Source organism: Erythrobacter westpacificensis, from assembly GCF_039542285.1.
In the GTDB taxonomy this organism is placed as follows: Bacteria; Pseudomonadota; Alphaproteobacteria; order Sphingomonadales; family Sphingomonadaceae; genus Alteraurantiacibacter; species Alteraurantiacibacter westpacificensis.
Map to the genome: position 1 here is coordinate 56054 of NZ_BAABHV010000021.1, position 56880 is coordinate 112933.

Annotated in this window: 50 protein-coding genes, 2 tRNA genes and 1 other RNA gene (2 of these 53 only partly in view); 23 read left to right on the forward strand and 30 right to left on the reverse strand. The window is 62.1% G+C overall.

Going from position 1 to position 56880, the window contains the following annotated elements; all coding sequences use genetic code 11:
- Positions 1-632 carry the 3' portion of an ABC1 kinase family protein gene (locus ABFX23_RS13105; protein WP_346033459.1) on the forward strand. Its footprint begins 709 nt before the window's first position, so the window shows 632 of its 1341 coding nt (coding positions 710-1341); its start codon lies off the left edge, out of view; the stop codon is at positions 630-632.
- A gap of 6 nt (positions 633-638) precedes the next feature.
- On the opposite strand, the gene ABFX23_RS13110 is transcribed toward ABFX23_RS13105, so the two are convergent.
- Positions 639-2042, reverse strand: coding sequence for a helix-turn-helix domain-containing protein (locus ABFX23_RS13110; RefSeq protein ID WP_346033819.1), 1404 nt, complete (start codon positions 2040-2042; stop codon positions 639-641).
- A gap of 145 nt (positions 2043-2187) precedes the next feature.
- Here ABFX23_RS13110 and ABFX23_RS13115 point away from each other — a divergent pair, with 145 nt between their 5' ends.
- Genes ABFX23_RS13115 through ABFX23_RS13125 form a run of 3 tightly spaced genes read left to right on the forward strand, consistent with a single transcriptional unit; the run spans position 2188 to position 6113 of the window.
- Positions 2188-3780 carry an isocitrate lyase gene (locus tag ABFX23_RS13115; RefSeq protein ID WP_346033460.1) on the forward strand — a complete coding sequence of 531 codons (1593 nt, stop codon included), beginning with the start codon at positions 2188-2190 and terminating at the stop codon, positions 3778-3780.
- 30 nt (positions 3781-3810) lie between these two features.
- The gene (locus ABFX23_RS13120) at positions 3811-3966 is read left to right on the forward strand and encodes a hypothetical protein (protein ID WP_162925080.1); all 156 of its coding nucleotides are present in this window, start codon (positions 3811-3813) and stop codon (positions 3964-3966) included.
- Positions 3963-6113, forward strand: a complete 2151-nt coding sequence (locus tag ABFX23_RS13125; protein WP_346033461.1) for a malate synthase G — start codon at positions 3963-3965, stop codon at positions 6111-6113. The genes ABFX23_RS13120 and ABFX23_RS13125 overlap by 4 nt, the downstream gene beginning before the upstream one ends.
- 297 nt (positions 6114-6410) lie before the next feature.
- Here ABFX23_RS13125 and ABFX23_RS13130 read toward each other — a convergent pair whose 3' ends face one another.
- Complete coding sequence (locus tag ABFX23_RS13130) at positions 6411-6605, reverse strand: helix-turn-helix domain-containing protein (protein ID WP_346033462.1); 195 nt, start codon at positions 6603-6605, stop codon at positions 6411-6413.
- Entirely contained in the window at positions 6602-6808 is a 207-nt protein-coding gene (locus ABFX23_RS13135; protein ID WP_346033463.1) for a helix-turn-helix transcriptional regulator, read from the reverse strand. Before ABFX23_RS13135 ends, ABFX23_RS13130 begins: the two co-directional genes overlap by 4 nt.
- Positions 6809-7564: 756 nt before the next feature.
- Here ABFX23_RS13135 and ABFX23_RS13140 point away from each other — a divergent pair.
- From ABFX23_RS13140 to ABFX23_RS13160, 5 genes are all read left to right on the forward strand, one after another.
- Positions 7565-8476: a LysR family transcriptional regulator gene (locus ABFX23_RS13140; protein ID WP_346033464.1), complete on the forward strand. Its 912-nt coding sequence runs from the start codon at positions 7565-7567 to the stop codon at positions 8474-8476.
- Positions 8477-8600: 124 nt separating this feature from the next.
- Positions 8601-11696 carry a TonB-dependent receptor domain-containing protein gene (locus ABFX23_RS13145; protein ID WP_346033465.1) on the forward strand — a complete coding sequence of 1032 codons (3096 nt, stop codon included), beginning with the start codon at positions 8601-8603 and terminating at the stop codon, positions 11694-11696.
- A 15-nt stretch (positions 11697-11711) separates the two neighbouring features.
- On the forward strand, positions 11712-12977 hold the full coding sequence (locus ABFX23_RS13150; RefSeq protein ID WP_346033466.1) for a M14 family metallopeptidase: 1266 nt from the start codon (positions 11712-11714) through the stop codon (positions 12975-12977).
- Positions 12974-14572, forward strand: coding sequence for an N-acyl-D-amino-acid deacylase family protein (locus ABFX23_RS13155; RefSeq protein ID WP_346033467.1), 1599 nt, complete (start codon positions 12974-12976; stop codon positions 14570-14572). The genes ABFX23_RS13150 and ABFX23_RS13155 overlap by 4 nt, the downstream gene beginning before the upstream one ends.
- Entirely contained in the window at positions 14566-15804 is a 1239-nt protein-coding gene (locus ABFX23_RS13160; RefSeq protein ID WP_346033468.1) for a dicarboxylate/amino acid:cation symporter, read from the forward strand. The genes ABFX23_RS13155 and ABFX23_RS13160 overlap by 7 nt, the downstream gene beginning before the upstream one ends.
- Before the next feature lie 48 nt (positions 15805-15852).
- On the opposite strand, the gene ABFX23_RS13165 is transcribed toward ABFX23_RS13160, so the two are convergent.
- A complete protein-coding gene (locus ABFX23_RS13165) occupies positions 15853-17169 on the reverse strand; it encodes an FAD-dependent oxidoreductase (RefSeq protein WP_346033469.1) in 1317 nt (438 codons plus the stop codon).
- Positions 17170-17226: 57 nt separating this feature from the next.
- Between ABFX23_RS13165 and ABFX23_RS13170 the strand changes: the two genes are divergently transcribed.
- Positions 17227-19158, forward strand: coding sequence for a CapA family protein (locus ABFX23_RS13170; RefSeq protein ID WP_346033470.1), 1932 nt, complete (start codon positions 17227-17229; stop codon positions 19156-19158).
- A gap of 237 nt (positions 19159-19395) precedes the next feature.
- Here ABFX23_RS13170 and ABFX23_RS13175 read toward each other — a convergent pair whose 3' ends face one another.
- Together ABFX23_RS13175 and ABFX23_RS13180 are read right to left on the reverse strand one after the other, a co-directional pair.
- Entirely contained in the window at positions 19396-19623 is a 228-nt protein-coding gene (locus ABFX23_RS13175; RefSeq protein WP_346033471.1) for a conjugal transfer protein TraD, read from the reverse strand.
- Between the two features lie 22 nt (positions 19624-19645).
- Positions 19646-19951, reverse strand: a complete 306-nt coding sequence (locus ABFX23_RS13180) for a conjugal transfer protein TraD (protein ID WP_346033472.1) — start codon at positions 19949-19951, stop codon at positions 19646-19648.
- A gap of 173 nt (positions 19952-20124) precedes the next feature.
- Between ABFX23_RS13180 and traA the strand changes: the two genes are divergently transcribed.
- Both traA and ABFX23_RS13190 read left to right on the forward strand, forming a co-directional pair.
- A complete protein-coding gene (gene traA, locus ABFX23_RS13185; protein ID WP_346033473.1) occupies positions 20125-23010 on the forward strand; it encodes a Ti-type conjugative transfer relaxase TraA in 2886 nt (961 codons plus the stop codon).
- 10 nt (positions 23011-23020) lie between these two features.
- Entirely contained in the window at positions 23021-23791 is a 771-nt protein-coding gene (locus ABFX23_RS13190; protein ID WP_346033474.1) for a DUF6118 family protein, read from the forward strand.
- 34 nt (positions 23792-23825) lie between these two features.
- Here the strand turns inward: ABFX23_RS13190 and ABFX23_RS13195 are convergent, their stop codons facing one another.
- The 3 genes from ABFX23_RS13195 to ABFX23_RS13205 form a co-directional block, all read right to left on the reverse strand.
- A complete protein-coding gene (locus ABFX23_RS13195; RefSeq protein WP_346033475.1) occupies positions 23826-24605 on the reverse strand; it encodes a reverse transcriptase domain-containing protein in 780 nt (259 codons plus the stop codon).
- 356 nt (positions 24606-24961) lie between these two features.
- A complete protein-coding gene (locus tag ABFX23_RS13200; protein WP_346033476.1) occupies positions 24962-26152 on the reverse strand; it encodes a tyrosine-type recombinase/integrase in 1191 nt (396 codons plus the stop codon).
- Positions 26153-26322: 170 nt separating this feature from the next.
- A tRNA-Tyr gene (locus ABFX23_RS13205) sits at positions 26323-26408 on the reverse strand.
- 152 nt (positions 26409-26560) lie between these two features.
- On the opposite strand from ABFX23_RS13205, the gene rlmB reads away from it, so the two are divergent.
- Together rlmB and ABFX23_RS13215 are read left to right on the forward strand one after the other, a co-directional pair.
- A complete protein-coding gene (gene rlmB, locus ABFX23_RS13210) occupies positions 26561-27352 on the forward strand; it encodes a 23S rRNA (guanosine(2251)-2'-O)-methyltransferase RlmB (protein ID WP_346033477.1) in 792 nt (263 codons plus the stop codon).
- Between the two features lie 25 nt (positions 27353-27377).
- Positions 27378-28208, forward strand: coding sequence for a hypothetical protein (locus ABFX23_RS13215; RefSeq protein ID WP_346033478.1), 831 nt, complete (start codon positions 27378-27380; stop codon positions 28206-28208).
- Positions 28209-28314: 106 nt separating this feature from the next.
- On the opposite strand, the gene ABFX23_RS13220 is transcribed toward ABFX23_RS13215, so the two are convergent.
- The 8 genes from ABFX23_RS13220 to hrpB all read right to left on the reverse strand — a co-directional run bounded on the left by ABFX23_RS13220 (position 28315) and on the right by hrpB (position 37690).
- Positions 28315-28587, reverse strand: a complete 273-nt coding sequence (locus ABFX23_RS13220; protein WP_119587571.1) for an HU family DNA-binding protein — start codon at positions 28585-28587, stop codon at positions 28315-28317.
- Positions 28588-28829: 242 nt separating this feature from the next.
- Positions 28830-31220, reverse strand: a complete 2391-nt coding sequence (lon, locus tag ABFX23_RS13225; protein WP_346033479.1) for an endopeptidase La — start codon at positions 31218-31220, stop codon at positions 28830-28832.
- A gap of 123 nt (positions 31221-31343) precedes the next feature.
- Positions 31344-32279, reverse strand: coding sequence for an energy transducer TonB (locus tag ABFX23_RS13230; RefSeq protein ID WP_346033480.1), 936 nt, complete (start codon positions 32277-32279; stop codon positions 31344-31346).
- Between the two features lie 146 nt (positions 32280-32425).
- On the reverse strand, positions 32426-32767 hold the full coding sequence (locus ABFX23_RS13235; RefSeq protein WP_346033481.1) for a YbaB/EbfC family nucleoid-associated protein: 342 nt from the start codon (positions 32765-32767) through the stop codon (positions 32426-32428).
- Positions 32768-32786: 19 nt separating this feature from the next.
- Positions 32787-34646, reverse strand: coding sequence for a DNA polymerase III subunit gamma/tau (locus tag ABFX23_RS13240; protein WP_346033482.1), 1860 nt, complete (start codon positions 34644-34646; stop codon positions 32787-32789).
- Positions 34647-34696: 50 nt separating this feature from the next.
- Positions 34697-34791: signal recognition particle sRNA small type (ffs, locus tag ABFX23_RS13245), an RNA gene on the reverse strand.
- A gap of 166 nt (positions 34792-34957) precedes the next feature.
- Entirely contained in the window at positions 34958-35236 is a 279-nt protein-coding gene (locus ABFX23_RS13250) for an ETC complex I subunit (protein WP_346033483.1), read from the reverse strand.
- An 18-nt stretch (positions 35237-35254) separates the two neighbouring features.
- Positions 35255-37690, reverse strand: a complete 2436-nt coding sequence (hrpB, locus tag ABFX23_RS13255) for an ATP-dependent helicase HrpB (protein ID WP_346033484.1) — start codon at positions 37688-37690, stop codon at positions 35255-35257.
- A gap of 178 nt (positions 37691-37868) precedes the next feature.
- Between hrpB and ABFX23_RS13260 the strand changes: the two genes are divergently transcribed.
- Positions 37869-38678 carry a hypothetical protein gene (locus ABFX23_RS13260; RefSeq protein ID WP_346033485.1) on the forward strand — a complete coding sequence of 270 codons (810 nt, stop codon included), beginning with the start codon at positions 37869-37871 and terminating at the stop codon, positions 38676-38678.
- A gap of 63 nt (positions 38679-38741) precedes the next feature.
- On the opposite strand, the gene ABFX23_RS13265 is transcribed toward ABFX23_RS13260, so the two are convergent.
- Entirely contained in the window at positions 38742-39764 is a 1023-nt protein-coding gene (locus ABFX23_RS13265; RefSeq protein WP_346033486.1) for a polyprenyl synthetase family protein, read from the reverse strand.
- Positions 39765-39867: 103 nt separating this feature from the next.
- Between ABFX23_RS13265 and ABFX23_RS13270 the strand changes: the two genes are divergently transcribed.
- From ABFX23_RS13270 to ABFX23_RS13280, 3 genes are all read left to right on the forward strand, one after another.
- Positions 39868-40173, forward strand: a complete 306-nt coding sequence (locus ABFX23_RS13270) for a chorismate mutase (protein WP_346033487.1) — start codon at positions 39868-39870, stop codon at positions 40171-40173.
- A 73-nt stretch (positions 40174-40246) separates the two neighbouring features.
- Positions 40247-41347 (forward strand): PAS domain-containing protein, encoded by a 1101-nt coding sequence (locus ABFX23_RS13275; protein WP_346033488.1) that lies wholly within the window; start codon positions 40247-40249, stop codon positions 41345-41347.
- 31 nt (positions 41348-41378) lie between these two features.
- Positions 41379-41747, forward strand: a complete 369-nt coding sequence (locus ABFX23_RS13280; RefSeq protein WP_346033489.1) for a response regulator — start codon at positions 41379-41381, stop codon at positions 41745-41747.
- A 21-nt stretch (positions 41748-41768) separates the two neighbouring features.
- Here ABFX23_RS13280 and ABFX23_RS13285 read toward each other — a convergent pair whose 3' ends face one another.
- The 4 genes from ABFX23_RS13285 to ABFX23_RS13300 all read right to left on the reverse strand — a co-directional run bounded on the left by ABFX23_RS13285 (position 41769) and on the right by ABFX23_RS13300 (position 45059).
- A complete protein-coding gene (locus ABFX23_RS13285; protein ID WP_346033490.1) occupies positions 41769-43085 on the reverse strand; it encodes a sensor histidine kinase in 1317 nt (438 codons plus the stop codon).
- A gap of 94 nt (positions 43086-43179) precedes the next feature.
- A complete protein-coding gene (locus tag ABFX23_RS13290) occupies positions 43180-43857 on the reverse strand; it encodes a response regulator transcription factor (protein ID WP_346033491.1) in 678 nt (225 codons plus the stop codon).
- Positions 43858-43958: 101 nt separating this feature from the next.
- A complete protein-coding gene (locus ABFX23_RS13295) occupies positions 43959-44267 on the reverse strand; it encodes a hypothetical protein (RefSeq protein ID WP_346033492.1) in 309 nt (102 codons plus the stop codon).
- Positions 44268-44351: 84 nt separating this feature from the next.
- The gene (locus ABFX23_RS13300; RefSeq protein WP_346033493.1) at positions 44352-45059 is read right to left on the reverse strand and encodes an SIMPL domain-containing protein; all 708 of its coding nucleotides are present in this window, start codon (positions 45057-45059) and stop codon (positions 44352-44354) included.
- 124 nt (positions 45060-45183) lie between these two features.
- On the opposite strand from ABFX23_RS13300, the gene ABFX23_RS13305 reads away from it, so the two are divergent.
- Together ABFX23_RS13305 and ABFX23_RS13310 are read left to right on the forward strand one after the other, a co-directional pair.
- Positions 45184-46998: an ABC-F family ATP-binding cassette domain-containing protein gene (locus tag ABFX23_RS13305; protein ID WP_346033494.1), complete on the forward strand. Its 1815-nt coding sequence runs from the start codon at positions 45184-45186 to the stop codon at positions 46996-46998.
- A gap of 101 nt (positions 46999-47099) precedes the next feature.
- Positions 47100-48338, forward strand: a complete 1239-nt coding sequence (locus ABFX23_RS13310; protein WP_346033495.1) for a hypothetical protein — start codon at positions 47100-47102, stop codon at positions 48336-48338.
- Here the strand turns inward: ABFX23_RS13310 and ABFX23_RS13315 are convergent.
- Positions 48335-48811: a DUF6456 domain-containing protein gene (locus tag ABFX23_RS13315; protein WP_346033496.1), complete on the reverse strand. Its 477-nt coding sequence runs from the start codon at positions 48809-48811 to the stop codon at positions 48335-48337. The genes ABFX23_RS13310 and ABFX23_RS13315 overlap by 4 nt on opposite strands.
- A gap of 100 nt (positions 48812-48911) precedes the next feature.
- Here ABFX23_RS13315 and ABFX23_RS13320 point away from each other — a divergent pair, with 100 nt between their 5' ends.
- Positions 48912-49484 (forward strand): helix-turn-helix domain-containing protein, encoded by a 573-nt coding sequence (locus tag ABFX23_RS13320; protein ID WP_346033497.1) that lies wholly within the window; start codon positions 48912-48914, stop codon positions 49482-49484.
- A gap of 15 nt (positions 49485-49499) precedes the next feature.
- On the forward strand, positions 49500-50678 hold the full coding sequence (locus ABFX23_RS13325; protein ID WP_346033498.1) for a glycosyltransferase: 1179 nt from the start codon (positions 49500-49502) through the stop codon (positions 50676-50678).
- Here the strand turns inward: ABFX23_RS13325 and secF are convergent.
- Genes secF through yajC form a run of 3 tightly spaced genes read right to left on the reverse strand, consistent with a single transcriptional unit; the run spans position 50675 to position 53608 of the window.
- Positions 50675-51652: a protein translocase subunit SecF gene (gene secF / locus ABFX23_RS13330; RefSeq protein ID WP_346033499.1), complete on the reverse strand. Its 978-nt coding sequence runs from the start codon at positions 51650-51652 to the stop codon at positions 50675-50677. The two genes, ABFX23_RS13325 and secF, sit on opposite strands and share 4 nt — an antisense overlap.
- Positions 51653-51669: 17 nt before the next feature.
- A complete protein-coding gene (gene secD, locus ABFX23_RS13335; protein ID WP_346033500.1) occupies positions 51670-53268 on the reverse strand; it encodes a protein translocase subunit SecD in 1599 nt (532 codons plus the stop codon).
- A gap of 19 nt (positions 53269-53287) precedes the next feature.
- Positions 53288-53608 carry a preprotein translocase subunit YajC gene (gene yajC / locus ABFX23_RS13340; RefSeq protein WP_346033501.1) on the reverse strand — a complete coding sequence of 107 codons (321 nt, stop codon included), beginning with the start codon at positions 53606-53608 and terminating at the stop codon, positions 53288-53290.
- 176 nt (positions 53609-53784) lie between these two features.
- Between yajC and ABFX23_RS13345 the strand changes: the two genes are divergently transcribed.
- Positions 53785-53861 (forward strand) — tRNA-Pro (locus ABFX23_RS13345).
- Between the two features lie 70 nt (positions 53862-53931).
- Here the strand turns inward: ABFX23_RS13345 and ABFX23_RS13350 are convergent.
- From ABFX23_RS13350 to ABFX23_RS13365, 4 genes are all read right to left on the reverse strand, one after another.
- A complete protein-coding gene (locus ABFX23_RS13350; protein WP_346033502.1) occupies positions 53932-54162 on the reverse strand; it encodes a hypothetical protein in 231 nt (76 codons plus the stop codon).
- Entirely contained in the window at positions 54132-54665 is a 534-nt protein-coding gene (locus tag ABFX23_RS13355) for a carbonic anhydrase (protein WP_346033503.1), read from the reverse strand. The genes ABFX23_RS13350 and ABFX23_RS13355 overlap by 31 nt, the downstream gene beginning before the upstream one ends.
- A 184-nt stretch (positions 54666-54849) precedes the next feature.
- The gene (locus ABFX23_RS13360) at positions 54850-56874 is read right to left on the reverse strand and encodes an ATP-binding protein (protein WP_346033504.1); all 2025 of its coding nucleotides are present in this window, start codon (positions 56872-56874) and stop codon (positions 54850-54852) included.
- Positions 56874-56880 carry the 3' end of an O-acetylhomoserine aminocarboxypropyltransferase gene (locus tag ABFX23_RS13365; RefSeq protein WP_346033505.1) on the reverse strand. The gene runs 1283 nt beyond the window's last position, so 7 of the gene's 1290 nt are visible here — the last part of the coding sequence; its start codon lies beyond the right edge, outside the window; its stop codon occupies positions 56874-56876. The genes ABFX23_RS13360 and ABFX23_RS13365 overlap by 1 nt, the downstream gene beginning before the upstream one ends.

The following is a 56880-nucleotide window of genomic DNA, read 5'->3' on the forward strand; positions in this document are numbered from 1 at the left end:
ATCTTACAACTACCAATGTGCTCGCGATGGATTTCGTGCCGGGCCGATCCATCGATACGCTTGAGCACGAACCACAAGAAGTGCGCGACGCCATGATGGAGCGGCTGGTCGCCCTCGTGCTGCGCGAACTGTTCGACTTCGGCCTGATGCAGACCGATCCGAACTTCGCCAATTACCGGATCTCGGACGATGGCGAGAAGCTGGTGCTGCTCGATTTCGGCGCGGCGCGCGAGGTTTCGCCGCACATTACCGAGAGCTATCGCAGGCTACTGGCTGCAGGGTTGGCCGAAGATCACGAGGCGATTGCCGAGGCCGCGATTGCGGCGGGCTTTCTCTCCCGCCACACGGCAGACGCGCACCGTGCAAACCTTGACAGGATCATCGCGGTGATCGTGAATGAGCTAGGCAAGCCCGGCGATTTCGATTTCGGCGACCGGTCTTTCGTGAAGACGGTGCGCGAGGAAGGCATGGCCATCGCCCAGGATAAGGCTGCCTGGCACTTGCCACCGGCGGAAATGCTGTTCGCCCAGCGCAAGATCAGCGGCACCGCCCTATTGGCGGCGCGCATGAAAGCAAGGATCGACATCCGCTCGATGGTAGAGGCGAAGCTCGCCGGCCTGCCGTCCCGTTAGGACGCACTATTCCATCGAGAAGTCGAACGGCACACCGCTTTCGCGGAATCGCATCGGCCCTATCTCGCGGCCCATCGGCGGGGCGGATCGGGCTATACACCGCGGCCGGTGACACAGGCGGCAGGCCACGCCGATGGGCGTCGGCTCGCTGTCTGCCAAGGCTTCGCCATAGGCCAGGTTGGCCATATGCGATGCCGAGCATGCGATCGCCACGGACCTTACCACGCGCGGAACGCCAAATGCGCCGCCCCCGCCCCGCACCGTGCGCGCGATGGAAACGTAGCGCTCCCCGTCGGGCAGTTCGATCAACTGCGCGTCGACCACGTTTGGCTGGTCGAACACCGTGTGCACGTTCCAGAGTGGGCACCCGCCGCCGTGCCGCGCAAAGGGGAAGCCAGCGCCGTCCAGCCGCTTAGACACATTGCCCGCGCGGTCGACGCGCAGGAAAAAGAAAGGCACGCCTTCCTCGCCGGGCCGCTGCAATGTGGTGAGGCGGTGTGCCGCCTGCTCGAAACTTACGGCAAAGCGCGAACACAGGGCCTCCACATCGTAGCGCAGGTCCTCGGCAGCCTTGGCGAAGGCGCGGTAGGGCATCAGCAAGGCCGCGGCCCAGTATGACTGCAACGCACGCCGGACGAGCCGCTTGCCATCCTCGCTGGTGAGACGGCTTTCGGAGACGATGCGCGCGATCGGCTGCTTCTGTTCGAGAATGGCGATCTGCAATGCCGCCTGAAAGCGACGCCCGGCCTGGTCGATCCGCTCCGACACATGGATGCGCCGCCGGTGATAGTCGTGCCAGCGCAGCGCGCCGCGCAGCAGCCCGTCGTCGGTCAGGCGCAAGTCGAGCTGGTGGTTCTCGGCAAGGTGATCCTTCATCGCTGCAAAGGAATCGAGCTTCTTCGAGAGCGCGGCGGCGCTGTCGTCCAGTTCGGGAAAGCAGTTTCTGCGCGCAGCCAGGAATGCCCTCGCCTCACCCACCGGATCGCTGGGTGCCGCTCCGGCGCTTTCGGTCGGCGCTGCATCCCGCCGCTCGGCAAGGGCGAGTTGCTCCTCGCCGAACGCGGTGTGCAGCCGCAGCAGCGCCTCGGCCATGCCGGGATAGCTGGTGGCGATGTCCTCTATATCGAGAGGTTCGATGGCGATGTCCGCGAACAGCGGATCGCGCAGGGCCGATTGCAGCCGCGCGGCGGTCTCGTCGGCGTCCTCGTCCGCCAGGTCCGCCACATTGATGCGATAGGTGGTCGCCAGCTTCAGCAGCATCTCCGCCGTCACGGGACGCTGGTTGCGCTCCATCAGCGCGATGTAGCTGGACGAGATGTCGAGATCGTTCGCCATGTTGGCCTGGGTCAGCCCCAGTTCGCGGCGCAGCTTCTTCAGGCGGGGTCCGAGGTAAAGCGTCCTTGCGGCCATCGTCATTCCAATGCGAGTGTCATAGTTTACAACCTTACACGCAAATCTTGTAAAGTTCGACAACATTACACCGGAAAGCGCGACGGCGGCCAATTCGGGTGCCACATGACGGTCAAGCGACATCAACGCCAAGGACCGTATCACCATGACTTACTTCGAAGAAATTCACCGCCAGACCGGCATCAAGCACCGCCATGGCGCCGATTGGCAGGGCATCGATCCTGAATTCGCCGCTCGCCTGCGGTCGCAGAACCGTTTCCAGAGCGGTCTCGATATCGCCCGCCACACGGCAAAGGTGATGCGCGCCGACATGGAAACCTACGATAAGGATCCGGCCCAGTACACGCAGTCGCTCGGCTGCTGGCACGGGTTCATCGGCCAGCAGAAGATGATTTCCATCAAGAAGCATTTCGGCAGCACCAACGGCCGCTACCTCTATCTTTCGGGCTGGATGGTCGCCGCGCTACGCAGCGAGTTCGGCCCCCTGCCCGACCAGTCGATGCACGAGAAGACCAGCGTTCCCGCGCTGATCGAGGAGCTCTACACCTTCCTGCGCCAGGCCGACGCCCGCGAACTGGGCGGTCTGTTCCGTGATCTCGACAAGGCACGCAAGGCCGGTGACGAGGCCGCTGCCGCAAAGGCGCAGCAGGCCATCGACAACCACAAAAGCCACGTCGTGCCGATCATCGCGGATATCGACGCAGGCTTCGGCAATGCCGAGGCGACCTACCTGCTCGCCAAGAAGATGATCGAGGCCGGTGCCTGCGCATTGCAGATCGAGAACCAGGTGTCGGACGAGAAGCAGTGCGGCCACCAGGACGGCAAGGTCACGGTTCCGCACGAGGACTTCCTGCAGAAGATCCGCGCGATCCGTTATGCCTTCCTCGAACTGGGCGTGCCCGAAGGCATCATCGTTGCCCGCACGGACTCGCTGGGCGCAGGCCTCACCAAGCAGATCGCCTTCAGCCGCGAGCCGGGCGACCTGGGCGACCAGTACAACCGCTTCCTCGATTGCGAGGTCGTGGAAGGCGTCGGCGAGAAAGGCGACGTGTTGATGAACCGCGATGGCCTGCTTGTGCGCCCCAAGCGCCTGCCGTCCAACCTGTTCCAGTTCCGCCCCGGCACGGGAGAGGACCGTTGCGTTCTCGACTGCATCACCGCGTTGCAGAACGGCGCGGACCTGCTCTGGATCGAGACCGAGAAGCCGCACATCGAACAGATCGCCGGCATGGTCGACCGCATCCGCGAAGTCGTGCCCAATGCCAAGCTCGTCTACAACAATTCTCCCAGCTTCAACTGGACGCTGAACTTCCGCCAGCAGGTCTACGACGCCTGGGAAGCCGAGGGCCGCGATCTGTCGATGTTCGAACGCGATCAGCTGATGAGCCAGCACTACGACGACAGCGACCTGGCGAAAGAGGCAGACGAGAAGATCCGCACCTTCCAGCGCGATGCTGCGAAGCGGGCTGGCATCTTCCACCACCTGATCACCCTGCCGACCTACCACACGGCAGCGCTGAGCACCGACAATCTCGCCAAGCGCTATTTCGGCGAGGAAGGGATGCTCGGCTACGTCAAGCAGGTGCAGCGTGAGGAAATCCGCCAGGGGATCGCCTGCGTGAAGCACCAGAACATGGCCGGCTCCGACATCGGTGACGACCACAAGGAAGCCTTCGCCGGAGAAGCAGCCCTGAAAGCCGGCGGCGAGAACAACACCATGAATCAATTTGCCGCATGAGCCGGCGCAACGCGAAGAAGGAGAAGTAATATGGCACACCCGACAATGGCCCGCCCGGTCTTCTCGACCGAAGATTTCGGTCTCATCCGCAACGCGCTGGCAGTCGCCATCCGCAACGGGGAAGACAATGCCGAGACCCGCAAGCTGGTGAACCTGCATCACCGCATGGGACGGTTCGGCCGATGACTACCGCATCGCTTCGCCAGCAACGGCAAGGCGATGCCACTACCCTGCGCGCCGGCACAGTCCAGCGCGCGGGATTGGCCGTCGACCCGGTGTTGGCCGATTTCATCGAGCTCGAGGCATTGCCGGGTACCGGAATCGAAGCCGAGGACTTCTGGTCAGGCCTCGCCGATCTTGCCGATCGCTTCACGCCGCAAAATCGCGACCTGTTGGCGCGGCGCGAGCTGTTGCAGGGGCAGATCGACGACTGGCACCGCGCAAATCCCGATGCGGGTATCGGCGTCCCTCCACGCACGCTGCGCGGGATGGACTACCTCGTGCCCGAGCCAGAGCCGTTCACAATCGGCACGGCGAATGTCGATCCCGAAATCGCCACCATTGCCGGGCCGCAACTGGTAGTCCCCGCGCTCAATGCCCGCTTCGTCCTCAACGCCGTGAACGCGCGCTGGGGCAGTCTCTACGACGCCCTTTATGGCACCGATGCGCTGGATGGCACCACGCCCCGCGGCGCGGAATACGATGCTCAGCGCGGAGCAAAAGTCATCGCCTGGGCCAAGGCATTTCTGGATCATGCAATCCCGCTCGCCGAAGGCACCTGGAGCGAGTGGACCGGTGGCGTCCCCGCCCTCGCCAATCCAGACCAGCTTGTCGGCACGATCGGCGACAATTTCATCCTGAAGCACAACGGCCTCTATATCGAGATCGTCATCGACGACCGGCACCCCATCGGCAGTCACGATCCGGCTGGCATCGCAGACGTACGGCTCGAATCCGCACTCTCTACCATTGTCGACCTTGAGGACTCTGTTGCCGCCGTCGATGCAGAGGACAAAGTTGCCGGATACCGCAACTGGCTCGGCGCTCTGCGCGGCGATCTTGTCGCCAGCTTCAGCAAGGGTGACGAGAAGGTCGTCCGCACGGCCAACCCCGATCGCACATATCGCGACATGCACGGCGACGAACGCAGCTTGCGAAGCCGCAGCCTGCTGTTGGTGCGTAACGTCGGCCACCTGATGACGAACCCCGCCGTTCACCTGCCGGATGGTTCGGAAATCTTCGAAGGACTGCTGGACGCCGCCGTCACCGGCCTGATCGGCCTGCATGATCTCAAGGGACTTGGCCGTCTCGGCAACAGCGCCGCAGGCTCGATCTATATCGTGAAGCCCAAGATGCACGGACCGGAAGAGTGCGCCTTTGCAGACAGCCTGTTCGCAGCCGTCGAGGACATGCTCGGGCTTGATCGCAACACGATCAAGATCGGCGTGATGGACGAGGAACGGCGCACCAGCGCCAATCTCGCAGCCTGCATCCACGCGGTGAAAGACCGGGTGTTCTTCATCAACACCGGGTTCCTCGACCGGACGGGTGATGAGATCCACACCTCGATGCTGGCGGGCCCTATGCAACGCAAGAGCGACATCAAAAAGGCGGAATGGATTGCCGCCTACGAAGACCGCAACGTCCAGATTGGCCTTGCCTGCGGCTTCGCCGGGCGTGCGCAGATCGGCAAGGGCATGTGGGCCGCGCCCGACAGGATGCAGGCCATGCTGGCGGAAAAGATCGGCCATCCGCTAAGCGGGGCGAGCACTGCCTGGGTGCCCTCCCCCACGGCGGCTACGCTGCACGCCGTCCACTATCACCGCTGCGACGTGGCGGAACGCCAGCGCGCACGGGCGAGCGAGAGAATCATACCGGTCGAAAAGCTGCTGACCGGCCCTCTTGCCGAGGACGCGAACTGGTCCGCCGAGGAGATCGCTAGCGAACTCGACAACAACGTACAGGGCATCCTCGGCTACATGGTCCGCTGGGTCGATGCCGGCATCGGCTGTTCCAAGGTGCCCGACATCAACGATGTCGGCCTGATGGAGGATCGCGCGACGCTGCGCATCTCCAGCCAGCATATCGCCAACTGGCTGCACCACGGCATCGTGAGCCGCCTGATGATGGACGATGCCCTGCACCGCATGGCAGCGAAGGTCGATGCCCAGAATGCGGGCGACCCGTCCTACCGCCCGATGGCCGGGAACGAGCGAAACTCGATCGCCCTCAACGCTGCGCGAGAACTCATCGTGGCGGGAACGAAGCAACCGTCAGGATATACCGAGCCCGTGTTGCACCGGGCACGCGCGCTGGCAAAGCAACAGCGCTGATCCGAGCTGGAGAGGGAAGGCGACCGTCGCGGCAATGGCCGGGGCGGTCGTTTTTCGTAAAAGCGGCGGTGGTGGCAGGGCTTGATTCGAACCGCTAAAATAACGCTTTGATATCAATTCTATTCTTGGAACAAAGGCAGACCTTCCCCCACACTCTCCCCCACATTTTTGTTCATTTAACGGTGGTTCGGTTCAGCGTTCTGGCCGAGAAGCTGAATAAATGCGCGGTTCGCGGAGCGCCTAAGTGCAGCATAATGGCACGTGCGGACACTGTCCAATTGCGAGTTGGCAGCCTGGTCAATTCGTTGCCCGATGCCGCTCAACAAGATTGTGCAGACTGGCTGTCGTTATGCGCGTTGCTTTGCCGATCTTCACCGTTTCGAGTTCACCGCTGGAGATCAGCTCATAAAGCTTTGTGCGCCCGACACCGATCATGCGGGCAGCGTCATTGACCCTGACGCAGATCGGCTCGACAGATTGCTGCTCACTCATCCCACCGGTTCCTCTTCACGATAGTGCACAGGATCGGCGATCCAGCGATTGATGGCTGACTCGTGCCAGCCCGCTCCATGCACGCTGATCTTCACTTGCGAAGGGAATGTGCCATCAGCGATCTTGCGATAAATGGTCGAGCGCGAAAGGCCCGTGCGGTCGAGTACGGTCTTAAGTCGGATGATGCGTTCGGTATTGGACATTGGGCGTTCTCACTTTGACATTGGCAGCCCCTCTACGGAACATAATGAGAACTTTCTTGAGCAACGCAAGAGGTCGAACGAGCGGGAGTTCAGACGAATCTTTTGCGATTTGAGTTACTTGAAACGATTCTGGACGGTTAGAGACTTTGGAGGATAAACGACATAGCCAGCTTAAGTTCTGAACATTATTCTGTGTTGGCCTGATATTGCGACAGCCTTACGCAAATGAGCGCATGCGACGACGGATTCCCGTGCCACCGGTGCCGGATTTCGCGCGAATCGAGTTCAGAATCCGTCGCAATGGCGACCGTTGCCGATTTCGAGTTTGCATAAGGAGAGAGATCTATGTCCAGCCTAACCTCCTGGCTGCCCACAATGACTGAAACTGGCCGTGAGTAGACTGTCAGCTTTCATCGGTCAAATGGGCGAAAGCAGTCGTTCCGCTCACGGCCTTGATGCGGACAATCTCGCTGTAAATGTCGCCCCTGAACATCGCGCGCAATACCGACATGAAGATTCACGACATCAGGACCGGCTTGGCATCGCAGAACCCAGATAGATCTTTCGAGCGATGAACGCCAAATTCCAAACCAGCTAATGAGCCTTTCCTCACGCCGCACATGGTCGACCCCGTTTCTCAGCCCTCTCTATGGGCGAATTGCTCCAAAGCACCATGATCGACAGCGTGTCCTACCACACACATTAGCGCCTGAGGCTTGCCATCCTTCTTGGCACGGCACACAAGCACATATGCGCTTGCGACAGATTGAAATCTTCTACCATGTCTATCGCGCGGGCTCGATCAGTGGGGCCGCGCGTAACCTTAATGTCTCGCAGCCTTCTGTAAGCAAGGTTCTGCGCCACCTTGAGGATCAATTGGGGTTCGACTTGTTCAGCCGCGAAAAGGGGCGTTTGATTGCAACCCCCGAAGCGCAAGAACTCTACTCCGACGTCGAACACATCTACGATCAGATCAGGATGCTCAGGCGCTCGGCCTCCAATATCCGCAATCGTCGTGGCGGACATTTGCGGCTTGGCATCCTTCCGGCGCTCAGCCTGTCCGTGGCGCCAGAGCTTATTGCGCGCATGCGCCAAAGCGACCCATTATTCAGTTTTGAACTGACGACTCTCCATTCGGCCGAGATCGCCAAGGATCTTTACGAGCGACGCAGCGGCCTATGCATTGGATATGAAAAATTCGAGGATCCGCGGCTCAGGTCCTTTCACCTTGGAGAAGGCAGGTTCGTTCTGGTCTCGGGCGATGCGATCCAACAGGACAAGAGGCGCATCGATTCATCGATCCTCCACGAAACCGATTTTATCGGGATGCGCGAAACAGGGCCGCTAGGCGCCTTGATCGGGGACGTGCTCTCGACGCAGGAAGTCGAACCCTTGGAGGTTGTAACGACTCACACCTATCACATGGCCCTGTCGCTGGTGCGCAAACGTGTCGGCTATGCGATTGCAGACCAGTATACTGCCTTTTCGCATCTCGGCACGGGACTGCACCGCTACATGCTGGATGATTTCCCAACCTTTCAGATCTACGCCAATGTCCTTGCCGACCATGCCGATGACGAGCTGGTCGATCACACCGTAGCGACGCTGCGCAGCATATTGAACGAGTTCGACGAAACGATTTCCTCCCTCGTCACGCCCCACCCATAACCTTTCTCTATATCCACGCTCCCAAATGCTTGGCCCGTTGCGATTGTCGACGCATCCCAGTTGGGGCAGCATTGGTCCGATAGCCCGAACTTGATGCGGGTGAGAAGAATTGAGGGAGGATCACATGATCAAGTCAACCAGGTCGGTAGTCGCACTGATGTGCGGTACGGCTTTCGCAGCGCTAGCCGCTCAGCCCGCCTTGGCGCAGGATGTTGCCGAGACCGACGCTGAGGCAGAAGCCCCCGCCCCTGCCGTCGACGATGACGACGCAGATACCGATGCCGTGATCATTGTCACGGGTTCGCAGATCCAGGGTGCCAAGGTCGACGACGTCTTGCCGGTCACCGTGGTCTCGGAGGCCGATGTCGAGACGATCGACCCCGCGTCGGGCGACGAGCTGTTCCGTGCGATCCCGCAAGCCGGTTCGGTTGCCTTCAACGACCAGAGTACGGTTGGCGGCGTCAATGGCGCGCGCGGCGACATTGCCTCGATCAACCTTCGCGCGCTCGGCACTGGCAACACCCTGTTGCTGCTGAACGGTCGCCGCATGGTCCTCAACCCGGGCTTCCAGACCGAGCTTCTGGTCCCTGTCGTTTCGCCCGACACCAACCAGATCGTCCCCGGCAGCGTCCGCCGCGTCGAAGTACTGCGTGACGGCGCGTCGGCAGTATATGGCGCCGACGCTGTGGCCGGCGTAGTCAACACGATCCTGCGCCCCGATCTCGATGGTGGATACCTCGAAGGGGGTTACCGCGCGTCGATGGGCACCAGCCTCTACAGCTATTCGCTGCGCGGTGGCTATGGCTTCGACTTCGCCGACGGGCGCGGCAATGTCAGCCTCTACGGCTACTACTTCCACGAAAATGGCGCCCCGTCCTCAATCCGCGACTACGCTGCTGATAGCGACCGACGCCCGTTCGTCGAAGGTACTGAGTTCGAGGGCGATCTCAGCTTCGATAATAGCTCGAATGACACGCCGTGGGGTGAATTCGATATCCAGGCATCGCGCAGCGCAACCGACCTCAACGACGATGATTTTTTCGTTCGCCCCTGCGGAGCCTTCGAGGATGTCAGTGCGATATCGGACAGTCGATTCCTCGATCTGGGCAACGGGCTGTGTGCCGATAACGGCACTACGGTCAATCGAGCACAACGCTATAATATCGAAGGAGATCGCGATCTCTTCTCCGAAAAGGACCGCTACAGCTTTGCCGGTCTGTTTAGCTACGAGCTGAGCCCCTCGGTCGAATTCTATGCCGAAGGATCTTTTTACCGCTCGGACTCCAACCGCAACCTCGAGCAGCGTTCGAACCTGACTGCTGTGCCAATCGCGGTCTTGCCGACAGCCTACTGGAACCCGCTGGGCGCTGCGACGCTGCCTGATGGTTCGCCCAATCCCAACCGTCTTACCGGCGGCATCGACGGGATCGGTCCCGACGGCGCGACGATCATCATCGAGGATTATCGTCCGATCGATGCAGGCCCGCGCAATGTGCGCGTCGACAAGAACGTTTATCGCATCGTGGCCGGACTTCGCGGCGATCTGTGGGGTTGGGATTTCGACACCGGCTTCCTCTATTCGCAGGCAAACAGCACCGACTTCACCAGCAACCGCGTTTCGAACGCTCTCTTCGAAGCGGCGATCAACCGTAGCGATGCGAACGCTTACAACCCCTTCAACGGGGCATGCGTGGACAATCCCGATGAAGGCGATTGCACTCCCAATCCGCAATCGGTGATCGACAGCTTTACGGTCGATGTTTTTCGCAAAGGTGAAACCAGCCTTGCCTTGGCCGATTTCAAGCTCTCGCGTCCGGACGTATTCGAGCTGCCCGGCGGTCCCGTAGGTCTTGCGACCGGTATCGAATTCCGCCGCGAGACCTTTATCGACGATCGCGATCCGCGCCTCGACGGTACGAACACCTATACCAACTCCTTCTCGGGCGACTTCTTCGGGAGCGACGTGATGGGATCGAGTCCCTCGCCCGATACCAGCGGCAATCGCGAAGTCTACTCGGCATTTGCCGAAGCACTCGTGCCGGTTGTCTCGCCCGACATGGACATCCCGCTGATGGAGGAATTCAACCTTCAGCTGGCTGGCCGTCTCGAACGCTTCAGTGATATTGAAGAGACGACCATCGTTCCGCGCATCGCGGCTTCGTGGACCGTGTTCGACGGGCTGCTGTTCCGAGGCGCATGGTCGCAGGGCTTCCGGGCGCCGAACCTCGTACAGGTCAACGACCTGGGCACGACCCGTTCGAACACCCGGGACGACTTCGTTCAGTGTTTCGCACAGATCCAGGCCGGCGATATCACCGACTTCGGCGATTGTTCGGGCCAGGGCACGATTAGCCTGCGTACCGGCACAAATGAACTGCAGCCAGAAGATACCGAGAGCATCAATCTCGGCGTAGTCTTCCAGCCGAACTTCGTTCCGGGCCTCACGCTGACTGCAGATTACTGGCGCGTCGAACAGGATGGTATCGTTGGCGTGTTCGGCGACGAAAACGCGCTGGCTCTCGACCTGCTGCTGCGCCTGCAAGGTTCGAGCAACCCGAACGTAATCCGCGCCGATCCGGACCAGGACCAGATCGATCTGTTCGCGGGCAGCGGGCTTGCCCCTGCCGGCACCGTTATCCGCGTGCTCGATCCCTATCGCAACCTCGACAGCCGCGTGTCGAAGGGCTGGGACTTCGGCCTATTCTACGCACTGCCGGACTTCGGTGCAGGCGATTTCGACATCAAGGTGAATGCGGCCTATCTGGATAGCTTCTTCCAGACGCCCGGTCCTGACGGTCAATTGTTGCTCGATGCGGTCAACGACGGCACGCTGCCGGACGAGATCACGATCGACAACATCGGCCAACTCCGCCTGCAGAATGGCCGCCCGAAATGGCGCTGGACTGCTGCTCTTCGCTGGGATTCCGGTCCGGTAACTGCGAGCCTCTTCGGTCGCTATGTCGGCAAGGTTCAGGACACCAGCGCCACCCAGGACGATACGGGCGAGTTCTACACCGTTGACGACTGGTTCACGCTCAATGTAGCGGTGAGCTACACCATCGAGAACGACACCGCGTTCGACGGGACGCGCCTGCGGGTGGGCTTCAACAACATCTTCAACGAAGATCCGCCGCTTGCTGACGAAAGCTTCGGCTTCATGAGCGACCTGCACTCTGCCCGGGGACGCCAGTTCTCCGTTTCGCTCAGGAAGGAATTCTGACGAGCTTCATCCGGAGTGATTGAACTGAAAGCTGTTACCGGCAAGGGAGCCGCCAAAATGCGTACACTCTTCCTGGCATCTCTTGCCGGTAGCTTGCTGCTTGCATCCTGCGCGACGCCACACGACGCAACGAGCGTCGCCTCGTTACCCGCAAGCGCCCTCAAAAGCGCGCGCTGTGCAAGCAACCTTCTGGCGGTCGATACGGATTTCCCCGCTGGTGCGCTTGCCAGTTGCACGGTCAGCGATGGTACGAATATCGCTATCACGATCGCGCCCGAAGACGAGCCGCCGATCAATCCCAGCCCCTGGTACGCCTTCCGCGTAACTCCGGCTGCACCGACCGAAATGAAACTGTCGCTTTCCTATACCGAGCATGGTCACCGCTATTGGCCGAAAATCAGCTATGACGGCGTCACTTGGACTTATCTCGACCAGGGGCAGGTCAAGGTGAGCGAGCTTGCGGGTAGCAAAATGGCTAGGATCGCGCTGGAGAGCGATGGTCGCCCGTTTTTTATCTCGGCGCAAGAAATCGTCGTCCCTGCTACCTACGACAAGTGGCTTGGCAAATTGGAAAGGCATGCCGATGCCAGCCGCAGTGTACTCGGCCAGTCTGCGGAGGGACGCGACATTCCACTCCTGACGATCGCAGATCCTTTCTCACAGCAGCGCGAATCCATTGTGCTGGTCGGGCGACAGCACCCGCCGGAGGTGTCCGGCGCGCTGGCAATGTTTCCCTTCGTCGAAGAACTGCTCGCCGATAATGATCTGGCGCGCCGTTTCCGCGCGCGGTTCCAGACGGTAGTCGTCCCGATGCTCAATCCCGACGGTGTCGTACGTGGACACTGGCGTCATGCGACGGGCGGGGTCGATCTCAACCGGGATTGGGGTAAGTTCTGCCAGCCTGAAACCCGGCTGATGGGAGACATGATTGCCGCAATCGAAGCCGATCCTGCACGCAATCTTACGTTTTTCCTGGATTTCCATTCGACCCAGAAGGACGTGGTCTACACGCTTTCGAAGGACATTGAGACCGATCCTCCCGGCTTTACCGATGCCTGGCTGGCCGACTACCAGGCGCGGGTCCCGAACTACGAGGTGGTCGAGGAACCCGGCTATAGCGCGGGGCGGGGTGTTTCGAAAAACTGGATCTACGACGAGTACGGCGTTCCGACGGCGACATTCGAACTGGGCGACGAGACCGATCGGGAGCTCGTCAAGACACTCGGAACCGCCGCAGCGCGGGCCATGATGAAGACGTTGCTGGAAACCGAAAGCGAATGACCTTCCGGCCGGTTTCTCGAACTATCGTTTCGGGCCTTTGCCTCGCCTTGCTTGGAGCCTGCCAGACAATTCCGGAAGACAGCGGAAAGACCGACGTCGAACTGATCGTCACCGGCGGGACGGTGTTCGACGGAACGGGCACCGCAGGCCGTACCGCCGATGTAGTCATTGACGATGGCCGTATCTTGTACATCGGTGCGGACGCGAGAGGCACCTATCGCGCCGAAAGCAGCATCGATGCCAGAGGTCTCGTTGTCGCTCCGGGCTTCATCGATCCCCACACCCATGCGGACGAGGAACTCGCCTCGGATGATCCGATGGACAGGGCAAACCTTGCTTTCGCTTTCCAAGGCATCACGACGGTCGTTGTCGGTAATGACGGCTACGGCAAGCCCGAAATCGCTGCGCAGGCCGATGCCACACGCTCAGGCGGGGTGGGCACCAATGTCGCGTATCTTGCCGGCTTCGGTCCGATCCGTGAGGCGGCGCTGGGTAAGGAAAATCGCGCACCAAGCGCTGCCGAACTGGCGCAGATGACGGCGCTCGCTCGTTCCGCGATGTGCGAAGGTGCATGGGGGTTGTCGGCAGGGCTCTACTACGTTCCGCAGAACTATGCTGCGACCGATGAAGTGGTCGAGATCGCGCGGGTCGCGGGCTCGATGGGCGGCTATTTCGACACCCATATGCGCGACGAAAGCACCTATAACATTACCGTAACCGGTGCGGTCGAGGAAACGCTCGATATCGGGCGGCGGGCGCAGATCGCGGTGCATATTTCTCATATAAAGGCTCTCGGCCCGGCGGTTTGGGGCAAGAGTTCGGAAATGATCGCCCTGGTTGAGGCGGCGCGGGCGAATGGCCAGCGGGTCACTGCCGACCAGTACCCCTGGGCAGCATCAGGAACGCGGATCAGCAACGCGCTGGTTCCGCGCTGGGCGCTGGAAGGCGGTTTGGGCAGTCTGCGCAAGCGCCTTGCCGATCCGGCCGAGGCGGCCCGTATCCGCGATGGCATGATCGAAGGCCTCGCGCGCAGGGGCGGTGCCGACAAGCTGCTAGTCACCGGCATCCTCGAAGATGCGCCGGTCACCCCGGGGCAGACGCTGGCGCAAGCGGCAGAGGCCATGCAGCTGGAGCCGGTCGATGCCGCCATAGCAATTCTGCGCCAGGGCGATGCGCGGGTCGCCTCCTTCAACATGAGCGCAAGCGACATCGCCGCTTTCGCCCGGCAAGACTGGGTGGTCACCGGGTCCGACGGATCGACCGGGCATCCGCGCAAATATGCAAGCTTTCCTAAGGCTTATCGCGATCTCGTGGTCGATGGCGCAATGCCTCTTACCCGCTTTATCCGTCGTTCGTCGGGTGCCAGCGCCGACCTTATCGGCCTTCCCGATCGCGGCTATCTAACACCCGGATATGCGGCAGATTTGGTGGTCTTCGACCCCGCAAAATTTGCGCCGCTTGCGACCTACCAGGAGCCGACGCGATATTCGGCCGGAGTGCGCCACCTCATCGTCAACGGCAAGCAGCTGATAGCGGACGGCGACTATACCGGCGCGCTTCCGGGCGAACCCCTGCTGAAGGACACGTCATGCTGAAAAAGTGGTTTGCGACCTCGCTATGGAAGCGGGTGGTGCTGGCGCTCGTGCTCGGCGTCGCGACGGGGTTCGCGGTGGGCGAGGACATCGTCGCTATCAAATGGATTGGCGACCTGTTCATCCGGCTGATCAAGATGCTGGTGGTGCCGCTGATCTTCTTCAGCCTAGTCGGCGGGGTTGCGGCGATTGGCGATATCCGCAAGCTCGGCTCGGTCGGTGGGCGCGCGATGGCACTGTTCTTTTCGACCGCGATCATTGCAGTGACCACTGGCATGGTGCTCGCCACGCTGGTGAAGCCTGGTTCGGGACTGGTTATCGAGCTTCCCGATGGAACTGCTCCACCCCCTCCTCCGGACCAGTCGCTGGTGGAGATGATCATCGCAATCGTCCCGGAAAACCCGGTCATGTCGATGGCGCAGGGCCAGATCTTGCCGGTGATCATCTTTGCGATCATGTTCGGTATGGCGCTGTTGATGACGGGTGAAGAGGCCAAGCCGCTTACACGCGGGATCGAGGCCGCCTCGGCAGTTATGCAGCGCCTGACCATCATCGTGATGGAGTTCACTCCCTTCGGGGTTTTCGCGCTCATGGCATGGGTGGCGGGCACCTTCGGTTTCGAGGCGCTAATGCCACTGTCGAAGTTGGTGATCCTGAATTATGTCGGCTGCGGGATTATCCTGCTGCTTGTCTACCCCGCGATCCTGCGTTTCATTGCCAAACTTCCCACGTTGGATTTCTATCGCGGGATTGTGGACGCTCAGGCGGTCGCATTTTCGACCGCATCCTCCAACGCGACCCTGCCTATCACGCTGCGCTGCGTTCAGCGGAACCTGGGCGTGTCAAAGAGCATCTCCGGCTTCGCAGTGGCGCTGGGGGCGACGGTCAATATGAATGGCACGGCCATGTACCTTGGCGTGATCGCGATTTTCGGCGCGCAGGCTTTCGGCGTGGAACTGACGTGGATTTCCTACCTGCTGATCGGCCTAACCGCGACGCTGGGTGCGATCGGCACTGCGGGTGTGCCCGGCGCGGGGCTGATAATGATGAGCCTGGTGCTTTCCGCAATCGGTGTGCCGCTCGAAACGATCGCCTTTGTCGCCGGTATCAACCACCTGCTCGACATGATGCGGACTATGACTAATGTAACAGGCGACGCGGTTGTGGCGGTCGCTGTGGGCCGTATGGCAGGCGAGATCGATGTCGAGGAATATGTCTCTGCGGACGATGTCTAGCTGACAGATCGGGACAGGCACCTGAGAGGAGGGCGCCTGTCCCGAAAACTAGTGCTGGGCGACTGCCTGTGAAAGGCGGTCCGCGGACCCCATCGCCAGCGTCCAGCCGAGCATTCCATGCCCCGCATTCACTGCTATTCCGGGTTCCAGTTGGCGAATGATAGGCTGCGAATTCGGTGTCATCGGCCGAAAACCTGCCCATCCGGCATCTACCTTTGAATAGTCTGCAGCTTCGGGCAACGATTGTCGGGCAGATCGCTTCATCGATTCCAGCCGGGCGGGATCCACCGAGGCATTCAGCCGCCCGATCTCGGCAATGCCGGCCACCAAGAGTCTGTCACCGGCCCGGGTGAAAACGATCCTGCGTTTGCTGTCGGTAATCGACACCTGCGGAGGAGCATTCCCGATGGGTGCGGTAAAGGAATAGCCCTTCATCGGTGTAATCGGCAGCTTGTGGCCCAGGGGTGCGAGCAGCTGGCTTGCGCAATATCCGCTGGCTATCACCACCTGATCAGCAGACAGTATCTCACCGGTGTCCAGCCTGACCCGCGTATCACCGGCTTTACGTTCCAGCGAGACGGCCTCGCGTCCGGTCAGGACCCCGACACCATATTCGCGGCAAATCAATGCAGACAGCTCACTGGCGAAAAGGTTGCAATCGCCGGTCTCGTCATCCGGTGCGTAGAGTGCGGCCGTCAAAGGGTCGGAGCTTTGCACCAACGCCGGCTCGATCTCGGCCGCTTCTCCGGCACTCAGCAGGTTCTGACGAAGCCCGGCCTTTTGCTTGAGTTCCATGCTTGCGCGCGCCGCCTGGACTTCCTTTCTTCCGCGCAGCAGTACCAGCTTGCCCACCTTCCGACGGTCGAACTCAATCAGGTGCCGTTCCAGCAAGCGATCTATCGCTCTGCGCGATTCATTTGCCAGCGCGAGCGTTTGCAGCGTGTTCCGGCGATAGGCGGGGCCGGTCGAATTGCCCATGAATCGCAGGAGCCATTCAACGAACCGCAATTCCGGGCGCAGACTGAGCCGAAAGGAATCGTCCAGTCCCAGCAGCAGACCCGGAATCTTGGGAATCATCTTGGGACTCCCCAGCGCATTGGTGTGGCTGTAACTCAGCTGTTTTCCATTGCCGAGCGAGGCGCCGAGCGCGACATCATGGTTGCGCTCCACCAGCTGTACGCGCCAGCCATCACGAGCTAGTGCATAAGCACTTGTAACTCCGATAATTCCTCCCCCTATGACAAGGGCTGTCCGTGGCCGTCCCATGAGATAAGTCTGCGCCGACGAACCGCCCCGCGACATGACATTTCCGCAGTGGGACCATAGCTTGGAGCTATGGCGCAGATTGCGATACCCGCTTGGCATGGTGGTTGGTGCGAGTGATAATCCATGCAAGGATTGACACCTTGGGGAGACGGGTCGGTGGGAAAATGGTTGGCTGTCGCAGCGACGCTACTGGCCACCGCATGCGCGCATTCCGTGACCGACACGGGCTCCGCCGACGGCATGGCGGTTACCGGCCAAATCGACACATCTTTCGATGGAATCGATCTCACCGGCATCACGGCCAGCATCAACAGGCAGCCTACACTGGTCGATGATGAAGGACGCTATCGCACCGAACTTGAACCGCATGCATATTACGAGGTCCGGATCGAGGGCCAGAGCATTCACACCGCAATCCAGACCTTCGGGATCGCGGAGATCTACGATGCACAGTGCAAATGCCTGCGCATACCAAGCATCGAAGTGGTGGCCCGCAAGGACGGCCGGACAGAGCTGTTCTTCGCAGGCGATGCGATGGCCGGACGACGTTACATCGAGCCGATCTGGGGTGAAAAGGCACTAGTCGATCCGAGCGATGCCCTGACGGATATCAAGGCGCTGCTCGAACCGATGCGACCCTATATCGAAAGTGCGGACCTTGCTTCGGTCAATCTGGAAATCGTGCTCTCGTCACGCGATTTCGGCAATTCCCCGCCTAAAAGTGTCGTGTTCTTTGCTCCGCCCGAGTTGGCTCAGGCGTTGAAGGACGCGGGCTTCGACCATGTCTCACTCGGCAATAACCACAGCTATGACTATCTCGAAGATGGTCTCATCACCACGATCGAAGCGGTAGAAGCGGCAGGGCTCGCATGGTCGGGTGCCGGTCTGGATGAGGAACAGGCGCTTCGGGCTTCGCGCCTGAAGGCAGGCAAGCAGAATTTCTGTTTGCTGGGATATGTCGGCTGGAAGGGCCGCGTCGAACCTAACCAGATTGCCGAGCCCGGGAAAGGCGGCGCTGCCTATGGGAGCGATGCGAATATCAAGGCAAGCGTATCGCGCGAGGCTGGAACGGGATGCGAAGTGATCGCTCAGTATCACGGCAGTCGCGAATATAGCGAAGGCCCGACCGAGGAGAGCGAGCGACGCATGAAGCTAGCCGTCGATAGCGGTGCAACCCTGATCGCCTCGCACCATCCACATGTCCCCCACGGGCTGGAGATCTATAACGGAGCCCTGATTGCCTATTCGACAGGCAACTTCCTGTTCGACCAGTATTTCCTCGAAACGCATGGCAGTTTCGCCCTCCGTGCATGGTTAGAGGATGGGGTTGTGATCCGTGCGGAAATGATCCCCATCCGTGTACTGGATTACCGGCCGGTGCCTGCGGTCGGCTCAATGCGCGAAAACGTTCTGAACCGGATCGCCCGGCTATCAAGAGAACTAGGAACCAGAATTTCTCGCAATGGCGGTCACGGGGTTATTAACTTGCGCCATGCGAGCGGCTCGGCACCCACGCCATTGCCGAAAACATGTGACGATACACGTGATCTCCTGCGATCGGGCGATTTCGAGAATGCGGTCTTCGGCGATGCTATTGATCGGTCTCTGAAAGTGGTCGGTGGGGAGTTCGATCATGTATTCAGCGGTGTAGGGGGTAATTTTCTCGACCTGACCGCACATGAAGCCAACGGTACGATTTCTTTGACCACCTCCACTTTCCTGCGCGTGTTGCCATCGAATCAATTCTCGGTCGTGGGGCGGATCAGGGCTGACACCGATATTCGCGTTACCGCACTAAGCCAGAGCCGCCCGCTCGGCATGGCGCGGTTCGAAGCATTGGAGAAAGCTCCATTCACAATACACGGCAATGAAAACATCCAGGGCGATGGCCATTGGCAGGATTTTGCATTTCACTTCACGCTAGCGCAGGACAAGAATGGAACTCGTCCGTTCAGGCCGAAGCTCGCGTTTTCATCGATGAATGGGGACGATGCCTCCCCCACGAGCCTCCAGATCGACGACCTTCAAATTCTTGCGGTCAATCTACCGTCCTGCCTTACTCAAGAGAGACACGGCCCTGTTAGCTGAGGCCAGCTGGCAAGGACCTTGAAACGCCAAGTGTCCCATTTCGATGCTGTCCGAGAAGCTCCGGATCTCGAGTTCGCGATCTGAATGCCGCTGTTCGTGGCAAGTCCTTGGCACCGCATTCAGAGGTCTGCTTTCAGTTATTTCGCGCACCACTTCTAATGTCCGCCATTGGGGCGCTTAGCTGCCATCAGCCAGCAGATGGAAAGTCATAAGAATTCGCCATGACGCTCGTCCAACTCAGCTCTGCTGCTCCGCCTCAAACGCCCGCCTCCCTTTGCGCCGGAACAGCACCAGCGCCTGCTCACCTTCAGGCCCGCGCAGCTTAGCAGCGACGGTGAGGAACGCGCCGTAGAGCGCAGCGCGATCATCGTCGGTCAGTTCGACCAGATCGGCCTTGGCGACCAGGCCGCCCAGCTCGATCAGTTGTCGGGTCCGCTCGCGTCGTTTGACCTGCCATTCGCGCATATCGGTTCGTGCCCTTGCTGCCTCAAGCCGATGCCCCGCCGCCGTCGAGCGGAAGAGTGACTTCCGACTGCTGGCGAGGTCCGCTCGAAGTGTTCCTCTGCTTGCCCTGAAAGAAGGCCGCGCCGCGCTTGCGCCAGCCCTCACCGATTGCCTTGTCTGAGTTTGCCGCTGCATCGAGTAGTGCCCCAGCCAGCACATCAGCATCGAGCGCGTCGGCTCCGGTTGCCGTAACCAGCGCACCGAGGTCGCGCACCCGGCGTTCCTTCAACTGCTTTGCCTTGTCGGCAAGTGCCTTCAGTTCCGAATCAAAATCGCGGGGTTTGCGCATATGTGGTCTCCATCGTTGGTGTGATGGGGACATGATAATCGGTGAGCTTTCACAATGCAGTAAGGTCGCCGGGACAGTGTGATACCGCCTAGTCCCGATCAGGATTTTATCATGAGAGGGCGCGCTTATACGTCGTGCCGACGTTGCGTTTGCGGTGTAACTGAATTGCCGACATGGCAATCTTTCACTTCAGCGCAAAGGTCATCGGAAGGTCGAGTGGACGCAGTGCCGTTGCGGCAGCGGCCTATCGTGCGGGCGAACAGCTGCACGATGAGCGCATCGACAGAACCCATGACTTCACCAACAAGGCAGGCGTTCTTCATTCGGAAGTGATGCTGCCAAAAGGCGCGCCCGAAGCCTTCGCAGACCGAGCCACTTTGTGGAACGCGGTCGAGGCCGCCGAGAAGCGCAAGGATGCCCAGCTTGCCCGCGAAGTCGAGTTCGCCCTGCCCCGCGAGCTGTCGAAGAAAGACAACATCAAGCTGGCGCGCGAGTTCGTGAAAGCCGAGTTCGTCGAGAAGGGCATGATTGCCGATCTCAATGTGCATTGGGATATTGGTGAGGACGGCAAGGCCAAGCCCCATGCGCATGTCATGCTCACGATGCGCGAGGTAACCCGGAACGGGTTTGGCGCAAAAGTCCGCGACTGGAACAAGACTTCGCTGATCGAGCAATGGCGCGAGCGCTGGGCCGATCATGTCAACCGCGCGCTGGCGGAACGCGACATCGATACGCGGATCGATCACCGCAGCCTGGAAGCGCAGGGCATTGCACTGGAACCGCAGGACAAGATCGGCCCCGCCGCTTCGCGTATTTGCGGGCGCGGGCTGGAAGCCGAGCGGATCGAAGAACATCGCGCAATAGCCCAGCGCAATGGCGACCGGATCATTGCCAATCCTGCGCTGGCACTGGATGCCATCACGCACCAGCAAGCCACCTTTACGCGACGTGAGCTTGCCGCGTTCATCCACCGGCACAGCGATGGGAAGGAGCAGTTTGACGCCGCCTACAATGCCGCGCGCGCATCCCCCGATTTGATCTCTCTGGGCAAGGACGGACGCGGGCAAGACCGCTTCACTTCGCGCGCGATGATCGAGACCGAGCTGCGCCTGCATCGCGCCGCCGACACGATGGCGCAGCGCACCAAGCATTGTGTCAGCGATGTCCAGCGAAATGCTGCATTGGCCAGCGCAGCGAAGCGCGGTCTGGTCCTGTCAGGCGAGCAGAAATCAGCCTTTGAGCATGTGACCAACACCAAAGAGCTTGCGATCGTGGTTGGCTATGCCGGGACAGGCAAAAGCGCGATGCTGGGCGTGGCGCGCGAGGCTTGGGAAAGCGCGGGCTACACTGTGCGTGGCGCAGCACTGTCCGGCATTGCCGCCGAAGGTCTGGAAAACGGTTCCGGTATCGCATCGCGCACCATCGCCAGCCTTGAGCATCAATGGGGCAAAGGACGCGAGCAGCTGACTGCCAATGATCTGCTTGTGATCGATGAAGCGGGCATGGTCGGCACGCGGCAGATGGAGCGCGTACTCTCCCATGCCGCCAAGGCAGGCGCGAAGGTTGTCCTGGTTGGCGACCAGCAGCAGCTTCAGGCTATCGAAGCAGGCGCAGCCTTCCGGGCGATCCACGAGCGCCATGGCGGGATCGAAATCAGCGAAGTTCGCCGCCAGCTATCGGCGTGGCAGCAGGATGCGACCAGACAGCTTGCGACAGGTCGCACGGGCGAAGCAATCCAGACCTACGAAGAACGCGGCATGGTCCATGCCGCCGACACACGCGAGGCTGCGCGCGCCGCCCTGATTGAGCGGTGGGAGCAGGAGCGGCAGGGAAGCTTTGGCGACGGCCAGATCATCCTCACCCACACCAATGACGAGGTCCGCGAGCTGAACACAATAGCGCGCGGCAAGATGCGGGCAGAGAGCGCGCTGGGGGCCGATGCAACGATCAAGGCGGCACGAGGCGAGCGCCAGTTTGCGCCGGGCGACCGCATCCTATTCCTGCGCAACGAGCGCGGGCTTGGGGTCAAGAACGGGACGCTGGGCACGGTCGCAAAAACAGGTGCGCAACGCATGGAAGTGCGCACCGACGATGGCCGCGAGGTCGCCTTCGACACCAAGGATTATGCCCATATCGATCATGGCTACGCCGCCACGATCCACAAAGCGCAGGGCATGACCGTGGACCGCGCCCATGTGCTCGCCACGCCGGGCATGGACAGCCATTCCGCCTATGTCGCCCTGTCTCGCCATCGCGAAGGGCTGGCGCTGCATTATGGCCGCGATGACTTCGCCGACCAGTCGAAGCTTGTCCGCACCCTCAGCCGTGAGCGCGGGAAGGACATGGCGGGAGACTACAAGCCCGAACAGGCTTTCGCTGAACTGCGCGGCATCAGCTTCCGCGAGCGGGTCATGGAGATGGTTCGGCAGGTGCCGCAAAAGGCCAAATCCATCTTTGGTAACTTCCGCCCGCAAGCACGTCAGCTTGAGCCGCTTCCGGCGCAGGCGAACACGCAGAACGAGCAGCGCCGTGCAATCGAACGCTATGCCCGTGCGCTTGGCGATATTGGAACGATGCAGACCCAGGGCTTGCCCGTCCTCCCGCATCAGAAGGATGCGCTGGACAAGGCAGGAAAGGTGCTCGACGCGATCCGGCCACTTGCCGCCACGGACCTTGCCAAGGCGCTGGATCGGCGTCCTAAGCTGATCGCAGAGGCCGCTGGCGGGCGGACTCAGGAAACCATGCGCGCCATGCAGAACGAAGCCGCCGTGCGCACCGATCCGGCGCTGCGATCCGAACGCTTTGTCAGCGACTGGCAGGGGCTGAGCGCGGCGCGCAAGCAGCTTGAGCAGCAGGGCGACCGTGCAGGCGCTGCCCGCGTGTCGGCCAAGCTGACCGAGCTGGCGAAGGGGCTTGAACGCGATCCGCAGGTCGAAGGCCTGCTGCGCGGCAAGACCCGCGAGCTTGGCATCGATCTGAAGCCCGAACGCAGCATCGCCAACGAACTCACCGCAACCCTCGCCCGCGAGCGCACCCGCGCTTTCGACATGGGCATCTAGGAGAAACGACATGGAAGACGACCACATCGAAGAAGTGCAACTGGACCTTGATGTCGAGGAGCCACCGGCTCAGCAGCCGGAACTGGAACCTGAACGGGATGCGGTAGAAGAGTCCGATCCGGCGACGGAGGCATTCGCTCGCCTCGAAGGTGAAATGGCGATGGTGCGCCATACGGTGCAGAACATGGCCAGGGAACGCGCCGACATCGTTATCCCGGACTACACCGCAACGCTCAGCCAGATGGCCAGCCAGCTGGCACAGGTCTCCAAGACGTTGACCGCAATCGGCAACAAGCCTGCCATCGAGCTGACCCCGGAAGATGTCGCGGTTCAGATCAAGCGCGCCTCGCTCGACATGTTGCGCGATGCCAGCGACCTGTTCCGGCACGGGCGCAAAGACCTGGACCTTGCAACCGGTCGGCTCGCCGCAATTGTCGGCCGTGTCCGCGCCGAGGACGAGCAGAAGCGTCAGACCTGGCGCTTTGCAGGCGTGGGGTTGGCTGCCGGTATCCTGCTTTGGTCGATCCTCCCCGGCACCATTGCCCGCGCCATGCCCGAAAGCTGGCAATGGCCCGAACGGATGGCTCGCAGGGCTGTTGGAGAGCCTAGCATAGTGGAAGCGGGCATTCGTCTGATCCGATCTCAGAACCCCCAAGCCTGGGAGGAGTTGATGGTGACGCACAGCACACTGAACGCAAACCGAGAAGAATTGGACCGATGCACCGAGAAGGCGCGTAAGGAGGAAAGGCCGGTCAGTTGTTCAATTCAGATCAAGCCCTGATTCCAGCTGCGTTGATCGACACAGAAACGGGACGTCAATCACCTGCCAGTCCAGCAATCTCGCCCAACTCCTCGGCCTGCAACTCGTTCACTGCACCGACGTAACCAAGGATGCCACCGATAGTCCATTCAGAACCATTTCGGATAGCGACTTCAAACTCTGCCATCCGATCCGCGATGATTTCCATTCGCCCAGAACCGAATCGAATGTTGAAACTTGTCACCTCAGGTGCCGGCCCCTGAGTCTTAGCATCATTGAATTCGAAGTTGCTGGAATCGGCAGCAACCTGCAGCGTATTAACCGCTTCGGTGAGCGATGCTTCATCGTCGCTCGAGATGGTCAAATCATCGACATATACTGAAACACGCAGCCCATCATGACGGAGCCTTGCCAGTCGAGTTCCCAACGCCGAATGAGCGAGGACAAGCGAAGCCAGAAGCGGTGATTGAACGAAACCAAATGGGATGCTGAAGTTTCGATGTGGCGGGTGTTTGTCCACCACGCTGTCACAGGCCATCTCGAACGCTTCGTCGCTAGGCAACCCAATGCGTAGAAGCGAGCGGTGCACACGGCTTCTGCTGATCTGCTCGAAAAATCGCTTAAGATCCATCGAAGCGATCCAAGGTTGGTGTTGGTGCAACCTTGCTGCAGCGACATGTCCACCTTCACGAAGATGAAAGAAGTAAGGAGGTGCCTTCCACAGACCTTCGACGCGCTTCTTGATTTCGCCGCCGATCTCACGGCCATGATCCGTTGGGACGTAGACTTTAGTCCCTGGCTTAAGCGTGAAATGATGATCGAAGAGGTTGCGCACGATAGTTGGTGACCTCGCCTATGAACTTGAGAGCGTAATAAGCGAACTTAAGCACGCGTGTTCCCCAGTCCAAGGCGAGGCCACAGTAATGAGAAATCTTTTGTTTCGTCATAACCGCGGGTTCTCCCACTTATCCCCGGCGGCCTTGCGCATTCGCGCGGATCACCAACCAAACGACATTCTGCATGGCCCATTGGACACATATTCGAATGCCCCGAAGTGGCTCATTCAGGAAAACCCAAATGGTCACGTGGGAAGAACCTCATGCCGAGGAAATGCGGATATGGGCACACTGGGTAGTCAAAGCAAGACCGTCAATGATTTCAGCACAATTCGTCAGAACCTTGCGCAGATTGCTACCCGGAGCAATAGCTCCCCCAAGCCTCCATCAGCTTCACCCGCGCGCCCGGATTATCCGGAGTGCCCAGATAGGTCGTACGGCGATAGGCGGCCTGCACTGCGTCAGGCGTCTTGTGCGCCAGTGCCGCTTCGACCACCGCATTGGCGAAGCCTTCGTTTGCCGCCCAGTCGGTAAAGCTGGAGCGGAAACCGTGAACGTGGAACGGCTCCTGCATGTCGCGCATGACCTTCAGCAGCGTCATGTTGGACATCGCCTTGCCGGTCATGCCGGGGAAGACCACTTCAGCACCCTCAAGCCGCATTGCATCGGCCTTCACGAGCACCGCCAGAGCCGCTTCTGACAGCGGCACGATGTGTGCCCTGCTGCGCTTCATGTGTTCGGCTGGGATGGTCCAAAGGTGCTGGTACAGATCGAATTCGTCCCATTTCGCAAGCCGCACTTCCTGCGAGCGAACGCCTGTCAGGATGAGGAGGTCCAGCGCAAGACGCGAATAGGATGGCTTGCGTCGCAACGCGGTCAGGAATGGAGGAACGGCCACGTATGGCATCGCCTTGCGGTTTGCCGGTTTCTTGATCTGCCTAGGCAGCCCTCGCCCTGCTTTCAGGCTGCTGTTACCCGATGGAGCCTCCGTGGAGCGCCAGCCCTTGGCGTGGGAGTAGTCGAGCACCGCGCAAATCCGGTTGCGGACCTGGCGGGCTGTTTCGGGGATTTCCTGCCAGATCGGCGTGAGGACGGAGATGATGTCGGCAGCGGTGATCCCGCCGGTCGTCATATTGCCCAGTTTCGGGAACGCGTAGTTCTCAAGACTGGCCAGCCACTGGCGACCATAGACATCGCTTTTCCAGCCTGCCTCGTTCTCCGAATGATATTGAGTGGCAGCTTCGCGGAAGGTGACTTTGGCGGCTTCCTCATCCTTCCGCTCCGTCAGCACGTCGCGCTTCTCGACCTTCACGGCTTTGCGGAGTTCAGCTGCCTTCGCGCGCGCTTCAGCCAGCGTCACCAGCTTCGCGCTGCCCAGGCCAATGTCCTGTCGTTTGCCATCGCGCTGGAGTCGCAAAAGCCAGGAAGCCGCACCAGTTTTTCCAACTTTCAGAAAAAGACCGTCGCCGTCCTGATAGGTACCCGGATTCGCCAAGGCAGCCTTGACCGCCACTGCTGTAAGTTTGCCCATTCTCGTTCCCCACATTTCTGGAGGCCAATTGAGAGAGCCGCAGTGTGGGGAAGCCCACCTCCTTCCCCACACTCACTGCCGGTTGCAGGCAAATAGCAGCGAACAGGGGCGGCCATCAGAAGGCAGAATACCCTTGGTTTTCTGGGATTTCTAGGGCTTTTCGGGGATATTCTGAGAAAGGGCGGTGGTGGACAGGGCTGGATTCGAACCAGCGTACGCTTGCGCGGGCAGATTTACAGTCTGCTGCCTTTAACCACTCGGCCACCTGTCCACACCGTTGCCGGAGGCGGGCGCTGGCCCGCATTGGTTGGCGCTCCGGAAGAGCGCTTTCCAGCCGAGAGGCGCCCCAATGGCGAAGCGCCGCTTGCCTGTCAATGGGCGTGCTGGCAGGAGGCGCCATTCTTTCAAAAAAGGCGAAGTATAATGGCCAAGAACAAGAAAGCGCTGCGCGGACGCGCCGGGCGCATGCAAGGCGGGCGCGGCTCGGGCCGGGCGGGCAAGGGCGCGGTACGCCTGTGGGGCCGCCACGCGGTGGAAGCCGCGCTGATGAACCCGCGCCGCCAGCACCGCAAGCTGTGGGCGACCCGCGAGGGTATCGAATCGCTGGACGGTGAACTGCCTGCGGACTTTCCCGTGGAATATGCCGATGTGAGCGACCTTGCCCGGCTGGTGGCCAAGGATGCCCCGCACCAGGGCCTGGTGCTGGAATGCGAGCCACTGGAAGACCTGCACTTGAGCGATGTGCTCGACGGCGATCCGACGCGGCCTATCGTCGTGCTGGACCAGGTGACGGACCCGCACAACGTCGGCGCGCTCCTGCGCTCGGCCGCGGCCTTCGACGCTGCTGTCATCGTAACGCAGGATCGCCACGCTCCGCCCGAAGGCGGCGTTATCGGCAAATCCGCATCCGGCGCGCTGGAAATCGTGCCGTGGGTGCGCGTGGTGAACCTTTCGCGCGCGCTGGAGGAGATTGCGGAGGCGGGATACTGGCGCATCGGGCTGGCCGGGGAAGCGGAGGCAACGCTGGCAGAAGCCCTACCCGCCGGCCCTGTCGCCCTGGTTCTGGGAGCCGAAGGCGAAGGCATGCGCCATAACGTCACCCAGCATTGCGACGCCCTTGCCCGCCTGCCGATAAGCGAGGCGATGGAGAGCCTCAATGTGTCCAATGCGGGTGCGATTGCGTTATATGCTATTGCGACACGCGACTTGGGGTGAACGAGATAACAGGGGGAAAACGATCATGACCATGCCTATCCACATGAAGCGGCTTGCCGCCTCGGCGACTTTGCTGGCATCGAGCGCTCTGCTTTCGGGCTGCCTGTTTCAGCCGGGCACCTTCGATGCCACGCTGCACATCGCGGCTGATCGCCAGTTTACCTTCACCTACGAAGGCGAGATCGTGATGGCAGGTATGGACCAGCTCGCCGACATGGCCGAGGAAGCCGAGGGCGAGCAGCCTTGCTACAATGATAGCGGCAAGGAGCGCCCCTGCACCGAGGAGGAACTGGCCGAGCGCGCGCGTGAAGACGCCATGGGCCGAGAGATGATGGAAGGGATGCTGGGCGGCGTCGACCTGGAGGACGAAGAGCAGGTCGCCGAGATGACCGCGATGCTGGAACGGCAGGCTGGATGGAACAGCGTGGAATTCATCGGCGACGGTACGTTCGTGGTCGACTTCTCCATCACGAGCACGCTTGGCCACGACTTCGACTTCCCGACGTTCGAGGACATGCCGATGTCCAATTCCTTCGTGCAGGTACGGCTGCGTCAGGATGGCCGGGCAAGGATTTCCGCGCCCGGCTTCGCGCCAACCGGAGGAAACCCGATGGGCGCGATGTTCATGGGCATGATGGGCGCCTTTTCGGAAGACGCCGTGCAAGGCGGAGAAGCGGAACCGCAAGTCGACATGCGCCAGCCCGAAGGCACATTCCGGGTTGTCACGGATGCGCGGATCCTTGCCAACAACACCGACGAGGGCCCGGTCACAGACCCGCGTGGCCAGATGCTCGTCTGGGAAATCGGCAGCAATACCGCTGCCGCCCCCACCGCTTTGATCGATTTCGGAGAATAGCTGAGCCAGAAGGGCAGGAAGAGAAAAGGGCCGCCCTTGCGGACAGCCCTTTCTTCCCCTGTAGATTCGGCGCGGGTCTGCGCCCCGGTACCCCGGTTTTCGCGTCCTAGTTGACGGCGTCCTTAAGGCCCTTGCCAGCCTTGAACTTGGGCTGGGTGGAGGCCTTGATCGTCATCGGCTCGCCGGTGCGCGGGTTGCGCCCGGTCGACGCCTTGCGCTTCGCCACGGAGAACGTGCCGAAGCCCACGAGGCGTACTTCGTCGCCCTTGGACAGCGTGCTGGTGATGGTATCGAAAACAGCTTCGACAGCCTTCGTCGCATCGTTGCGCGAAAGGCCACTGGAGTCCGCGACCGCGCCGATAAGTTCATTCTTGTTCATGTTTCGGAGAACCCCCTCACTTGTTCTGTGCTCAAAACGAAAATTCTGAATCGCTTTGCGATGCGGGGAATTGAGCGAGTTTTCCCGCCCGAGTCAAAGGCAAAGCCGCTCAACTGGCGGGATTTTTGAGACAGGGCGTAGCTTTATCTCGCGCAAAGCCCTGAATCTTGCGCCAAGACGCCCATTGGCGAGGGTGACTGGCCCTTTCGGCCAGCCATCCTCTTCCAGGGTTCGATGGCGACTCAGTGCGCGGTCGTAATCGGCGCTCCACCGGAGCCGGGGCCGTGCGGCTGGCTGGCGATGTCGTCCGCCTCGGTCCATTCGATCGGCGCGGGCAGCGCGGTAAGCGCGTGTTCCAGCACCTGGTCGACATGGCTGACGGGGATGATCTCCAGCCCTTCCTTCACGTTGTCCGGTATCTCGGCGAGGTCCTTCTCGTTCTCTTCCGGGATCAGCACGGTCTTGATGCCGCCGCGTAGCGCCGCCAGCAGCTTTTCCTTCAGGCCACCGATGGCCAGCACGCGTCCACGCAGCGTCACTTCGCCGGTCATTGCCACTTCGGGACGGACAGGGATGCCCGTCAGCGTGGAGACGATGGAAGTAACCATGCCGATACCCGCGCTCGGCCCATCCTTGGGCACCGCACCTTCGGGCAGGTGGATGTGGATGTTCTTGCGCTGGAAGATGCTCGGCTTGATGCCATAGGCAGGCGCGCGCGCCTTCACGAAGCTGAAGGCAGCAGCGACGGATTCGTTCATCACGTCGCCCAGCTTACCAGTCGTCTTCGCCTCGCCCTTGCCCGGCGTGGTGACGCTTTCGATGGTCAGCAGTTCGCCGCCCACCGACGTCCAGGCGAGACCCGTCACGGCGCCGACCTGCGCCTCTTCCTCGCTCATGCCGTGCTTGAACTTGCGCACGCCCATGAAGTCGCCGAGGTTCTCGGGCGTGATCGTCACGCTCTCGACTTCCTTCTCGAGAATCTTGCGCAAGGATTTCCGGCACAGCTTGGCAATCTCGCGCTCCAGCGTACGTACGCCCGCCTCGCGGGTGTAGTAGCGAATGAGATCACGCAGGCCCGCTTCGGTCAGCTCGAACTCGCCGTCCTTCAGGCCATGGTCGCTCACCTGCTTGGCGATGAGGTGGCGCTGGGCGATCTCGACCTTTTCGTCCTCCGTGTAGCCTTCCAGCCGGATGATCTCCATCCGGTCCAGCAGCGGCTGCGGCAGGTTGAGGCTGTTCGCGGTGGTCACGAACATGATGTCCGACAGGTCGATATCCAGCTCCAGATAGTGATCCTGGAACTTATTGTTCTGTTCGGGATCGAGCACCTCCAGCAGCGCCGATGCCGGATCGCCGCGGAAATCCTGTCCCAGCTTGTCGATCTCATCCAGCAGGAACAGCGGATTGCTGGTGCCCGCCTTCTTCAGGTTGGACACGATTTTGCCGGGCAGCGAGCCGATATAGGTGCGCCGGTGGCCGCGGATCTCGGCCTCGTCACGCACGCCGCCCAGCGACTGGCGGATGAACTCGCGCCCGGTCGCCTTGGCGATGGACTTGCCGAGGCTGGTCTTGCCCACGCCGGGAGGGCCGACGAGACACAGGATCGGCCCCTTCAGCTTGTTGGTGCGCGCTTGCACGGCGAGGTATTCGACGATGCGGTCCTTCACCTTTTCCAGCGCGTAATGATCGGCATCCAGCACTTCCTGCGCCTTGCCGATATCCTTCTTCAGCTTGCTCTTCTTGCCCCACGGCAGACCAAGCAGGACCTCGAGGTAGTTGCGCACCACTGTCGCTTCGGCGCTCATTGGCTGCATCGTGCGCAGCTTCTTGAGCTCGCCTTCCGCCTTGGCGCGAGCTTCCTTGGAAAGCTTGGTTTCCTCGATCTGCCTGGCGAGTTCGGACAATTCGTCGCCGTCCTCGCCCTCGCCGCCCAATTCGCTCTGGATCGCCTTCAACTGTTCGTTGAGGTAATATTCGCGCTGGGTCTTCTCCATCTGCCGCTTCACACGGCCGCGGATCTTCTTTTCAACCTGCAGCACGGAAAGCTCGCCCTCCATCACGGAGAAGACCATTTCCAGCCGCTTCAGCGCATCGCTTTCGGCAAGCAACTGCTGCTTGGCATCGACCTTCGCGGAAAGGTTGGCGGCGATCGCGTCGGCCAGCCGGCCGGCGTCGTCGATGGCTTCCAGCTCTTCCTCAAGCTCGTCGGACATCTTCTTGTTCGACTTGGCATATTCGGTGAACTGGCCCAGCGCGCTGCGCATCATGGCGGAGACTTCGGTGCCGCTGGCGGTGGTTTTCTCCACCTCCTCGGTCTGCGCCATCACGAAGTCCTCGGACACGCGCATTTCGGTCATCCGGGCGCGGTACTGGCCTTCCACCAGCACGCGCACGGTGCCGTCGGGCAGCTTCAGCAATTGCAACACCTGCGCCACGACACCGAGATCGTAGAGATCCTCCGCCTCGGGATCGTCGGTCGCCGGGTCAAGCTGGGCGACAAGGAAGATATCCTTGCCGTTTTCCATCGCCGCTTCCAGCGCCGCCACCGACTTGTCGCGCCCCACGAACAGGGGAACGACCATGCCGGGAAAGACGACGATGTCGCGCAAGGGAAGAAGGGGGAATGCAGTCATTTCAGTATCCATATTTCCTGCCAGGTTCTGGCTTTGACAGGAATATGGGGGCGACCGCCTGCGCCTGCAATGACGAGGTGCGGCTTAGGGGTGGATAGCAGGGACTCCGCGCGAGGGCCCCGGTCAGTTTGGCAAATAAACGATTGCCACGGTGTAGTAGCTGGCTATGGGATTTCCGTATTCATCGAGCGCCGGATAGAACTCGCCCTCGTCGACGAGTTGCTCGCACGCTTCGCGCTCGAAATCGGGCTGACTGATCGGAGCCTGTATGTGGCACCCTGTCGGCTCACCGGTCGGCGAGATATCGAGGCGGGCACGAATGTAGCCCGGTTGGCGCTGCACTTGCATGCGATTTGGATATGCCCGGCGAAGCGAGCGAACGATCCGGGCATAGTCGGCTGGCCGTACGCGCTGCGAAAGGTTGCGATGCGCCTCGACATCCACGCCCCAGTGGGAAACCAGCTCGTCCAGGCAGTTACGCATCGCCTCCATGGGCATGTTCATCTCACCTGTCTCGAGTATCAGGTTCTCGCTGAAAGCCTCGCCAACGAAAAAACCCGTAATCTCCCCTTCCGCCACATTCCGCTCTGCGATGTATTCCGGTGAAGAATGAAGCGCATCGCGCGAAGCCCTGAGTGCGAGGATAAAGTCGTTGTCTTCAGCGAGATGTTGCGCGTCCCGGCTGCCGGGATCCAAGTTGTTGAAACGGTCGAGGAGTGAGATCGCCTCGTCGGTTACGAGTGGCGAGGCCACGGCAATATCCCGAGCGCGCTCTTCAGAAAACCCGACGTTGATAGGCATCGACACCAGACGACCGTGATAGCCGCCGTCGCCCGACAGTTCGAAAGAGCGCACATGCAGGGTCGGCAAAGATCGTCCAGGCAGCCACCCGACAGCCAGGCTCGGACTTCGCGCCTCGAAATCGGCCGATCCGACAATTACCTGAGGATCGCCATGCGGATCGTATTGCCGCAGCTCGAAATACGCTTGCTGCCCTTCCTCTCCGAACACACGTTTCAGAGCGCATGAATCGTCGTCGTAGTCGAGGTTCCAGGGCATCGAGGGGGCAAGCCGTAAGGCATTGTCCATCGGCGACGGCGGTGTCTCCTGTGCCGAAGCAGGAAGCGCGCTGACTGCAATTATCGCGGCAAGGACATGTCGAATCGACCTCATAGTCCTCAGCCTAGCGCGCCTTCCTTTGTTTTCTAGCCCATGCCCGGCAAGTTGAATCCCGGCGGCAGGCCGAGGCCCTGCTGCATTTCCGCCATGTGCTCGCCCGCCTTGCGGTCGGCCTTGTCGCGCGCATCGTTGAACGCGGCGGCCACGAGGTCTTCGAGGATGCCCTTTTCCTCTTCCTTGAACAGGCTGTCGTCGATGGCGACACCCAGGATGCGGCCACGCGCGCTGGCGCGGACTTTCACCAGGCCGCCACCGGAGCTGCCCTCGACCTCGATCTGGTCCAGCTTCACCTGCGCATCGTTCATCTGCTGCTGGATCTTCTGCGCCGCTTCCTGCGCGGCTTTCATCATCTCTTCCATGTTCTGCATGATTTGCTCCTTGGGGGGGTTACGCGCTGCGAGACCAATTCTTGTTGCCGCGCGGGGGTTCCGCGTCTTCCACGGCGCGCGCATCGGGGAAATGTTGTCGTACGGCTTGCATCAGCGGGTGCTGCTCGATGCGGTCCTTCTCTGCCTTCACGGCAAGTTCGGCCTGCTCGAAAAGGCTGGGAGCGCCCTCGCCCTCGCCCTTCACAACTTCCCAGCGCTGGCCGGTGACTTCGTTCAGAGCCTGCCGCATGGCGGGCGTGATATCGTCATCGAAGCCCTGCGGCTGGGTGTAGACGAGCTTGCCGGGCGCGAGTTCGATCACCCGTACCTGGCGAGACATGATGGAGGCCATCGACATTGCATTGGCGATGCCACTGTGGTCGACCTGCGCCACGAGGTCCCGCCAGCTGATCGCCTGCGTGCCGCCCGAGCCTGACGTGGCGCCGCCACCGTTAGCGACGCCGCCTGCAAGCGCCGCGTTCCTGATTTCCTTCGCCAGCTTGCCGGGATCGGGCATATCTGCGGCGTGCAGCACGCGCAGCAGCGCCATCTGCGCGGACACCAGCGGATCGGGCGCGCTACGCACCTCGTCATGCCCCTTGAGCAGCAGCTGCCACAGGCGATGGACCTGCCCGGCGGAAAGCTTCTCCGCCCATTCCTCCAGCGCCTCGCGTTCCTCCGCAGTCGGCGCGTCGGCCTGCCCGTCGGCGACCTGCGCCAGCGCGATCCGATGGGAGAATTCCATTAACGCGCGCATCAGCGCCAGCGGCTCCACGCCGAGCGAGTACTGCTGGTCGACCGCCGCCAGCAGCGCCTTGGCATCGCCTTCCAGCAAATGCTGGAACAGGCGGCGCTGTGCCCCCTTGTCGGCAAGGCCCAGCATGTCGCGCACCTTGGCGGCGCTGACAGTGGTGCCCGACGTGCCCGCATCCATATCGGCGTGGGCAATCGCCTGGTCGAGAATGGAGAGGCCATCGCGGACCGAACCTTCGGCAGCAGCGGAGATCATGGCCAGCGCCTCGTCCTCGGCCTCGACACCTTCCTTGCGGCAGATGGCGGCGAAGTGATCCTGCAGCATCTCGCGCGGGATACGACGCAGGTCGAAACGCTGCGTGCGGCTGAGCACCGTGACCGGCAGCTTGTCGACCTCGGTCGTGGCGAACAGGAACTTCACATGCGCGGGCGGCTCTTCCAGCGTCTTTAGCAGCGCGTTGAACGCGTTGCGGCTGAGCATGTGGACTTCGTCGATGATGTAGATCTTGTAGCGGGCCGAGACGGCGGAATAGCGCACCGCCTCGATGATCTCGCGCACGTCGTCCACGCCGGTGTGGCTCGCGGCGTCCATCTCGATCACGTCGATATGGCGCCCTTCGGCGATGGCGCGGCACGGTTCGCACACGCCGCACGGATCGATGGTGGGGCCGCCCTGCCCGTCCGGCCCGACGCAATTGAGCGCTTTGGCGATCAGGCGCGCGGTGGAGGTCTTGCCCACTCCGCGAACGCCGGTCATCAGGAAGGCATGGGCCAGCCGGTCCCGCTCGATCGCGTTGCCGAGCGTGCGGACCATCGGCTCCTGTCCGATCAGTTCACTGAAGGTCTGCGGCCGATACTTGCGCGCCAGTACGCGGTAAGGCTGCGAGGGATCGGGCAGCGGCGCGGCGGCTGTCGGCTGCGTTGCCGAAGGCTCTTCCGGAGCGGGCGTTGTCGGGACCGGTGGTTCTTGCGCAGCAGGTTCGTCTGCCGGAGCGGGCGCGGGAGCGGGATCGCCGAACATGGAATTCTGCCCGGCCGCCTCCAGCTCCGCCGCCGAAGGTTGCGCGTCTGTCTCGTCGTCACCCTTCCATGGAGGGGTGTCCGGATTTTCCGGGGAATCACTCATGCGGGCAAAGGTAGGCGCTGCCCGCGCGAATGTCATCGCAACAATGTGGTGGAAAAGGAGCCGAGCGACCCGCTGCCATTTACCTGGGCTGCTTCCTTCCGGACCTGACCCGGTGAGCAAAAGCGAACGTCCACCCGACTCCCGGCGCGCCATATGGCGGGGTCGCCCTCGGATTTCAACAGGAGAGTTTAGCCGAGAAGTGTCCGGGCCAAGGGCCCGCAAGGGCGAATGCCCGCCCGCAGAGGGCGCGCAACGAAGTGGAGCGCGTCTAGCGAGGATGAACGCGCGGACGCGCGTTCGCAAAACAAACCCTACCTGAAATTATCGGCGTAGGCCTGGATCTTCAGCTTCTTGGGCGGAACCGTGTGGACGCGCGCGGCGATGCCGTATTTCTCGGCGTAGGCCTGGGCGGCCTCGCAGCTCGGAAATTTCAGCTGCACCTGCTGGCGCGTGTCGCCGCTACCGGCCCAGCCCATCAGCGGATCGGGCTTCTTCGCCTCTGCCGGCACGAAATCGAGGACCCACTGGTCAGTGAGCGCCTTGCCGGACTGCATGGCATTCTTGGGGCGTTTGTAGATGCGAGCTTCCATAGTGGGCACGCGGATAATTCAACCGCCGCCTTTTGAAAAGGCGTTCTTGGTCTTCAGGCTTGGTTTTTCCGCCCATGGCTCGTCCGGCCAGCGGTGCTTCGGGTAGCGGCCTTTCATGTCCTTGCGCACGTCTTCCCAGCTGCCGCGCCAGAATGCGGGCAGGTCGCGGGTCGACTGAATCGGGCGGCCGGCCGGGCTGGTCAGCTTGAGCAGCAGCGGGGCGTTTCCGATCATCGGATGGCGTTCGAGGCCGAAGAGCGCTTGTACGCGCACTTCCACGCTAGGGGCATCGTCGCCCGCATAGTCGATCCTGTGACTGGTTCCGGCGGGGCTCGTGAACTCTCGCGGGGCGGCCTTGTCGAGTTGTTGCCGTTCTTCCCACGAAAGCAGGTTCAGCGCCGCTTCGGCGAAGTGCGACTGCGGCAGGTTGAGGTCGCGCCGGCCGTGCAGCAGCGGCACCAACCAGACCTCCTTGCGCTCGGCCAGAGCCGCCCCGGAAAGTGCCTCGATACCGGCGAAGCGGGCACGCGCCAGCAGGGAGGCCGGAAGCAAAGTCCCCAGCCGTTCCACCGCCTTATCCACAAGCATATCCACAAGGGTTCGAGGGTCGGGATCGGGGTCCGGCCCGCTCGCCAAGGTTATCGCGCCCAGCCGCCTTTCCAGCCGGGCCTCGACCCGGTTCTCGCTGGAATTCCAGCGTGCTATGGTGCGCTTTTCGATCCGGTTCGAGAAATGCTTTTCCACATCGGTAGCCGAGAGTTCCGCCGCCGCCGTGATCCGCGCGGCCTTAGCCTGCCCCTGTGCATCGGCAATCACCAGCCATTCCGCCCGCGCCAGCGGCGATGCGGGATCGAGCGCAAAGCCCCTGCCCCCTGCCGACACCCAGTTCTCGCCTGATGCATCACGGCGACGGGCGATGAAATCCGGCCTGCCCATGGCGAGGAATACCGCGGGATTGAGAGTGCCGCCATCCCGCGCACTGCTCGCGAGACGCTCCGCCATTCGCGCCCAGCGCTCCGCCAGCTTGCGTGAGGCATCGGCGCGCTTGCCGCGATCGCTCTGCCAGCGTTGCAGCCGCGCCATCAGGTCCTCCTCGCGCCCGCCAAGGCCGCGCTCCTGCGCCAGCAGCACCAGCCGCGCGGCATCACCGGCTTGCCCGTGCATGGCGCCGAACAGAACCGCGGCAGCCCCCTCGGGATCGAGCGGCAAAGCGGCGACCTGCTCTCCCCAGGCCGTTATCGCTCCAGCTTCGTCCAGCGCACCGAGTGCGCGCAATCGCTCACGCGCGGATGCGACGGATGCCTCGGGCGGCGTATCGAGCCATTGCAGGCTGGCAGGATCGTTCACGCCCCACTTCGCCAGGCTCATCACCAGGGGCGCGAGATCTGCGGTGAGCATTTCGGGGGAGTCGAATTCGGGCCTGCCTGCATGGCCGCCCTCCTCCCACAGGCGAAAGGCGACACCCGGCCCCTGCCGAGCGGCGCGGCCGGCCCTTTGCGCGGAGGCCGCCTGGCTCGCGCGTTTCGTGACCAAGTGCGTGGTGCCCGCTACCCGGTCGAATTCGGCACTGCGGGAGAGGCCGCTATCCACGACGACCGAGACACCCTCCAACGTCAGCGAGGTTTCGGCAATACTCGTGGCCAGCACGATACGCCGACGACCTTCCGGATTGCGTCGAATGGCGGCGCGCTGGTCTTGCGGCTGGACCTGACCGTGAAGCGGCAGGATCGGTGCAGCGTGAAGGCGATCGGCAAGGCGTTCCCTTGTGCGCTCGATCTCGCCCACGCCGGGAAGGAAGGCGAGAATGTCACCCTCTTCCTCTCGCCACGCCTTCAGGATTGCCGACGTCATCGAATCCTCGATGCGCTTTTCAGGCGATGCGCCCAGCCACTCCAGCCGCAGCGGCCACGCCTTGCCCTCGCTTTCCACGACCGGCGTTTGCTCGCCCATCAGACGCGCGAACCGCGCTCCGTCGATGGTGGCGGACATGACGCAGATACGCAGATCCTCGCGAAGCACTTGCTGGCTTTCGAGCGCCAGCGCGAGGCCGAGATCGCTGTCGAGGTGCCGCTCATGGGCCTCGTCGAACAGGATTGCCGAGATGCCTTCCAGCTCCTGGTCTTCCAGCAGCCGGTTCACGAGAATTGCCTCCGTCACCACGAGAATGCGCGTGGATTTCGATTGCTTGCTGTCGAGCCGCGTCAGGTAGCCGACGCGTTCGCCCGGCTTCTCGCCCAGCATGTCCGCGATACGCTCCGCCGCTGCGCGGGCCGCCACCCTGCGCGGAGAGGTGAGGATGATCTGGCCTGTGCACCACGGCTCACCCAGCAGGGCCGGTGCGATAGCCGTGGTCTTGCCCGCCCCCGGCGGCGCGACCAGCACCGCACCGCTGCGTTCGCGCAAGGCGGAAAGCAGGTCCGGAAGAACGGCATGGATGGGCAAGGTGCTGGCCATTCGCTTGCCATTACACGATCGGCGGCAGGTTACAGCCCCCACACAATCTACGCGTCCGCCGATGAATTTTGCCGGGCTGCGGGTTCGTTGTAAGGTCAGGACGAGCGGGCGCACACCTGGCAGCACCTACAATCGAACGATCCGGTTGGGGGGCGAAGCTCTAAATGGGGGAAAATCAATGAAGAAGATTGTGACAGCCGTTGTCGCGGCTTCGCTTTGCACGGGCCTGACGGCATGTGGCGACTCGGCCGAGGTCGAGACCGAGGAGACTGCGTCGGACGGCACTTTGACCGGCCAGTGGATGGTCAACGTGGATTCCGCCGAGTTCGAGAATGAAACCCGCGATTACCTGATCGCCGACGGAGTGTGGGAGTGCCGCAGCTGCACCCCGCCCTACCAGGTGACAGCCGACGGCGAATGGCAGACAATCGATCGCCCCGGTGCCGATGGCGCAAAAATCGAAGTGGTCGACGACAACACGGTCCGCACTGCGTTCAGGCTGGGCGAAGAAGAACTCGGCACCTCGGTCTGGACCGTTAGCGAGGACGGGCAAACGCTTACCGTCGAATTCACCGACACGGCAGGTGACGAGACTGTCACCGGTTCGGAGACTTACACGCGCACGAGCGCCGGTCCCGAAGGCGCGCATGCCGTCTCCGGGCAATGGACGCACTCTGGCGACATAAACGTAAGCGATGCAGGATTGCGGTTCTCCTATTCGGTCGACGGCGATCAGTACAGCTACACCGGAAACGGCAGCAGCTTCACTGCGACCATTGGCGGTGAACCGGTGCCGATCGAGGGTAGCAACACCAACACGATGGTGGCCGTCGAAGAGATCGGACCGAACTCCTACCGTGAGACCTACTCCCGCGATGGAGAGGTTCTGTCGGTTGCCGAAATGACCGTGGAGGGCGATACGATGTCGGGTGTCAGCATGGATCAGCGAGACAACAGCTCGGTCCGCTACACCGCAACCCGCCAGTAAGTTGAGACAGCTGGATTAGGAAAACGCTCCGCTCCGGCCACCCGAGCGGAGCGTTTCTCAAATTCAATAACCGCGCGCCACCGCGAACTGGGCGGCTTCCACCATGGCGCGGCGGGCAGCGGAATCGGGGAAGATCGACAGCGCGTTGCAGGCACGCTGGGCGTAGTGCCGGGCGCGCTCGCGCGTTTCCGTGACGCAGTCGTGTTTGCGGATAAGGTCGACAGCATGGGCGAGGTCTTCGTCCTCGGTGCTGAACCCGGCAATGGCGTCCTGCCAGAAACGGCGTTCCTCGGCATTGCCGCGCGCGTAGGCGAGGATCACCGGCAGGGTCATCTTGCCTTCGCGGAAGTCGTCACCCCGGTCCTTGCCCATTTCGGCAGCGTCGGAATCGTAATCGATGGCATCGTCGACCAGCTGGAAGGCAATGCCGAGATTGCGGCCGTAGGAATCAAGCGCAAGCTCTTCCTCCTCGCTGCGCTCCGCCACGACGGCGGCAATGCGGCTGGCAGCAGCGAACAGCGCGGCCGTCTTGGCGCCGATGATGTCGAGATAGCGGTCCTCGCTCGTCTCGATCTTGCGCTGGGCGGTAAGCTGGTCGACCTCGCCCTGGGCAATGATCGCACTGGCGCCGGAGAGGATTTTCAGCACTTTCAGGCTGCCGTCCTCCACCATAAGTTCGAACGCGCGGCTGAACAGGAAATCCCCCACCAGCACAGTGGCAGGATTTCCGTAGACGATGTTGGCCGCTTCCTTGCCACGGCGCATCTCGCTGCCGTCCACCACATCGTCATGCAGCAGCGTGGCGGTGTGAATGAATTCAACCGCAGCCGCCAGCTTGTGATGGCGTGTGCCCTGGTATCCCACCACTTCGGCCCCGGCCAGCGTCAGCATGGGCCGCATCCGCTTGCCTCCACCGGCGATCAGGTGACCGGCGAGAGCCGGGATAAGCGGGATTTCGCTCTGCATCCGGTCAAGGATGATCGCGTTCACCGAATTCATGGGGGTGGCTGTCAGCGACAGAATCGGGGTCAGCGTAGGAGGTGCTGCATCCGGGCCGCGCTTGATCGGTACGACGTTGTCGCTCATGCGGCCCTCCATGGGGATGCACACGAGTGTTGGCAAGCGCGCATTTCTCCCGCAAGGAGTAGCCATGTCCAGCCCATCATCCCAACCAAAGTCCTCACCTGCCATGACCGACCAGACAAGCGACGCCGCTCCCGATCAGACTTTGGCTGCCTTTCGCAAGAGCATCGACAACATCGATGCCGCGCTGATTCACATGCTGGCCGAACGGTTTCGCATCACGCAGGCGGTGGGCGAGTACAAGGCCAGGACGCAGCTTCCCCCTGCCGATCCCAGTCGCGAAGCGCGCCAGATCGAGCGCCTGCGCAAACTGGCCGTCGAAGCCGATCTCGACCCCGAATTCAGCGAGAAATTCATCCGCTTCGTGATCGACGAAGTTATCCGCCACCACGAGATTGCTCGCCGAGGCTGAGCCTGACAGCAAGGTTAAGGCATTAAGGGATAGTGGCGGAACCGGATCCAGCCTTAGAGAGTTGAGTTGTCCGATGGACAAGCCAGTTACACCTAAGAACGAGAAGCCGTCATCGGGTTCGTCGCAGGCATACGACACCCGGCCTGACTACGATCGCAGCCCTGACGAGTTTCGCGCGGCTAACCCCGACAACGAGTTCGTCGGCGCATCGGGCGTGCTTTTCGAACAAGCGATGGCGCAAACTCGCATGGCGATCTGCCTGTCCGATCCACACGCGCCGGACATGCCCATCGTCTTCGCCAACCGCGCATTCCGCGAACTGACCGGCTATGATCAGGAGGAGATCGTCGGGCGCAATTGCCGTTTTCTGCAAGGGCCGGACACCGATCCCGACGAGGTCGCAAAAATCCGCCGTGCGCTGGAAACCGAGGACGTTACGGTCGTCGAGCTGCTGAACTATCGCAAGAATGGCGAGACGTTCTGGAACGCTCTGCACATCGGGCCGATTTACAACCAGCAGGGCGAACTCATCTACTTCTTCGGCAGCCAGTGGGACGTGTCCGACGTACGCGCCGCGCGCGCGGAGGAGCTTTACGCCAAGGAAATGGCGCGCGAGCTTTCGCACCGGATGAAGAACATGTTCGCTGTCATTTCCGGCATTGTGAACATTACTGGCCGTATGCGCGGCATCGAGGAAGAGGCGCGCGAGATCAACCACCGGGTACAGGCGCTGGGCCGGGCCTACGAAACCACGCTGGACGAGGCATCGTCGGGTGATATCGAAATCGGCAATGCCATCCGCGCCATCCTCGACCCCTACGACCTGGGCACCGGTCGGCTGAAATTGCAGGGGAACGGCCTGAAAGTGCCGTTCAATGTCGTCTCGGGCGTCGGCGTGACCCTGCACGAACTGGCCGCCAACGCGGAGAAACACGGCGCCTGGTCGACCGATGACGGTACCGTGAAGGTCGCGTGGCAGGCAGAGGGGCCTGACGAGCGTGATCTCGTCGTGACCTGGTTGGAAAACGGCGGACCCGATGCCTCCCAGCCCTCTTCGGATGCGGGATCGGGCAATGCCATCATCGACAGGCTTATCAGGCACGCGGAGGGAACCATCACGCGTGAATGGAAGCCTGAAGGCCTGGAAGTGACGATCCGGTTTGTCGCCAAGTAGTCGCAGCATAAATTACAAGGAAAACAATAGTATGCCGGAACACTCCATCCTCTTGCTTGAGGACGAACCGCTGATCCTCATGGATCTGGAGTTCGCCGCGGAGGACAAGGGTTGCCGCGCCTATTGCGCATCCGGCATCGAAGCCGCGATGAAGCACCTGGAAGAGGCGGAGATCGACGTTGCCGTGCTCGATGTGACGCTGAAAGGCCGGGAAAATTGCGTGCCCGTCGCTGAAGAACTCGATCGGCGCGGCATTCCCTACCTCCTGCACTCCGGCGACCTGAACCGGGCGGATGAAACCGTGCGCAATCTGGGCGCAAAGCACCTGCCGAAACCGGCAGACAGCGACGTGGTCATCGAGACCGCGCTTGGCATACTGAAGGAAACCACCTCGGCGTAACGCCGCATATCCTCGTCGGAACTACTCGCTGTTACGTGGCAGGCGAAGGGTAATGAGCAGGCCGCCAAGGTCTTCGCTCTCGCCAAGCTGGACGCTACCGCCGTATATTTCCGCCACGTCTCGCACGATGGCGAGCCCGAGACCCGTGCCGGGCTTCTCGGTGTCCAGCCGTGCGCCGCGCCCGAATATCTCAATGCGTTTTTCTTCCGGGATTCCCATGCCATCGTCTTCGATCAACACGGCGCACTGGTCGGCCTCCGGTTCGGCATCAACGGTGACGAAAACACTGCCTCCACCGTACTTGGCCGCATTCTCGATCAGATTGCCGAGCAGTTCCTCGAGGTCCTGTCTTTCCACGGCAACATGGGCGGCGGCGTTACCGTCGATATCGAAGCGTACGTCCGGATAGAGCCGTGCAACTGCGCGTTCCACCGCGATGGCGCTGTCCATCACGTTCGCGCGGCTGAGGCCTACGGCTCGCCGACCGACCGCGCGCGCACGGGCGAGGTGGTGATCCACCTGGCGGCGCATCGTCGCCGCTTCACGCAGAACGGTTTCTCCAAGGTCGGGTGCGTCTGCGCTGGCGGCATTGGTGACGACGGTAAGCGGTGTTTTCAGCGCGTGGGCGAGATTGCCCGCGTGCCGCCGCGCTTCTTCAGCCTGTAACTCCGAATGTTCCAGCAGGGCGTTGAGCTCGTCCACCATCGGCTGCACTTCCAGGGGCAGCGGATCGGTCACGCGGTTGCTGCCCGAAGACCGGATGCGCGCAATGGCCTTGCGCACGCGGCGGAGCGGCCCAAGGCCATACCATGTCTGCGCCATGGCCATCAGGAACAGGCCGATGCCCAGAACGGCAAAAGACCAGGCCACGATGGAACGGATATCGGCGATCTGCGCATCCAGCTCTTCACGGCTTCCCGCTACGACGAATTGCCACTCAACGTCGCTGTCCGGCAGGATCACCGTGCGCTGCGCCAGCCGCAAGGAGCCGAGTTCGGGCTGCTGCGAATTGTAGAAGATCGTTTCGAAAGCCTGCGCATCTTCACGGATGTCCAGCCGCTCGTCCCACAGCGAACGCGACGGCAACGGCTCAACGCCCTCCCCGTTGATCTGCCAGTAATAGCCGGAATTCGGCTCCAGAAAGCGCTGGTCACCGAGGATGCGATTGAAGCGTACTTCGCCGAACGGGTCCAGCTCTGCCGACAATGCCATGGCGTTGAGGGCGATGGATAGCTGATCGTCGAACTGGCTGGAAACGAGATTGGTGAGCGCCCGGTCCAGCGCCAGTCCGCCAAGCAGCAACAGGGCGAAAATCCACCCCGCCGCAATCAGCATCATGCGCCGGGCAAGGCTGCCCGTATGGCGCGGCGCTATGGGAGCGGCGGTGTCGCCACTCTTCTTGCGCGTCGCCGTGTCAGCCGCTGGCGAGGTGTTACTCTCGGGCGGGATCTTCGGGGTCGTCGAGGCTGTAACCGAGGCCACGGATTGTCGTGATTACGTCTGCGCCGAGCTTCTTGCGGATGCGGGTGACGAAGACTTCGATGGTGTTGGAATCCCGGTCGAAATCCTGGTCGTAGATATGCTCGATCAATTCGGTGCGGCTGACCACCTTGCCCTTGTGGTGCATGAGGTAGCTCAGCAGCTTGTATTCCTGCGCCGTCAGCTTCACCGGCTCGCCCGCCAGGGTTACCCGTCCGGAGCGGGTATCGAGGCGCACATCGCCAGCGGTCAGTTCGGACGAGGCATTGCCCGACGCACGGCGGATTAGCGCGCGCAGACGAGCGATCAGCTCCTCGGTCTGAAATGGCTTGGCGAGATAATCGTCCGCGCCTGCATCGAGGCCCGCAACCTTGTCGGACCAGCTGTCACGCGCGGTCAACACCAGCACGGGGAAATTGCGGCCCTCCTTGCGCCACATGCCGAGCACGGTAAGCCCGTCTATCTCCGGCAGGCCGAGATCGAGCACGGCGGCATCGTAATCCTCGGTGCTGCCAAGGAAATGGCCGTCCTCGCCATCGGTGGAAAGGTCCACCGCATAGCCGTTCTGTTCCAGCGTCGATTTCAACTGCTGGCCGAGTGTCGGCTCGTCCTCGACGATCAGGATGCGCATCTGGCTGTCTTCTCCCGTGCAATCACGCCCGATAAGTGGGCGCTTGTCATGAACGCGTCAAGCAAGGGGCTGGTTTCCCGCGAGCCAAATTGTGGAGAGGTTCAGCGCGATACGCGCAGGATACGCGCCGTCTGCGCGTCGACATCGACCCAGATCATCCGCCCGTTGCGAATGAACTTCAGGCGATAGGCCTGCGCCGTCGGATCGTATTCGAAGCCGATATACTCGTCACCCTGCTCCATGCGGGGAATGATCCGGCGTTCGATATCACGGATGGGCAAAATACGACCCGCCTGCATTTCCGCACGCGCGCTCTGCTGGTCCCCGCGGCCCTGCTGGGCCTGTGCGGGCACCGCGCCGATGGAGGCGGCCAGCGCGACTGCGGCGACAAAGGCGGAAATCGTCTTCATGGTGCAAATGTGCATAAACGCGGGGCATTGAACAAGGTGTGAATGTTGCCAGCGCCCAGCGTTCAGCAAGGTGTTGCTTTCGCGTTACTGCACCATCTCGAAACTGAAATTCACGGTGATGCCGGCATCGATCTGGCCGGGGCGCACCGGCGTCGATTCCTCAGCCACGTCGGCCGTTGCCATCTGGCGCATCATCGGCATCGGACGGCTGGTCACGTTTTCGCTGATCTCCAGCAGACGGATATCCGAATAGCCGGAAAGACGCGCGTAGTTCTGCGCCCGCTGGCGCGCCGTGGAAAAGGCTGCCTGACGCGCCTGCTCGACGGCAGGAGCGGGATCGTCCACTGCCCAGCCGATACCGCCAAGATCCGTGGCACCTGATGCCACCAGTGCATCCAGAACTTCGCCGGTGCGCTGGATGTCGCGCAGCACGATATTTACCCGGTTCATCACCCGGTAACCACGAAACTCCTGTTGCTGCGTCTGCTGGTTGTAATTGTATTCCGGATTGAGATTGACGCCGCTGGTCTGGATATCGTCCTCGTCGATGCCCAGCGCCTCGATCCGGTCTACGACGGCATTCATCTGCCGCGCGTTCTGGCGCATTGCCTCCACAGCGGTCGGAGCGACCGTCGTAACACCCGCACTCAGGTTGGCGATATCGGGATCGACGGCCACGCTCTCGCTGACGGAAAGCTGGATCACCGGGCCGCTCGATTCGATGGCGACTTCGGCGGCGGCGGGGCTGGCCAGGGCGGCGATGGCAGCAATGGGAAGAATGGGGCGGATCATCGAAGGACTCCTAATGAAACAGGCGTGTTATCTGCGTCAGACAGCATAACGCCGCGCTGAACGGAGCCGTTCCCCTTCCTTCAGCTTGCCAGTCGCCCGCATCGCCCCTACCTGCGCGTCCACGATGGCAGAACCACCGATCTTGAGCTGGGAAGGACTGGGCCTCCAACAGGGCGGGCGCTGGCTGTTCGGCGACCCCGCAGAAGGACCCGGCATGGACCTTCACATAGGCCCGCGAGACCGGTTTGCGCTGATCGGCCGCAACGGCGTGGGCAAGACGACGCTGCTCAGACTCATCACCGGCGAGATCGAGGCCGACCGCGGCATCCGCAAGGTAAAGCCGCACACGAATATCGTGTGGCTGGAGCAGGAGCCCGATTTCTCCGGCTTCGAAACGCTGATGGATTTCGCGCTTTCGGGCGACCGTCCTCCGGCAGAGCACGAAGTGGAATCGATCGCAGGCCAGCTCGGTATCGACATGACGACGGGCGCCGCGGGTGCCAGCGGCGGCGAGCGTCGCCGCGCGGCCATCGCCCGCGCCCTCGCCCTGCAGCCTGACCTGTTGCTGCTGGACGAGCCCACCAACCACCTCGACCTTGCCGCAATCGACTGGCTGGAAGCCTGGCTGACGCGCTACAAGGGCGCCTTCATCGTCATCAGCCACGACCGTACGTTCCTGAAGCGCCTGACGCGCTCCACACTCTGGCTGGATCGGGGCAATTTGCGCCGCAAGGACGTGGGCTTTGGCGGATACGAGGCGTGGGAAGAACAGGTCTATGCCGAGGAAGCGCGCGCGGCCGAGAAGCTGGATGCAAAGCTGAAGATCGAGGCGCACTGGCTGGAACGCGGCGTCACCGCGCGGCGCAAGCGCAACATGGGTCGCCTGGAGAAGCTGTGGGAAATGCGCGCCGCCCGCGCCGCCATGATAACGCCCGGCGGCACGGCCAAGCTGAAGCTGGCGAGCGATGATGACTTCAAGTCGAAGTCCGTCATCGTGGCGGAGGACATCTCGAAGTCCTACGACGGGCGCGAGATCATCAAGCCGTTTTCCCTGCGAATCCAGCGCGGCGACCGCATCGGTATCGTGGGCGCGAATGGTGCGGGCAAGACTACTCTGCTCAAGATGCTGACGAAAGAGATCGAGCCCGACACCGGCACGGTGACACACGCCAAGACCTTGTCCGGCGTGATGATCGATCAGCAGCGCGCCCTGCTGAAACCCGACATGACCGTGCGGCAAGTGCTGGCAGAGGGCGGCGACTGGCTGGACGTGCGCGGGCATCGCAAGCACGTGCAAGCCTACCTCAAGGACTTCCTGTTCGATCCCTCGCTGGTGGATGCGAAGATCGGCACGTTCTCGGGTGGCGAGCGCTCCCGCCTGCTGCTGGCCCGCGAGTTCTCTCGGACGTCCAATCTCCTCGTGCTGGACGAGCCGACGAACGATCTCGACCTCGAAACGCTGGATCTGCTGCAGGAGGTCATCGCCGACTACGAGGGCACGGTGCTGATTGTCAGCCACGACCGCGATTTCCTCGACCGTACCGTCACCGTGACGCTCGGCCTCGACGGCAGCGGCACGGTGGATATCGTCGCAGGCGGCTACGAGGACTGGCAGGCCAAGCGCGAGGAGCGACCCGGCAAGAAGGACAGCAAGGCAAGCGCGAGCGACAACGCGCCTCCGCCGCCCCCTCCCCCGCCGCCGAAGGACCCGGCAAAGCTGAGTTACAAGGACCAGCGCGATTATGAGCAGTTGCCCACTCGCATCGAGGAACTTGAAGCCCTGATCACCAAGGGCGAAGCGGCGCTCGCCGATCCCGATCTCTACGCCCGCGATCCGGACAAATTCGCACGTATCTCGAAGTCGCTGGAAATGGCCCGCACGGAAAAGGACGAAGCCGAGGAACGCTGGCTGGACCTTGCCTCTCTGGTCGAGGATTGACGGCGCCTGTGAAGGTTAATCCACATTAACCACGCTTGCTTACGGCGTTTGCACCAAAGCGGCGCAAAACGTGTTTCATGGGGAATGCGACAAGCTCCGCTATGCGTGCCGATCAGCCGGTAATGCCTGCGCCAGGCGCGGGTGACGATGGCCCTGCCTTCGGCAGCCTCGCCAATCTTGGCGGCCCCCGCAAATTCAAGAAAAAGCCGGTCCTGGTCCTCGATCCGGAGGAACTGGAAAAGGCCCACATGATGTTCCAGGAAGCCAGCGCAGAAATGCTGGGCGAAGAGATGGAACGTCCCGAACGTCCCAAGGCGGTTCTCGGCCTCGCCCCGATCGACGACGAGGAAGCCGCGCCCGAAGACATGGGCGAAAGCGACGACACCGAGGCAGGCGACGATAACGACGCCATTCCCAGCGCCGAGGAAGTGCTGCGCATGACGGCAGCGCGCGAATCTGTGGATGCAGGCTTGGCCACGGAAATGCAGGCGTCCGAGGACGATTTCATCGCACAGCAGCTTGAATCCCTTGACGTCGATCATCGTATCTTCCCCAGCCTGCCGCTGCGTTCCGAAGAGGAAATCGCCGCCGAGGAAGAGGCGGAGCGTATCGCGATGGAAGCGCGCGCGGCGTCGACCGAACATCTGGACGATGCAACGCTGCCCAAGGCTAGCATCGAGATTGCCTATGATCCGGGCGCTGTAGAATCGCAGGATCTTGAGCCCGCTCCGCACCTCGGTGCCTTCCCGGTCAATCCGCTGCCCGAGCCCGAAGTCGAGTCCGTCGAACCTGCGATGATCGAACCCGACGCACTTCCGGAGCCGGAGCCATCGTCCGACCTACTCGGGCAAAATGCGATTTCCACGAGTGTCTTTGGCGACAAACCGTTCCTCGACTTTCCCACGCAGCCGCTGCGCTTCGAAGCTGAAGTCGGCCCGGTAGAGGCGCGGCAGCCCGATCCGGCGCCGCTCAACGATGAGGGGGCGCAGCCGCCGATGCCGGTGGCCTTCGATGCCGACGACGATTGGGAAGAAAACGCCCCGCTGGGACTCGAACCTGAAATCGAGGAATCGCCTGCGACAGACGCCGCTGCGGGTAACACCGATAACCAAAGCGGTAACTACACCGATATCGAGGACGAGCCCGTTGACGGCTACGCCTTCATGTATGCCCACAACCCGCGCGGGCGTACTCTCCAGGCGCTTGCCGATGGTGAGAGCAACTCGCTGCGGGCCAAGCTGCTGCAGGAACGCGCCGATGCCGTGGCAGAGCAAGACGACGCGTCCCGCCCTTCGGTTTTCTCACGCCTGGCAACCTGGCTGCGTGGCCTCTTTCGCTAGGTGATCCGGTAGAAGTCCGCCACGCGGTCCAACGCCAGTTTCAAGACAAGTTTGCCGCTGCGCGCCGGCCATGCCAGCGCCTTTTCCGCCATGGGCAAAGTCTCCCCGGCACAGACGACGCGCCACAGGATATCTTCCAGCCCGCGCCCGGCCTCGCGCAGCGCGGCGTCGAAGCGGCTGCGCGCCGCAATCTGACGCTCAGTCTGTGTCAGCCCCTGATCGCCAGAGCCTTTGACCCGCACCGGATCCCAGCGCATGGTGACGTTCGCGCCAAGTTGCGCCCGCTCGTAATCGGCGCGCAGCCGCTCGCCTGCATCGTATAGCCTGTCATCGAGATGCCCGTGTGCGTGTAGCCAGCTAAGCGGACTTTCGGCGACGTTCACCGTCACGCTGCGACGCTTGCGCCCCACCCCGGCACGGCGGCGCGGGCCTTCGGATGTCAGTTCGCGTTCCACAAGCTTGCGATGGTTCATGCGCTTTCCCTTCGATTGCAGCGGAAGACCCCTTGCAAAAGCGAATCAGGTGTAGGAAAGAGAAACTTACAACCGATATGGTTATTTGAGGCGCAAGAGAATGATCAACCGCATCCGCGACATCCGCAAACAAAAAGGCATGACGCTGGCGGAGGTGGCTGCTGCCTGCGCTCCGCCGACGACAGCGCAGACGATCGGTCGGCTCGAAACCGGAATGCGCAACCTCTCCCTTACCTGGATGAACCGCATCGGTGAGGCATTGGGAGTCGATCCGCAAACCCTGGTTAAAGGTGAGGCACAAGAGCAGACCCAGGTGATCGCCCGGCTGACAGAAGCGGGGGCAGAGAGCCTTTCCACGCCGCGCGACGCTATCCTGCCGACGGAACTTGTCGACGGAGGCGCCTTGGTGTGCCTCTCCATCGAAACCAGCCAGGGCGAATATCGCAGCGGAGACCAGTTGTGGATGCGGCAGGTCTCACCCGATGAGACTGCGAGCCTCATCAATCGCGACGTGCTGGCCCCGCGCTCGGGCGGCCGCTTTGCTTTTGGCCGCCTGATCGACCGCCAGGGAACGTTGGTGGGGCTGCTTCCGCCCGGCATCGGACAACGCCAGATCGTGATCGACAGCCCGGCGTGGCTTGCCGTTGCCGAGATGCTGGTGAGGAAGCTGTAGAGGCCCGCGCACACGATGCCCCGCGTCCTGTCCATCGCCACGCTCTACCCTAACATCCACAAACCGCGCTTCGGCACATTCGTAGCGCGGCAGATGGAGGCACTCGCGGCACGCGGCGATTGGGAGGTGACGGTCATCAATCCCATCGGCGTGCCGCCCGTGCCCATGGGCCGTTACAAGGCGCTGGCGGCTGCTGCGGTATCGGGCGAGGAAGGCGGCGTGGACGTGCGCCGTCCGCGCTTCACGCTGCTGCCGGCGGTGGGGGGGCCATTCAATCCGCGCATGATCGCGAAGGCCGTGCTGCCGATCGCCCAACGCCTGCATGAAGAAACCCCTTTCGACGTGGTCGATGCCCAATTCTTCTATCCCGACGGCCCGGCGGCGGCCGCCATCGCAAAGGCGCTGGACCTGCCGCTGAGCATCAAGGCGCGCGGGGCGGATATCTCGCACTGGGGACACAAGGGATATGCGCTGGAGATGATGCAGGAAGCCAGCAACCATGCTGCGGGCCTCCTGGCCGTGAGCGAGGCGCTGAAGCGCGACATGACTGCGCTCGGTCTGCCGGAAGGCAAGATCACGGTGCATTACACCGGATTGGATCGAGACCTGTTCCGTCCGCTTGGGCGCGAACAGAGCCGGCGCAAGATGGCCGAAGATTTCAACGTCCGGCTGGAAGACGGTGAGCGGCTTCTCGCCAGCGTAGGCGCGCTCATTCCCCGCAAGGGCCAGCATTTCGTCATCCGTGCGCTCACACAGCTTCCCGATACGCAATTGGCCCTGATCGGCATGGGTGGCGACGAGGGAGCGCTGCGGCAACTGGCAATCGAATTAGGAGTGCCGAACCGCGTGCATTTCCTCGGCAGCCTCGATCACGGGCAATTGCCTGGGGTGCTGTCAGCCGCGGATGCGATGGTGTTGCCATCCGCCAGCGAGGGGCTGGCGAATGCGTGGGTCGAGGCCCTGGCTTGCGGGACACCTCTGGTGATTACCGAGGCAGGCGGTGCCCGCGAACTGGTAACGGCACCGGAGGCTGGCCGGATCGTGGCACGAAATCCGCAAGACGTGGCTGAAGGCGTGCGCGAAGTCCTGGCCGCCGATTACGCGCCGCAGGACGTCGCGAAGACGGTCGTGCAATTCAGCTGGGACGCGAACGCCGCGGCACTGGCGGAATACTACGCGAGGCTTATCGGCTAGATTTCCCCGCGCGCCTTCTTTTCCTGCTTTTCCGCCACTGTTTCCTCCGGCACGAAGCTGTCGCTCGTCACACCAAGCCACACCAGGATCGGCGCGGCCATGTAAACGGACGAATAGGTGCCGACGAACACGCCCAGCACGATCGCGGCGACCATGCCGAAGAGGCTGGCGGGGCCGAAGAACAGCAGCGGCAGAAGCGCGATAAGCAGGGTGAGCGAAGTCATCACCGTACGTGCCAGTGTTTCGTTCACCGACAGATCCAGCAGCTCGGGAAGCTGCATCTTGCGATATTTCTTCAGGTTCTCGCGGATGCGGTCGTAGACCACAATGGTGTCGTTCAGCGAATAACCGATGATCGCCAGGATGGCGGCGATGATCTGCAAACTGAATTCCAGCTGGAACAGCGCGAACATGCCCAGCGTCAGCGACACGTCATGGAACAGCGCGAAAAGGGCGCCGACGCCGAACTGCCACTCGAAACGAATCCAGATGTAGGCGGCAATCGCCAGCATCGCGAACAGCAGGGCATAGAGCGCCGTTTCGCGGAATTCGCCGGAGACCTTGCCCGACACTGTGTTGTTCGAATCGACGCGGAAGTCCGGATGCTCCGCAGTCACCGTGTCGATGATCTGACCCGAAATGCGATTGGCCGCGGCCGGATCGCCCTCGGCGCTTTCAGGAAGGCGCACGCGGATGGAAACCTGGTTTGCCTCACCGAAGCGCTGGATAACAGGATCGCCCAGACCCAGCGTGCCGACGGTTTCGCGAAGCTCGCCGATGGGCGCTTCGGCCTCTTCCTGGAACGTGCCGGTGATTTCCTGTCCGCCGGCGAAATCCACGCCGTAGTTGAGGCCCTTGGTCATCACCAAGCCCCAGCTCGCTGCAATGAGCAGCAGGCTGACGACGTAGAAGGGCACCCGCCATTTCAGGAACTGGATGTTGGTATTCTCGGGTACGAGCTTGAGCAGTTTCATGATCTAATCCCCGCCCCTCAAATGTTGATGTCGCTGGGGCGTTTCCCCCGCAGCCAGCCGGCCACCCACATGCGGGTGAGCGTAACGGCGGTGAAGACGCTGGTGAACAGGCCGATTATCAACACCACGGCAAAACCGCGCACCGGGCCGGAGCCGAACAGGAACAGCAGCACACCGGCGATGAAGTTGGTGACGTTGGCATCATAAATGGCGCGGCTGGCTTCCTTGTAGCCGTTTTCCACCGCGGCAACCACGCGCCGCCCTCGCCTTCGTTCCTCGCGGATGCGCTCGTTGATCAGCACGTTGGCGTCCACCGCCGCGCCCACCGTCAGCACGAAACCGGCGATGCCGGGCAGGGTCAGCGTGGTGTTCATGAATGCCATGATGCCCAGCACCATCAGCACGTTGAGACCCAGTGCGATCGTGGCATAGACGCCGAAACGGCCGTAGGAGGCGATCATCAGTCCGATAACCAGCAGCGAGCCGATGCCCATGGCAATCGCGCCCGCCACGATGGAATCGCGACCCAGGTCAGGCCCGACGGTGCGTTCCTCGATGATGGTGAGCGGCACCTGCAGGGCACCTGACCGCAGCTGGATTGCCAGATTGTTGGCCGTTTCCGTCGTGAAGCCGCCCGAAATCTGGGCGCTGCCCGACAGGATCGGTTCGTTGAAGTTCGGCGCCGAAATCACCGCGCCGTCTAGGATGATGGCGAAACGCCGTCCCACGTTCTCTGTAGAGAGCACGGCGAAGCGCTGGCCGCCTTCCTGGTCGAACTGGATGGTGACGACCGGCTCGTTGGTCTGCGCGTCGAAGCTCTGCTGCGCGCCTGTCAGGCTGTCGCCGCGAATACCGCCGAGCCGGCGGACCGCTTCGAACTGTCCGGCGAAATCGCTGTCTTCCGAATAGGGCACGATCTCGCTGCCAGGGTTGGCGATGCCCTGCGCCACGTCGCTCGGCAGCGCATTGGCATCGACCAGCTTGAATTCCAGCTGCGCCGTCTCGCCCAGCAGATTCTTCAGCTGCTCCGGATCTTCCAGACCCGGCACCTGGACAACGATACGATCGTCCCCCTGGCGCAGGATGGTAGGCTCACGAGTGCCGAGTTCGTCGATACGGCGGCGGATAACATCGACCGTCGCTTCCATCGCATCGTCGACAGCGGTTTCCAGCCCTTCCTCGGTCGGCGTCAGCACCATCCGGTTGCCGTCCAGCACCGAGAGGTCCCATTCGCGCACCAGGCCCTGCCCGTTCATCAGCGGGGTGAGAAGTTCGCGCGCCCGGTCAACGTCGGCCGGGTTCGCCAGCATGAAGGAGAGACGACCGTTGGCGGTCGAAACATCGCCGATTCGAATGGGAGGTTCCGCATCGCCAAGAGCATCGCGGACCGATTCTTCCATCGTTTCCAGGCGTTCACGCTGGACGGCTTCCGTCTCGCCTTCCAGCAGGATGTGACTGCCGCCTGCAAGGTCGAGCCCGAGATTGACTTCGTAGCCCTCAAAAGCCTCCGGCACGTCGGAGCCGGAAAGCATCGCAATCGAGGGAATCGCCAGCAGGGCCAGCACCAGCGTGATGGCCCAGAACGAAAGGCGCTTCCAGATGGGAAAATCGAGCATGGTTATCCGCCGGAAATGATTAGTCGTTTGCGGGCTTGCCGCCCGGCTGGATAATGTCGCCGATGGTGCTCTTCACCACCTTGATGCGCGTGCCCTGCGCGATCTCCACCTCGGCATAGGTATCGTCCACCTTGGTGATCTTCCCCACGATCCCGCCGGCGGTAACCACCTGGTCGTTCTTCTTCAGGGCCTCGACCTTCTGCTGGTGTTCTTTCGCGCGCTTCATCTGCGGACGGAAAAGCAGGAACCAGAAGATCAGGATCATGCCGACGATGGGCAGGAACTGCAGCCATCCCGGAGGGGCATCGCCGGCAGCAGCGGCGGAGAGAATATCAAGCATCAATCGAGGTCCATCCCGAACATTGGAAACACTAGAGTGGGGAGGCCGCAGCGGGGTTCAAGATGCGCCCCTCTCCGACACAATGGCCGCGCGCCTAGCAGCATTGGCAAATTGTGGCAATCGAGGTGGTTGCCATACCGCAAATGCCCAACTATAGGGCCGCTCTCCACTGGTCTCGGGAAGTAGCGCAGCCTGGTAGCGCATCACACTGGGGGTGTGGGGGTCGCAGGTTCGAATCCTGTCTTCCCGACCAGTGGACAACAAAAGGCCGGCAGCGTCGTCAACGACTCTGCCGGCCTTTGCTTTTTTGGCGTCTGGCAGGCTTACGCCGCGCCTTCGGGCAGATCGAAGAAATCCACCGCGCCTGTATCGAGGTGGTAATATGCGCCCACCACCCACAGATCGCCGGAGCGCTGCGGATCGAGCATGATCGGATCGGTCTGGCTGCGCAGTTGGTTGACCACGCGGCGCACGTTGGCGCGCACCGAGTTGTCGAGCAGGTCGCCCGGTTCGTCGCGAGCGCTCAGCACTGCGGGAATGATCGGCTCGACCATAGGCCGATGGAGCCGGGGAATGTCGCGTTTTCGGTCACCACCTTGGTGGCCGCGTCCACCGCGCCGCAACTCTCGTGCCCCATCACGACCACCAGCGGGGTTTTCAACTGGGCCACTGCATATTCGATGGAGCCCAGTGCCACGGTATCGACGGTGTTCCCGGCGTTGCGGATGATGAACAGCTCGCCCAGTCCCCGACCAAACAGCAATTCAGGCGGAACGCGGCTGTCCGAACAAGTGACATAAGCCGCAAAGGGCGACTGCCCGCGCGCAAGGTCCAACCGGCGCTGCGCGCTCGTAAGCACCCGTGTCTGCTCTCCGCGCAAGAACGCCGCGTTGCCTTCCCGAAGCAAATCGAGCGCCTGCTGCGGCGTCAGATCCGTGGCCAGCGGCGCCGGGGTCATGCCGCCGGCGCTATCCTGCGCCATGGCCGTATTGCCGCTCAAAACGGTGGCGGCACCAACGGCTCCCAGGCCGCCGATGAAATTTCTGCGTGTGGTCATTGAATACACTCCTCTTCTCATCAACCGATGCGATTGGAGGAGATCGGCTCCGTCGAACGGCATCGGTTGTCCGATGCGGTCCGACATCACGGGTGGCTTGCGCCGCCCGCCAGAGGGGCCCGGTATCCGCGTTGCATGTTTTACACTCTGTTGCGCATTTTCCAAGACTGGACGTAGGGCGGTATCATTCCAGTTCGAGGATAACCGCATCGACGACCAGCGTTTCGCCTTCCTGGGCGTTGATGCTGGCGACAGTGCCGCTCTTCTCGGCGCGCAGGATGTTTTCCATCTTCATGGCCTCCACCGTGGCGAGCGGCTGGCCGGTTTCCACCTGCTCGCCCTCGCCCACGTGCAGTTTCACCAGCAGGCCGGGCATCGGGCACAGCAGCATCTTCGACGTGTCGGGCGGCTGCTTCTCGATCATGTGGCTGGCGTGCTCGGCAAGACGCGCAGGAAGTGCGCGCACGGTGTAGGTGCGGCCATGCGTGTTGATGGCCCAGTTCGGCCGCTGGCGCGTGACGCTGAGGCCCAGCGTCGGACCGTCGGGCTGCGTGGCGGTGGCGGTGCGCTGGCCCGGCATCCAGTCGCAATGCCCTTCGACCTTGTGACCGTCGACCATCGCATGGCCCTCGCCCAGCGTGACGGTGTGCTCGAAGTCATCGACGCGCACGATCCAGGCGGGCGTGACCGGCAAGGGACCGTCCAGTTGCCCGCTGATCTGCCGCTGGCGCGCCTGGTGGGTGAGCTCGATACCCGCCCCGATCGCCGCGATCACGCGCAGCCGTTCCTCGGTCGTAGCCGCGCCGTCGAAGCCCTCGGGATATTCCTCGGCAATGAAGCCCGTGGTCAGTTCGCCCGAGCGGAACCGAGGGTGCTGCATCAAAGCGGAGAGGAAGTCGACATTGTGGCCTAGCCCTTCCAGTTCGACGGCGTCCAGCGCCGCGATCTGCAGGTCGGCGGCCTCGTCGCGGGTTTTCCCCCAGGTCACCAGCTTGGCGATCATCGGGTCATAGAAGATCGACACCTCGCCGCCTTCCTTGACGCCTGAGTCGAAGCGTACGCCCCCGCCGTTCTTCTGGGCAACACCGCGAAGGTCGCCCGCCCACGGCTCGACCGGTGTCGAATAGCGCACAAGCCGCCCGGTGCTGGGCAGGAAGCCGCGATAGGGGTCTTCGGCGTAGATGCGGTTCTCTATGGCCCAGCCGTCGATGCCGATATCGTCCTGCGTCATCGGCAGCTTCTCGCCCGCAGCCACGCGGATCATGTACTCGACAAGGTCGATGCCGGTGATCGCCTCGGTAACGGGATGCTCCACCTGCAGGCGGGTGTTCATCTCGAGGAAGTAGAAGCTCTCGCCGGTCGGGTCCGCACCGCTGACGATCAGTTCCACCGTGCCCGCGGAGTGATAGCCCACGGCCTTCGAAAGCGCGACTGCCTGCTCGCCCATCTTGCGGCGCATTTCGGGCGTGACGAAGGGAGACGGCGCTTCCTCCACCACCTTCTGGTGGCGGCGCTGGATCGAGCATTCGCGCTCGTTCAGGTAAAGCACCGTGCCGTGCTTGTCGCCCAGCACCTGGATCTCGATATGGCGCGGGTCCTCGATGAATTTCTCGATGAAGACGCGGTCGTCACCGAAGGAGTTCAGCCCCTCGCGCTTGGTCGCCTCGAACCCTTCCTCCACGTCCTTGTCGTTCCACGCAAGGCGCATGCCCTTGCCGCCGCCGCCCGCGCTGGCCTTCATCATTACCGGGTAGCCGATTTCCTTGGAGACCTTCAGCGCCTCCTCGGTGGTGTCGATGGCGTCCTCGGAGCCGGGCACGGTGTTGACGCCCGCTTCCTTGGCGAGCTTCTTGCTCTCGATCTTGTCGCCCATTGCGGCGATCGCCTTTGCGGGCGGGCCGATGAAGGCAATGCCTTCCGCCTCCAGCGCCTCAACGAAGCTGGCACGCTCGGAGAGGAAGCCATAGCCCGGATGCACCGCTTCGGCGCCCGTCTGCTTGCAGGCAGCGATGATCTTGTCGGCGAGCAGGTAGCTCTCGTTGGCAGGCGGCGGGCCGATGTGCACCGCCTCGTCCGCCATCTGCACGAAGGGCGCGCGCGCATCGGCATCGGAATAGACCGCCACGGTCTCGATACCCATGGCCTTCGCAGTCTTGATAACCCGGCACGCGATCTCGCCCCGGTTGGCGATGAGGATTTTCTTGAACATCAGATG

Excerpts from the sequence above, each read along its gene's own strand:
- ABFX23_RS13175 (WP_346033471.1), bottom strand. The coding sequence starts at position 19,623 with ATGCGCGAATGGCAGGTCAAACGACGCGAGCGGACCCGACAACTGATC.
- ABFX23_RS13235 (WP_346033481.1), bottom strand. The coding sequence starts at position 32,767 with ATGCAGAACATGGAAGAGATGATGAAAGCCGCGCAGGAAGCGGCGCAG.
- secF (WP_346033499.1), bottom strand. The coding sequence starts at position 51,652 with ATGAAACTGCTCAAGCTCGTACCCGAGAATACCAACATCCAGTTCCTG.
- ABFX23_RS13230 (WP_346033480.1), bottom strand. The coding sequence starts at position 32,279 with ATGCCCTGGAACCTCGACTACGACGACGATTCATGCGCTCTGAAACGT.
- ABFX23_RS13295 (WP_346033492.1), bottom strand. The coding sequence starts at position 44,267 with ATGAAGACGATTTCCGCCTTTGTCGCCGCAGTCGCGCTGGCCGCCTCC.
- ABFX23_RS13190 (WP_346033474.1), top strand. The coding sequence starts at position 23,021 with ATGGAAGACGACCACATCGAAGAAGTGCAACTGGACCTTGATGTCGAG.
- ABFX23_RS13350 (WP_346033502.1), bottom strand. The coding sequence starts at position 54,162 with ATGGTCGAGCCGATCATTCCCGCAGTGCTGAGCGCTCGCGACGAACCG.
- ABFX23_RS13240 (WP_346033482.1), bottom strand. The coding sequence starts at position 34,646 with ATGAGTGATTCCCCGGAAAATCCGGACACCCCTCCATGGAAGGGTGAC.
- ABFX23_RS13220 (WP_119587571.1), bottom strand. The coding sequence starts at position 28,587 with ATGAACAAGAATGAACTTATCGGCGCGGTCGCGGACTCCAGTGGCCTT.
- yajC (WP_346033501.1), bottom strand. The coding sequence starts at position 53,608 with ATGCTTGATATTCTCTCCGCCGCTGCTGCCGGCGATGCCCCTCCGGGA.
- ABFX23_RS13125 (WP_346033461.1), top strand. The coding sequence starts at position 3,963 with ATGACTACCGCATCGCTTCGCCAGCAACGGCAAGGCGATGCCACTACC.
- ABFX23_RS13315 (WP_346033496.1), bottom strand. The coding sequence starts at position 48,811 with ATGAACCATCGCAAGCTTGTGGAACGCGAACTGACATCCGAAGGCCCG.
- ABFX23_RS13165 (WP_346033469.1), bottom strand. The coding sequence starts at position 17,169 with ATGCCAAGCGGGTATCGCAATCTGCGCCATAGCTCCAAGCTATGGTCC.
- ABFX23_RS13120 (WP_162925080.1), top strand. The coding sequence starts at position 3,811 with ATGGCACACCCGACAATGGCCCGCCCGGTCTTCTCGACCGAAGATTTC.
- ABFX23_RS13250 (WP_346033483.1), bottom strand. The coding sequence starts at position 35,236 with ATGGAAGCTCGCATCTACAAACGCCCCAAGAATGCCATGCAGTCCGGC.
- ABFX23_RS13290 (WP_346033491.1), bottom strand. The coding sequence starts at position 43,857 with ATGCGCATCCTGATCGTCGAGGACGAGCCGACACTCGGCCAGCAGTTG.
- lon (WP_346033479.1), bottom strand. The coding sequence starts at position 31,220 with ATGACTGCATTCCCCCTTCTTCCCTTGCGCGACATCGTCGTCTTTCCC.
- ABFX23_RS13145 (WP_346033465.1), top strand. The coding sequence starts at position 8,601 with ATGATCAAGTCAACCAGGTCGGTAGTCGCACTGATGTGCGGTACGGCT.
- ABFX23_RS13265 (WP_346033486.1), bottom strand. The coding sequence starts at position 39,764 with ATGAGCGACAACGTCGTACCGATCAAGCGCGGCCCGGATGCAGCACCT.
- ABFX23_RS13320 (WP_346033497.1), top strand. The coding sequence starts at position 48,912 with ATGATCAACCGCATCCGCGACATCCGCAAACAAAAAGGCATGACGCTG.
- ABFX23_RS13355 (WP_346033503.1), bottom strand. The coding sequence starts at position 54,665 with ATGACCACACGCAGAAATTTCATCGGCGGCCTGGGAGCCGTTGGTGCC.
- ABFX23_RS13115 (WP_346033460.1), top strand. The coding sequence starts at position 2,188 with ATGACTTACTTCGAAGAAATTCACCGCCAGACCGGCATCAAGCACCGC.
- ABFX23_RS13200 (WP_346033476.1), bottom strand. The coding sequence starts at position 26,152 with ATGTGGGGAACGAGAATGGGCAAACTTACAGCAGTGGCGGTCAAGGCT.
- ABFX23_RS13285 (WP_346033490.1), bottom strand. The coding sequence starts at position 43,085 with ATGATGCTGATTGCGGCGGGGTGGATTTTCGCCCTGTTGCTGCTTGGC.
- traA (WP_346033473.1), top strand. The coding sequence starts at position 20,125 with ATGGCAATCTTTCACTTCAGCGCAAAGGTCATCGGAAGGTCGAGTGGA.
- ABFX23_RS13275 (WP_346033488.1), top strand. The coding sequence starts at position 40,247 with ATGGACAAGCCAGTTACACCTAAGAACGAGAAGCCGTCATCGGGTTCG.
- ABFX23_RS13310 (WP_346033495.1), top strand. The coding sequence starts at position 47,100 with ATGCGTGCCGATCAGCCGGTAATGCCTGCGCCAGGCGCGGGTGACGAT.
- ABFX23_RS13130 (WP_346033462.1), bottom strand. The coding sequence starts at position 6,605 with ATGAGTGAGCAGCAATCTGTCGAGCCGATCTGCGTCAGGGTCAATGAC.
- ABFX23_RS13160 (WP_346033468.1), top strand. The coding sequence starts at position 14,566 with ATGCTGAAAAAGTGGTTTGCGACCTCGCTATGGAAGCGGGTGGTGCTG.
- ABFX23_RS13110 (WP_346033819.1), bottom strand. The coding sequence starts at position 2,042 with ATGGCCGCAAGGACGCTTTACCTCGGACCCCGCCTGAAGAAGCTGCGC.
- ABFX23_RS13305 (WP_346033494.1), top strand. The coding sequence starts at position 45,184 with ATGGCAGAACCACCGATCTTGAGCTGGGAAGGACTGGGCCTCCAACAG.
- ABFX23_RS13325 (WP_346033498.1), top strand. The coding sequence starts at position 49,500 with ATGCCCCGCGTCCTGTCCATCGCCACGCTCTACCCTAACATCCACAAA.
- ABFX23_RS13155 (WP_346033467.1), top strand. The coding sequence starts at position 12,974 with ATGACCTTCCGGCCGGTTTCTCGAACTATCGTTTCGGGCCTTTGCCTC.
- ABFX23_RS13360 (WP_346033504.1), bottom strand. The coding sequence starts at position 56,874 with ATGTTCAAGAAAATCCTCATCGCCAACCGGGGCGAGATCGCGTGCCGG.
- ABFX23_RS13300 (WP_346033493.1), bottom strand. The coding sequence starts at position 45,059 with ATGATCCGCCCCATTCTTCCCATTGCTGCCATCGCCGCCCTGGCCAGC.
- rlmB (WP_346033477.1), top strand. The coding sequence starts at position 26,561 with ATGGCCAAGAACAAGAAAGCGCTGCGCGGACGCGCCGGGCGCATGCAA.
- hrpB (WP_346033484.1), bottom strand. The coding sequence starts at position 37,690 with ATGGCCAGCACCTTGCCCATCCATGCCGTTCTTCCGGACCTGCTTTCC.
- ABFX23_RS13215 (WP_346033478.1), top strand. The coding sequence starts at position 27,378 with ATGACCATGCCTATCCACATGAAGCGGCTTGCCGCCTCGGCGACTTTG.
- ABFX23_RS13260 (WP_346033485.1), top strand. The coding sequence starts at position 37,869 with ATGAAGAAGATTGTGACAGCCGTTGTCGCGGCTTCGCTTTGCACGGGC.
- ABFX23_RS13270 (WP_346033487.1), top strand. The coding sequence starts at position 39,868 with ATGACCGACCAGACAAGCGACGCCGCTCCCGATCAGACTTTGGCTGCC.
- ABFX23_RS13280 (WP_346033489.1), top strand. The coding sequence starts at position 41,379 with ATGCCGGAACACTCCATCCTCTTGCTTGAGGACGAACCGCTGATCCTC.
- ABFX23_RS13180 (WP_346033472.1), bottom strand. The coding sequence starts at position 19,951 with ATGCGCAAACCCCGCGATTTTGATTCGGAACTGAAGGCACTTGCCGAC.
- secD (WP_346033500.1), bottom strand. The coding sequence starts at position 53,268 with ATGCTCGATTTTCCCATCTGGAAGCGCCTTTCGTTCTGGGCCATCACG.
- ABFX23_RS13135 (WP_346033463.1), bottom strand. The coding sequence starts at position 6,808 with ATGTCCAATACCGAACGCATCATCCGACTTAAGACCGTACTCGACCGC.